We start from the raw sequence: 57,671 nt of genomic DNA on the forward strand, positions 1-57,671 counted from the left end.
TACCCAGGACGGAATTTTAATTTCGGTAAAAAACAAAGTAATTAACATAATTTCATCAAAAGAAAATATAAAAGAGATTACCATTTTTGATATCACAGGAAAGACACTTTACAACAAAACAAAAGTTTCCAATACTGAACTTCAAATTCAAAACCTGCCATCAAGCAATCAGGTTTTATTGGTAAAAGTGACTTTAGATAATGATTTTACAACGACCAGAAAAATCATATTTCAATAACAGACAGATAATATATTAATCCTAAAAAAAGAATCCATCAGCCTCGGTTGATGGATTTTTTTGTTATTAAAATATCACTAAAAGTGGGTATTGCAGGTTTTAATATAGAGATATAAACTCAGGTTAATTCTTACATGTTTTAATTTTGATAAAAAAAATAATTCTTTCATTCGTTTTTTTGATACTCAATAAGTCATTATATCTTTATTTTAAAGGCTAACCCATTGTTTTTTAGTCGATATAAAATCATTAGAAGTGTTAAATTCCTACATTTTTGATTGTTTTTTTTGATTTCAATGTAAATAAAATCGTACCTTGTTACTATATTTGTATAAAAGCCAACTAAGACAATTCTTATACTTTCCACTTGAACTAAAACGAACATCTGTTTTTTAGTTTTTTATTTGCCCTAATGCTGATTGCTGAATTTAATTACCCCACTTAAATGAAACAAAAAGTACTTATTACATTATTCTTTCAATTGTAATTTTAGGATCAGCTCTTCCTGTATTCTTGTTTTATTTATTGAGGTATTTATAAATCATGCTGTTAGATTTTTCTGATCAATAGTTTATGTTTTTTAATATAAAAAAATACCACAATGAAAAGAATTTTACTTACGCTTCAGTTAGTTGCATTTCCCTTATATTTTTACGCACAAACCAAAACAGTTAATTTTTCAAATACAGTAACGAGTAGTTTTTACGTTCCAGCTGGTGTTCCTTCCGTAACTATGAACGCTTGGGGAGGTGGAGGTGGAGGTGGAGGTACAACCGTTCCTTTGGTAAGTTTGCAAAGAGGCGGCGGCGGCGGCGGCGGCGGCGCTTTTGCTAGTGGTACATATACGATGCTTCCCGGTATAACAAATTTATCTGTGATAGTAGGCGCGGGGGGGGCAGGAGGTATTGGAAATAATATCGGACAAACGGGAAATTCTTCAATTATTGCGGGTTATATTTCTGCAGTTGGTGGTAAAGGCGGTCAGCAAAATACATTGAATTCAGCAGGCAGTACTGCAGCTGGAGGTTTAGCTGGAGCTGCATCAGATTGCATTGGTCAATCAAATATGAACGGAGTTCCTGGTGGAACGGGGCAAACTGCCTTGGTTAATGTTTTTTCAGGAGCTGGTGGTAAAGGTGGAAATAATGGTGGAGATGGAGGGGCAGCGGTTGGAGGTGGTTTATTAGGAAATTCTAATGGGATTGCAGGTACTCAACCTGGAGGTGGAGGAAGTGGATCAAAATCTTCTCTTTTATTAGGTGCAATAGGAACAGGAGGAGCAGGAGGAGCAGGAATGGTGACGATTTCTTATGATTGTCCTATATATACTTTAACAAGTATTACAGCATCAATTGTTGATTTATGTTCAGGAACATCATCAAGTATAGTACTTAACGGTAATTTACCAGTTGGTCTTTATAGTGTTGCTTATCAGGTAAACGGAGTGGCACAAACTCCTGTTAATATGAATGTAACCGGAGCCGGAAATACGGGGTCATTTATAGCTCCCGGTTTTACAACTTTAGGAACTAAAAGTTTAGCCGTTACATCGTTAACATCAGGGACTAGTACAAATGCTGCTGATAATTGTACTACCGGACCTTTAACTTCAGGTAATACTGTTACAGTTACTACAATCTCTTCTGGAACTGCACCAATTGCTTTGGCTGGAACAGGAGCTACCTGTACACAAATTACAGCAAATTGGCAAGCCGTTTCAGGATCAAGTTATTATGTGCTTGATGTCTCGACAGATATTAATTTTGGTAGTTTTGTAGGTATATATAACGCTTTAAACGTTGGAAACGTGCTAACATATAATGTTACAGGTTTAAGTAACGCAACTACTTATTATTATAGAGTCAGAGCATATAGCGGAACCTGCATTAGTGCAAATTCTAATACCATAACATATAAACCTGCAGTTGTTCCGGGTAATGTTGTTTTAGCACCAGTTACAAATGTAGTGTGTAGTGTGTTTACAGCCAACTGGACGGCCGAAATAAATGCAGTAAATTACTTATTAGACGTTTCAACAGATGTCAATTTTGTTAGTCTCGTTTCAGGTTATGGTTCCCTTAATATTGGTAATGTAACAAGTTATACAGTAACTGGTTTGTCTCCAAGTACTACTTATTATTATCGCATCCGGGCGCAAAATGGTTGTGCTGCCAGTTCTTCATCAACAGCTACAGTGCAAAATATAACAACTACAAGTGCTATTCCGGCAACTGTTGTTTCTACTGCAGCTACAAATATTTTTTGTACTGTATTTACTGCAAACTGGAATACACAAACAAATGCAACAAGTTATTTATTAGATGTTTCAACTGATCCAGGTTTTGGTACTTTTGTTACAGGCTATAATTCCTTTGATGTTGGTAATGTAACTAGCTATATAGTTACAGGTTTATCAACCTCAACTACATATTATTACAGAATAAAAGGTAGAAATGGTTGTGGTAATAGTGTAGCTTACTCTACTGTGCAAGGAGCAACAACATTAAATAGCGCTCCTTTGGCTCCAACAGCCGTAGCTTCTTCGGGGGTTTTGTGTACTCAGTTTACAATGTCCTGGAGTGCTGCAACAAATGCTTTAACTTACGAGGTACAGATTTCTACAAATAATACATTTCCTGCCACTACAGCGACTCAAACTTATACAGGAATCACCGCGACAAATTATAATTTTACAGGATTGACACCGGCAACTGTTTATTACTATAGAGTTCTCGCAAGAAATGGTTGTGGGATTAGTCCTTATGGAGTGCCATCTCCAATTTCTATAACTACTCTTGCCCTTCCTGTCGCCCCTACAATATCAGCTTCCGGATCCTTAAATATTTGTCAAACTAGTAATGTCACCCTTACTTCCAGTTCAGCTACAAATAATGTATGGTCAACAGGTGCTACATCGCAAAGTATTGTAGTTACGGCTGCAGGAAGTTATACTGTAAAAATAGTCAATCCCGGAGGCTGTGAAAGCGCTTCTTCTTTACAATCTACAGTAACAATTTCTAATTTACCAACAGCTACGGCTGGAGGTAGTACAACAATTTGTTCTAATGCTTCAGCTACTGTAACTGGAGCTTCAGCAACAAACGGTAGTATTCAATGGACTTTTAGTGGAGGTTCTGGAATATTGTCTAATCCTACAACACTCAGCCCTACTTACACTCCTTCTTTAGGCGGAACAGCGAGAACAGTTGTTTTAACAATGACTGTTACCAGTAATAATGCCTGTTCGCCACAAATAGCAACAGCTACTTATACAGTCAATATTCAGGGCGCACCAACAGCTGTTTCATCAGGTTCACAAACAATTTGTGCAAACGGATCAGCTACTGTAAGTGGAACTTCAGCAACGAACGGGACTATTTTATGGACACATAATGGGGCAGGATCAATTACAAACGCAACAACATTAACACCAACATATAATTCTGTAATAGCGGATGGAGGGAATCAGGTAATGTTAACAATGACAGTGACAGCTTCACCAACTTGTTCAACTCCTTATGTTGCAACATCAACTTATCCTTTATTAGTGCAACCTGTGCCATCTACCCCACAAAATAATTCTCCATTGCAGCCCACATGTCTTGTTCCAACTGGTAGTGTAGTTTTAAAAAATTTACCAAATCGAAATGATTATACAATTATTCAAAGCGGAACGGCTTCTAATATGTATATAGGAGGAATCGGCTCCGATTTAACTAGGTATACTATTACGGGATTAATTCCTGGCGCCTATAATTTTTCTGTTCAATACCCGGGAAGCTGTGTTTCGCTGCCTTTACAAAATATTGTAATAAATCCTTTAATAACAAATACCTATACCATCGCAGGAGGCTGGTCGAATGGAGCAACAACAACATTGGATCAAAATATTATTTTTGCCGATGATTTTTCTTCAAGTGGTGATATAAATGGTTGTACATGTAAGGTTAACGCAGGTAAAAAAGTGAGCATAAATCAATTGCATACCTTAACGATTGAAAATGAATTGGTCGTTGATCTGTCAGTAGGGACGGAATTGACATTTCAAAATAATGCAAGTTTAGTTCAGATTAATAATGCAACTAATTCAGGGAATATCAAATACATGCGTACAATTGGTATTCGTCAGGCTGATTTTGTGTATTGGTCAACACCTGTAAAACCACAGCAATTGCTTAAAGTCTCACCTGATACCAAGCCGGATATGTTTTATTATCATCATGGTTCGGGCTGGATTGATGCTGATAGAAACGCCGATATGGTTGTTGGAAAAGGATATATTATTCGTGGTCCTGAAAATTATCCAAATGATTCAAAAACGGATTACACTGCTAATTTTATTGGAGTTCCGAATAACGGAAATCTAACAGGCGAACCATTAGAGGTGGGTAAATATCGTTTAATTGGAAATCCTTATCCATCGGCTTTAAGTGCAGACGCTCTTATATTGGGTAATACGGTTTTAAACGGAACTCTTTATTTTTGGACGCACAACACGGCTGTAACCCCTGTTGGAAATTATGATTATAATCCAAACGATTATGCCAGTTATAACCTTAGTGGTGGTGTAGCAACTGCAAAATCTGCAAAATCAGATCCTGGACATTCAGACGATCCTGCAAATGATAATGGTAAAAAACCAACAGGTAAAATAGGGGCTGGTCAGGCATTTTTTGCCAGTGGACGTTTAGCAGGACCTGTGATTTACAATAATTCAATGCGATCAGGAGGAGCTAATAACAGTCAATTTTTCAAATCATCCGAAACTTCAAAAGAAGCTACTGTTGAAAAAAATCGCATCTGGCTAAATATGTCTAATGCAGAAGGAGTTTTTAAACAAATTTTGATAGGTTATATACAAGGTGCTACTAATGCTTATGAAAGCAAATTTGATGGAGTAAGTTTTAATGGTAATCCATATCTTGATTTTTATAGTATGGTTAATACCACTAAACTTGTAATTCAAGGTCGTGCCTTGCCATTTGTAGATACTGATATTGTTCCGTTAGGATACAGAACGACAATTGAAGGTGATTTTACGATTTCGATAGACGAAGTAGATGGATATATGACAACTCAAGCAATTTATCTCGAAGATAAAATAACCGGAGTAATCCATGATCTAAGAGCAAGTAATTATACTTTTACTACCGCAATAGGAACTTTTACAGATCGTTTGATTTTAAGATACACAGATAAATCACTAGGAACTGAAGACTTTAAAAATCATGAAAACGGAATTTCCGTTTCTGTAAAAAATAAAGCCATAAATATATCGTCTTCCATCGAAAATATAAAAGAAGTTATGATTTACGATATTTCCGGAAAGTTACTTTATAATAAAAATAAAGTTGGAAATAAAGCTTTACAAATTCAGAACCTGCAATCTGCTAATCAGGTTTTGTTGGTGAAAGTAACTTTGGAAAATGATTTTACAACAACCAAAAAAACTTTATTTTAAGAATTAAGATAAAAGCAGCTGTAGTTTTATAAAACTATAGGAGCTTTTTTATTTAATTTTTTCAGGCACTCTTTCGCAAGTTCTCATGAGTATTAGTAATCGCCTTTTCATTCTTATAATCAATCCATTTCTGGCCTTTGAATTTACGCATCAAAATATCAAAATGACGCATGATAAAAACGTTGTAAACGGCTTTGGATAAATTGGTAATGTTTTTAGGGAAAGCACGCAAACTCATAGAGAATCCGGGCGTTAAATATTTCATGTAGTGCCAATAACCTTCGGGCATATACAAAACTTCGCCATGTTTTAGATTCGTGATATAACCTTCGGCATTTTGAAGCGCGGGAAACTTTTCATAATCAGGATTGTCAAAATCAATGTCTTCCCTTGAAATTAATGCATGCGGAACTTTGTACATATATTTCGACTGATCCGGCGCAAAAATCATACATTGTTTTTCGCCATGAAAATGAAAATGCAGAATATTCGAATAATCAATATCATAGTGCATGAACACTTTCGAGTTTTCTCCGCCAAAAAATAACATCGGCATTTGTTTGACTAATCTTAAACCAATATCTGGCCATAAAAAGTCATCTTTTAATGTTGGCACTTCCTTCATTAAATTATAAAGAAAGATGCGGTAATTAGTTGGTTTTGATTCTAATAGATTGATATAATCGCTCATTTTCATTGTAGTATGCGCTTCATTAAAGCCATCTTCATGATTTACGGGTCTATTGTCGTATAAAGGAACGATAGTATCGCCGGCGATTTCTTTGATATAGTGTAGTTTCCATTTATGATAAGCCGGCCAATCTTCGGTTAGCTCTTCAATAACAACTGGAATTTGTTTTTTTACATATTGGGAAATAAAATCAGATTTTGAGATCTTTTTTACCCTTTCGATTTGTGTTAACTTCATCTCTTTAAATAAAAAAATTGCTTATAGCTCTCTGCTATAAGCAATTTAGAAATATTTCTTGAAAGTTGTTAACTCTTTTAATTAATTTTTTGATTTGATCGAAGCCTCAAGGTTTCTTTCAATCGTATGTCCGGGTCTCGACCATTTAGGTTTTTCGCCTAACGGAGCGAACTGAGAGTCAGCTGCTTCAACGGTTTGAGGCTGTGAAACTTTAACAAATGGTTTTTGCGGAATCAACCCCAATAAGTCAAACATTTTCATGTCTTCCTGAACATCAGGATTTGGCGTTGTAAGCAATTTATCTCCGGCAAAAATAGAATTTGCACCGGCAAAAAAGCACATTGCCTGTCCTTCGCGGCTCATATTGGTTCTTCCCGCAGAAAGACGTACTTGTGTATCCGGCATTACGATTCTTGTTGTAGCAACCATACGAATCATTTCCCAGATTTCAACCGGTTTTTCTTCTTCCATCGGAGTTCCTTCAACTGCAACCAAAGCATTGATGGGCACAGATTCCGGTTGCGGATTTAAAGTAGAAAGAGCAACAAGCATTCCTGCTCTGTCTTCGATGCTTTCTCCCATACCAATAATTCCTCCGCTACAAACCGTAACATTCGTTTTACGAACATTTTCTATAGTTTGCAAACGATCTTCGAAACCACGGGTAGAAATTACATCTTTATAATATTCTTCAGAAGTATCTAAATTGTGATTGTAAGCATACAAACCAGCTTCTGCCAAACGTTGTGCCTGGTTTTCGGTAATCATACCCAGAGTACAGCAAACCTCCATATCAAGTTTGTTTATGGTACGAACCATTTCTAAAACCTGATCAAATTCTTCACCGTCTTTTACGTTTCTCCACGCAGCACCCATACAAACGCGGGATGATCCGCTGGATTTGGCACGTAAAGCCTGAGCTTTTACCTGACTTACACTCATTAAATCATTTCCTTCGACACCAGTGTTGTAACGTGCAGCTTGCGGACAATAACCACAGTCTTCAGGACAGCCGCCGGTTTTGATAGAAAGTAAAGTCGATACCTGAACGACGTTAGGATCATGTTTTTGCCTGTGTATCGTTGCTGCTTCATACAGCAGGTCCATCATAGGTTTATTATATATGGCGATTATCTCGTCTTTAGTCCAGTTATGTTTTGTGGCGTTCATTGGTTTATTGTTTTTGTAGCTTCAAATGTAATTAAATTGTTCTAATCAATAATATAGATTCCTTTAAATGAATATTCTTCATTAAATTTCAAAAAAGAAGCATTCTAAAATCATATTTTTTTGTTATTATATGATTTTAGAATGCTTAAATGATTATTTATTTTGAAAATATTAATCGGCTACATACTTGTTGTTCCAATACAGCATCATCATTAAAGTGACAATTACCGAAGAAGCAACCCCTTCAAATAATAAACAAATACAGTAAGTAGGTACCGAAGGATTTCCTCCAAACATAAAAGCTTCTGATAGTGTTTTTACATAAGCGTCACCGCCTCGTGCATAACTATAAACCAGTAACCCGAAAACGCTCATCGCCACACCAACCACAGAAGTTGCCATAGCAGAAACGGCATTCGATACAAAATTAGTTTCTCCTTCCTGCAGGTTCATCCTCATTGTTTTGTTTACGCCGTAAAATATAAAAAATACATTCAGCGTACGTAAATAGAATAAATGAGCTAAACCTAATACGTTCATCAATAAAAAATAAATTCCTATACCAAGGAATATCAGGAAACCGTTGGTTATTTCTTTAGGTAATTTCATAGTGGTTATTTTTAAAGAAGTTAATAGTAAATATTTGACAAACAGAGTTCTATGTCAAATTTACTAAAAAAATAACTACAATGATTTAAAAATGGTGAAAAGTATATTCAGGTATTTCTTAAAGCTGACTAACAAAAGCCAAAGCATCTTGTTTATCCTGTTTTAATTGGGCTTTCAGTAAATCGAGCGAACCAAATTTTTGTTCTTCGCGAAGATATTGCAGCAACGAAACTTCGATTTTTTGACCATAAATATCAGCATCAAAGTCAAATAAGTTGACTTCGATAGTTTGGTTTTGTCCATTTACAGTTGGGTTATAACCAATATTCATCATCCCAAAAAAATCTTTTTCTTCTATTAAAGCTTTCACTACATAAACACCAACTTTTGGAATTAACTTGTATTCTTCTTCAATTTTGATGTTGGCAGTAGGGAAACCAATTGTTCTTCCTAATTGTTTTCCTTTAACCACTTCACCTGTTAAAAAATAAGAATATCCCAAATAGTCATTGGCCAAATCCATATTTCCTTCGTTTAAAGCCTTTCTGATCTTGGTAGAACTTACAGATACATCCTGAATTTCCTGAGCCGAAATTTGTTCGACTTCGAAACCGTATTCAGCTCCAAAAGCAATTAAATCATCAATATTGGCTGTTCTGTTTCTTCCAAAACGGTGATCGTGACCAATAATTATTTTTTGAATATGAAATTGATCTACCAAAATAGAATGTACAAACTCCTCAGCGGTTAATCTGGAAAAACTTTCATTAAACGGATGAATAACAAGATTTTCGATGCTGGTTGCTTTCAGAAGTTTTGTTTTTTCAGCAATAGTATTCAAAAGTTTTATTTCTGATTTTTCCTGTAAAACCATTCTTGGGTGCGGAAAAAAAGTGAGCACTAAACTTTCGTATTTTCCGTTTTCAGTATTTTGAGTAATTCGCTCAAGAATTTTTTTATGACCAATATGTACGCCGTCAAAGGTACCAAGAGTTAAAATTGTTTTCTTGGTTGACTGAAAATCGTTTATAGAATGAAAGAGCTTCAAAACAAATAATTTAAGATGGTGCAAATTTATACTATCTATTTTAAATTTTATACTAAGCCGAATTGATTTTTAATGAGAATCGGGCTATTTTATATAAAATGTAACAACTTGTCGACTAAAAAGCATTAATTGTCGCAGATATGTAAGAGTTTAATTTAATTCACTTAATTTTGATTCGTCAATTATCATTTGGGTATGAAAAAAAATCTACTTCTTTTATTTTTTATTTTTTGTTGTGCAAATATTTATGCTCAAAGTGATAATTTGTGGCAAAAAGTAAGTTCAGCTTCTGTTAGCAAGAGGATAAATTCGTCTGATTCAGAAAGACTTTACTATAAACTTAATACCGATTTTTTAAAATCGAAACTTTCCGGTACAACTGATAAATCATCAAAAAAGAATACAACACAAATTACAATACCAAATCCTAATGGTGTTCTGGAAAGATTTACAGTGTGGGAATCTTCTAATTTTGAACCGGAACTGCAATCAAAATATCCTGAGATAAGAGCTTATGAAGGAATAGGGGTAGATGATAAATCGGCTAAAATTCATTTTAGCGTTGCACCAATTGGTGTTCAGACCATGGTATTTCGTTCTGAGAAACCTTCCGAATATATTGAGCAAGATCCTGAAGATAAGTTAGGGTATGTTTTGTTTACAAAAAATGATCTGCCATCTACAGCGCGATTAGAGTGTAAAACAACAAATGCAATTCCAGATGTAAATACTTCGTCAAAAACAGCAAAGTCAGCTGCAAATAATAAAGTTTTCAAAACCTTACGACTAGCAATTTCCTGTACAGGTGAATATACTGCTTATTTTGGAGGAACAAAAGAGGGTGCATTAGCAGGAATGAATGCTACCATGACAAGAGTAAATGGAGTTTTTAATAGAGATCTTGCTGTAAAATTGGTTTTAATTGCCAATACCAATGCAGTTATTTATACCGATGCCGCAACAGACCCCTATTCTGATGCTGCCAAAGGAACATCAGAAGATAAATCAGATGGTAATGATTACTGGAGCAAGGAACTTCAGAGTACATTAACAACCGTTATTGGCGATGCAAATTATGATATAGGACATTTGTTTGGAGCTTCTGGAGGCGGTGGTAATGCAGCTTGTATAGGTTGCGTTTGCGAAAGCCCAACAGCATCAAATGTTATAGGTAAGGGTAGTGGTTATACTTCACCATCTAATAATAAACCTCAGGGAGATACTTTTGATATTGATTTTGTTGCACATGAAATGGGACATCAATTGGGAGCAAATCACACTTTTTCTTTCGATGGTACAGAAAGAACAGGCATGAATGTGGAGCCAGGAAGCGGATCTACTATTATGGGTTATGCCGGAATAACAAACTATGATGTTCAAGATAATTCAGATGATTATTTTGCCTATACGAGTATTTGGCAAATTCAGAGCAATCTTGCCACAAAAAGTTGCCCGGCAAGCACTGCAATAGAAAATAATCCGCCTGCGATTTATGCCGGTACAGATTATACAATTCCAATAAGTACACCGTTTATTTTAACAGGTACAGGTTCTAATGGTGCTGCCGCAACTTATACCTGGGAACAATTTGATAGTGCAATATCGTCATCAACGGCAAATAGTAATAGTGTTGCTTACCCCACAAAACCTGACGGACCATTGTTTAGGTCTATAATTCCGTCTAATTCTCTGGTTCGCTATATGCCGGCTTTAAGCACTGTTCTTGGAAATAAATTAACCACAACCTGGGAGTCTGTTTCATCTATTGCAAGAACGTTGCATTTTACTCTAACAGCTAGAGATAATGGAGCAGAGGGACTGGCGCAAACGAATAGTGACGAAATGGTGGTGAATGTGGCTGGTAATGCCGGCCCTTTTGCAGTAACCTCACAAAACACCAATGATGTAAGCTGGCAAACAGGATCATTTCAAACCATAACATGGAGTGTGAATAATACCAATACTTTGCAAGGCTCTTCAAATGTAAATATCAAATTATCTATAGATGGCGGATTGACATTTCCGATTGTTCTGGCTTCAAATACTCCAAACGATGGTTCTCAATCTGTACAGATTCCAACAAGTGTAGAAGCTTCAACAAATTGCAGGGTTTTGGTTGAACCAACAGCTAATATCTATTATGCCATAAATAGCCAGTCATTCGCAGTTGGTTATACCTCTACGACAACTTGTGATTCTTATAGTTTCGGAAACGCTTTTGATATTCCGTTTTCAAGTTCATTTACGACCAAAACCGTGAATGTACCCGCTTCGACAGGAACTGTTTCTGACGTAAATGTGATGGTGAATTTTACACATGAAAGAATTTCTGATGTCGAAATTCAGATCGTAAGCCCACAAGGAACAACAGTTAATTTATATAACAATAAAAGCTGTGGTGGAATCCAGTCTACTTTGGCCTTGCAGTTTGACGATGCCGGAGTTCCTTTAGATTGTTCTAAAATAACCAGCCAAATTGTTATTCCGGTAGATTTATTAAGTGTATTTAATGGGCAGGATCCTAAAGGTACGTGGACTTTAAAAGTTCGCGATGCAGTTACAGGCAGGTTTGGAACAATAAATTCAGCTGCGGTAAATATTTGTAATCAAACTTTTAGTCTGGGAGAACCTAGTCTGGAAAAAATAGAATTTGCAATACATCCAAATCCAACCAGAGGTAATCTTACCATTCAGTTCGAAAGTGATTCTTTGAACAGAATTGAGGTTTTTGTGCATGACATTGCTGGTCAAAAAGTATATTATAATTCTTTTGATAAAGCGCATCATTTTAATCAGAACATCGATGTAACAAATCTGTCTGCAGGAATGTATTTTGTGACCGTTATTGATGGAGACGACAGAACTGTGAAGAAATTGATTGTTTATTAAAACTATAAAAGTTGGAATTTTTAAATTTCGTATAAAAGTTTGGAATTTAATTCTAGGAGTTCGCCATCGCCATACAGACAATACTAATTTTAGCCGCGGGAATTTTTAATAAAGCTTTTGAGCATGCTTCGAGAGTGGCACCGGTTGTTAAAACATCATCTACAATTAAAAAATGTTTGTTTTGATTTTCTTCTGTAAAAATCACATCAAATATATTTTCGATATTATCGGATCTCCCCACGAGATTCTTTTTTGATTGTGTTTTGGAATATTTTTTTCGATATAAAACAGCATCATTGTAAGGAATGCTGAAACCTTTGGCTAAAGCCTTCCCAAAAGTTGTAACCTGATTGTAGCCGCGTTCCCTGAATTTTTTAGGATGTAACGGAACAGGAATAACAACATCAAAAGGAGTTTCTAAAACGAGTTCTTTTAAATCTTCAACATACCAATTTCCTAAAACAGTTCCAATCTCTTCGTGGCCTTTATATTTTAGGTTGTGAATAAGTTCCTGAGCGATTCCTTTTTTGTTAAAATACAAAAGCGCCTATTCATGTTCGATAGCAATCTTGCCATAAAATTTCTTGACCGCTTCGTTTTTTTAATCTAAATGGTATTGGATAAGAGGCAATTCATGACGGCAATTGGTACAAAATACATTTTCGTTGCTAACCAAAATAGTGTGACATCCGGCACAAACTTTGGGAAAAAACAGGTCAATAATATAATTAAACACAAATAGACAGAATTTAGTTACAAAAATAACGAAATCAATCTCTCAATCTTTATAATTTTTCTTTTTTTTAAACGTACTTTTTATATTTTTGCATCACTATGGCAAAACAAGAAGATTTATTTAAGAATGTGGTTTCGCACGCAAAAGAGTACGGATTTATTTTTCCGTCAAGCGAAGTATACGATGGATTGAGTGCAGTGTATGATTATGCACAAAATGGTGTCGAGTTAAAAAAGAATATCCGTGAATATTGGTGGAAATCAATGGTTCAGATGAATGAGAATATTGTAGGCCTTGATGCTGCAATATTGATGCATCCAACAACCTGGAAAGCTTCAGGCCACGTTGATGCTTTTAATGATCCGTTAATTGATAATAAAGATTCAAAAAAGAGATATAGAGCTGACGTTTTGGTTGAAGATCATGCTGAAAAGATCAATCAAAAAGCTCAAAAAGAAATCGAAAAAGCGAGAGCTCGTTTTGGAGATGCATTTAATGAAGAAGAATTTGTTACCACAAATGCACGCGTTGTAGAATATCTTTCGAAATACAAAGAAATTTTATCAAGACTTGCAAAAGGAATGACTGATGATCTTCAGGATGTAAAAGCTTTAATTGAAGAATTAGAAATTGCTGATCCTGAAACCGGTTCTAAAAACTGGACAGACGTAAAGCAGTTCAACTTAATGTTCGGGACTAAATTAGGAGCTTCTGCAGACTCTGCAATGGATTTATATTTACGTCCGGAAACAGCTCAGGGTATTTTTGTGAATTTCCTGAATGTGCAGAAATCAGGTCGTATGAAAATTCCTTTTGGAATCGCTCAAACGGGTAAAGCATTTAGAAATGAGATTGTTGCAAGACAATTCATTTTCCGTATGCGTGAATTCGAACAAATGGAAATGCAATTTTTCGTTCGCCCGGGTGACGAAATGAAATGGTACCACCATTGGAAAGAAACACGTTTAAACTGGCACCTATCTTTAGGATTAGGAAAAGAGAATTACCGTTTTCACGATCATGAAAAATTAGCACATTACGCAAATGCTGCGGCAGATATAGAGTTTAATTTCCCATTTGGTTTCAAAGAATTAGAAGGAATTCACTCTCGTACTGATTTTGATTTAAAAGCGCACGAACAATATTCTGGTAGAAAATTACAATATTTTGATCCGGAACTGAACGAAAATTACGTGCCATACGTAGTAGAAACTTCAGTTGGTTTAGACCGTATGTTCCTGGCTGTTTTTGCAACTTCATTACAAGAAGAAACTCTTGAAGATGGTTCTACAAGAACAGTTCTAAAATTACCATCAGTTTTAGCACCAACAAAAGCGGCTATTTTACCATTGGTTAAAAAAGACGGATTACCGGATATTGCTAAAAAAATCATCGAAGATTTAAAATGGGATTTCACTGTAGCATACGATGAAAAAGATGCTGTAGGTCGTCGTTACAGAAGACAAGATGCTCTTGGAACTCCGTTTTGTATTACAGTAGATCACCAAACAATCGAAGACGAAACAGTAACAATTCGTCATAGAGATACAATGAAACAGGATCGTGTAAAAATTTCTGAATTGAAAGATATTATCGAGAACGAAGTTTCTATGAAAAACTGGTTGATGAAAATGTAATTTTCTTAAAACAACACTATAAAAAATCCCAAATTTCATATCGGAATTTGGGATTTTTTTAATTTTACAAACGCATTTCAACGGATTTTTTTGCATTTCATCCTTATGTGTTAACATTTGTTTGCAATGTATTAACAATGAAATGCCAAAATAATTGAAATTCGTATTTTTAATTGCGGATAAAACACTAAAATAAATTTTTTCAAAAGTATTCATGAAACTAAAGGGATAGTTGTCGGGGATTCATGAAAAATCAACAAAGACCAATATTGAAAAAGTATTCGTATATTATTATTGACGATGATGCTGAAAGTATTTTGAAAACCAGAACAATTGCAGATGGTTTTTCGGAGTTAACTTTTCTGGCTTCGGCTACGAATTATCAGGATGGTTTGCATTTAGTGTTAGAACACCGGCCTTCGATTATTTTTTTAGAAATTGATCCGGCAGAACTATCCAGTAATCTGTCGCTCGGTTTTATAAACGAGCTTTACAGGTTTTTATCCATATTACCTAAGATCATTGTTACTACAACAAAAAGAGAACTGGCTTTTGAGGCCATTCAATACGGTGTATTTGATTATGTTTTAAAACCGGCTCAGTCAATCGACTTATTAAAAGCAATTTTAAAACTTGAAAAAACAATTCCGGAAATGAATGCTGTCGAAATAAGAAACGAAATTATTTCTCCCGCACTTCCATTGATGCAAAAAACACAAAATATAGAGAAACCACTTATTTTGTGTATTAAATCGTATGGTGATTATCGATATATAGATGCCGCAGATATTTGTTATTTTCAGGCTGATAATAATTCGACAGACATTTACTTGAAATCCGGAGAAATGATCACTGCTTTTAAAACTTTAAAGCATTTTGAGGCTATTTTATCGCATCCTTTTATTCGAATTCATAATAGTTATATCATCAACAAAAATTACATAGCGAGAATTCATAACGGAAGCTCAGTTTGTTACATCAAAAATTCGATTAAAAAGATCCCTTTTTCTAAAACCTACAAATCGAATGTAGACTTAATTATCGCAGATTTTTCTATAGGAAATTACTTAGAAGTCTAAAAATTAGGCATTTACATAAATTTGGTGCCCATTGACTATCAATTGGGTATGTTCTACCATAAACCTGTTTTTTTGTGTAAATTTTTTCTGAATCCGGAGTTAGTTTTACACCATGATTCGCACAGAGCGATGATTCTCCAAAACAAAAAAAATCAACATTTAATACCTCAGATCATGAAAAAAGCAGCTTTAACATTCGGATTATTTTCTTTAGTAATGGTAGCAACATCATTCGCTACACCTGAAACTACAAATTTTTTAACAGCTTCAGATTCTATTAAAATCGTGCCTATAGATGGAGGTGCTACAGGTAAACAAAAAAAAGGTGATCAACAATCAACATCTTATACTACAAGACAATTAAATTTTGCAAGTGTTAATCAATCTATCGGAACAGATAAAAAAGTAGATTAAGCTACAATTTTAATAAATTTATATTAGGCTGTTAATTTTTAACAGCCTTTTTTTGTGTCTATACTTTTAGTATTTTTGGTAAAATTCAAAGACACAAATTGAAAAAGAAATGTAAAATAATATTAATTTTATTCTTCGTTTTACTGGCATGTACCAAGAAAACATCATTAGATAAAAATATAAATTCCTCCGCAGACAGTCTTCCTACCTATCTTTCGTTAGCAAACGAAAATAATTTGCCTTTACAAATCAAACAAAACTATTGTCAGAAAGCTTTAACTATCATCTTAAGCCAGAAAGATGATTCGATTAATAAAGCAAATCTTTTTAAAGTTGCCAATCGTTACTACAACATGAGCGATTGGAAAGCGTACCTTAAAACAACTAAATTAATTCTCGAAAGGGCACAAAAATCTAACGATTCAGTGCACATAGCCAAGGCTTATATGTATTTAGGGGATTATTATGAATCACAGTCAATTTCTGATAGTGCGTTTATGAATTATTTTAAGGCCGAAAAACTTTATTTAAAAACAAATGATCAATACAATTTAGCAAAAACGTTTTTAAATAAAGCTAGCCTGCAATATAACGAAGGTGATTTTTTTGAAAGTGAAATAGGGGTTTTTAAGGCGTTACGGAGTTTAAAAAAACAGGAAAAAGTAAATGATCTTTATTACGAAAGTTATAACCTGTTAGGGATATTATATAATGAAAGAGAAGAATATACAAAGGCATTAGAATTTCAAAACAAGGCTTTAGCAATTTTACAGGATAAATCAATATTATCATTTTATCAGTATAAAGCAGCTTCACTCAATAATATAGGCTTTATCTATATGAATATGGGTGATTATAAACAGGCAAAGTTTTTTTTCGAAAAAGGATTGGAACAAGAAAATCTTTTCGAAGACAGAGCCAGTTTGTATGCAATTCTTTTAGATAACCTGGCTTATTCGAAATTCAAATTAAAAGAAAAAGATCAATTACCTGATTTGTTTTACAGATCTTTAAGAATTAGAGATAGTCTTGATATTGCTTCGGGAGTAGTTTCCAGTAAAATTCACCTTTCAGAATATTTTGCTTTCCAAAAAGATACTTTCAAAGCATTTCAGTTTTCGAGACAGGCACTGACTTTGTCTCGTAAATCAAATAAATTCATCAATACACTAGAAGCGCTAAAGCAAATTGCTTTGGTTGATCCTACACATGCATCTGTATATTCTGAAGAATATATTAAGTTAAATGATAAGATGGTAAAATCAGAACGAAAAATGGGAGAAAAGTTCTCTCGTATTGAGTATGAAACCAACGAAATAAAAGATCAAAATTCAAACCTGCAAGACAAAAATAAAACCTTAATTTACGTTTTTAGCATCTGTACCCTAATAGGTTTGTTTTTTTATGTTTATAAAACGCAACAAGCCAAAAACAGAGAATTGCTCTTTAAGCAACAGCAGCAAGTAGCAAACGAAGATATTTATAATTTGATGATTTCGCAGCAAAACGATATCGAACTCACCCGTATCAAAGAAAAGAAAAAAGTAGCCCAGGATTTGCATGATGGTGTTTTAGGTCGAATGTTTGGGGTCAGGATAAGTCTGGATAGTTTAGATAAAGTCGACGAAGCAGAGGCAGCTCCTAAAAGAAAAAAATATCTATCAGAACTTAAAAATATCGAACAAGATATTCGTGAAATTTCACACGATCTAAATAGAGAGAAATCCGATTTAATTAATAATTTTATCGCGATTTTAAACAAATTGTTCGAAGACCAACAAAACACTTATGAGGCAAAATTAATAGTATCTTTTGATTCTAATATTAAATGGGAATTGGTTAGTAATGCCGTTAAAATTAATTTGTACAGAATTGTTCAGGAGGCACTTCAGAATTGTAATAAATATGCAAATGCAAACACGATCAAAGTGGAGTTTAAAAGCGAAATAGATCATCTGGTTTTGTCTATTTCTGATGATGGAGTTGGTTTTAATGCCAAAAGATCAAAAGATGGTATAGGTTTGCATAATATTCAATACAGAGCCGCAGAATGTAAAGGCACAGTAACTTTAAAGTCTGCCAAAGGAGAAGGAACGCTTCTTTTAATTAAAATCCCTATCGATCAGAAAATTAACCTACAAAAATAGATGACAATTGATTCAAACGCCCCAGATCCTCAATTAATTAAAAAGAACATATTAATTGTCGATGACCACCCTTTTATTATCGAGGGGTATAAAAATGCGATAACACGTTACCATCCTCACCAATATGAATTTTTAATTTCGCAGGCCCATGACTGTAAATCAGGATATGATTTAATCGAAGATGAAAAAACACCGCATTTTGATGTCGCTTTTTTAGATATTAGCATGCCGGCTTATGAGGAAAAAGATATTTTTTCCGGTGAAGATCTGGCAAAGCTAATCTTGAAGAAAATGCCAAATTGCAAGGTTATTTTATTAACGATGTATACGGAGCTGCTAAAAATAAAAACAATTATCAGGACCATTCAGCCCAATGGTTTAGTTATTAAAAACGATCTCACTTTTGACGAATTGCTTTTTGCATTTGATAAAGTGATGAAAAATGATAAATATTACAGTCAGTCTGTTCAGAAAATAATCAATCAGTCGCCTCATAATTTGATTGAAATAGATGAGTTCGACAAGCAAATTTTATTTCACTTATCAAAAGGAACTGATGTAGAAGATATGCCACAGTATATTCCGATTTCTATTAATGCAATCGAAAAGCGTAAAGTAAGCCTTAAAGAATTACTCAAAGTAAAATCAGGCTCTGATGAAGATTTATTGAAAGAAGCCAGAAGCAAAGGACTTTTGTAGATAAATTCCAAAATAGAAAATTCCACATTAAAGAAATTCCAATTAAAAAAATCCAAATTCCAATACTAATTATGTCATTGGAATTTGGATTTTTTTTATTTAAATTTTTAAAAATTTATTCAGACAAAGCATCCCAGCCACGGGCTTTTAAAGGAATTTGAGTGTTGGCACGTGTTACCAGATTAATTCCTTCGCTTTCGTCAGCCATATGACCAATAATAGAGAAATTTGGATTTCCTTTTATTTTATCAAAGTCATTAATGTCAATCGTAAACAACAATTCATAATCTTCACCACCATTAATAGCAACCGTTGTACTATCAATATTAAACTCTTCGCAAGTCGAAATAAATTGAGGATCCAGTGGCAGTTTATCTTCGTACAAATTACAGCCCACTTTTGATTGTTTGCACAAATGAATAATCTCAGAAGATAATCCGTCTGAAATGTCAATCATCGATGTTGGTTTAATTTCAAGAGCGTGTAGTAAAGTACGAACATCTTTTCGTGCTTCAGGTTTTAACTGGCGCTCGATTAAATAACTGTACATATCAAGATCAGGCTGACTGTTTGGGTTTACCTGAAAAACCTGTTTTTCACGTTCTAAAACCTGTAATCCCATATAAGCAGCACCAACATCTCCTGTTACGACCAGTAAATCGGTTTTTTGAGCACCATTTCTATATACAATTTCATCTTCGTTGGCTTCACCAATAGCAGTAATGCTTATGATTAATCCTTTTTGTGATGAGGTAGTGTCTCCGCCAATAACATCGACTTTATATTCTTTTGCAGCATGTGTAATCCCTTCAAATAATTCTTCTAAGGCTTCTAGTGGGAAACGATTAGAAACGGCTACAGAAACCGTTATTTGCGTTGGTCTGGCATTCATGGCACAGATGTCAGATATGTTTACAACAACTGCCTTATATCCTAAATGTTTTAAAGGCATATAAGCCAAATCAAAATGCACACCTTCGATCAGTAAATCAGTAGAAACAACTACTTTTTTGTCTTTAAAATCAAGAACAGCGGCATCATCGCCTATACTTTTTAAGGTAGATTCCTGAGTAACATCAAAATTTTTGGTTAAGTGTTCAATTAAGCCAAATTCGCCTAATTGCGCTATACTGGTACGTTGCGGATTTTTATCTTCGATCATTTCTTTTTAAGTTCCAAAGTTTCTAAGCGGCAAAGGTACAAATTTTAATTCCGTAATATGGTAGAGACGAAAATGTAGATATGATATGAATGGTAGAGACGCAACCGGTGCGTCTCAATCTTTTATGAATTTCCTTCTTTTAGAAATGATATTTTCGGATCTTTAAAAGATCTAAAGAAAACACAAAAATGAAAACATTCGATATAGTTACCTTAACCGTAAACCCTTCGGTAGATAAAAGCACCCATTTTTCAGGCCTGATTGCCGAGCAGAAAATAAGATGTGGAACACCACAATTCGATGCAGGCGGAGGCGGAATAAATGTTTCTAAAGCTATTGCCCGCTTACGCGGAAGTTCCTTAGCCATTTTTACTTCAGGCGGACCCGTTGGCGAAATGCTGAAAGATTTAGTACAACAGGAAAAGGTAGATTTTGAAACTATTGAAACTAAAACAGCAACCAGAGAAAATTTTATTGCTGTCGATGATAACACCAATTCGCAATATCGTTTTGGGTTTACTGGAGATGTTTTATCTGATTCAGAAGTTCAGAAAGTTTTAAAAACAATTTCGAATTTAAAAATAAAGTTTCTCGTAGCAAGCGGAAGTTTAAACGAAGGTTTATCTACTGATTTTTATCAAAAAGTAGCTGAAATTGCCAAAGCATCAAATTCAAAATTAATCATAGATACTTCAGGAGAAGCCTTAAAGAAAGTTTTGGAAACCGGAGCATACCTTATAAAACCAAATGTTGGTGAACTCGCAAAGTTAGTTGGAGTAGAGCGTCTGGAAATGGAAGAAGTAAATGAAGCCGCCAAAAAAATCATTGCAAAAGGCGGAGCCGAAATTGTCGTAGTTTCTTTAGGACCACAAGGAGCTGTTTTGGTTACTAAAGATGAATACGAATATGTTCCTGCGCCTAATGTCGCCAAAAAAAGTACTGTTGGCGCCGGAGATAGTATGGTAGGCGGAATGGTTTGGGCACTGTCTCAAAATAAAAGCCTGAAAGAAGTAATTCGCTGGGGAGTTGCCTGCGGATCTGCTGCAACAATGAACGAAGGAACGCAATTGTTTAAGTATGAAGATGCACATCGTTTGTTTGAATGGCTAAGAAATAAATAAAGATTCAATCGAAGATTTAAGAAAAACGAAATGTAACCACAATCTATATCGTAGAGACACACTGCTGTGCGTCTCTAAGTTTGTCAGCAGGAAAAAAAATCAATCTTTTTTTTCCTGCTGACAAACTGTTGTCACCGGCCCTCAATAATTTTGGAGTATTAAAAATAATTAAAACTTTAAAACTATGAAAACATTAGCTGCCCAAGTAATTACTCCTGAAGATTTGTTGAAACACTGGCAAGGTCACCGCGCCCTTACACGTCGCGTAATTGAATTGTTTCCTGAAAAAGATTTCTTTGAATTTTCGATAGGAGGAATGAGAACTTTTTCTAAACTGGCTGATGAACTTTTGGCCATTGCAGTTCCGGGACTTAAAGGAATTGTAAATAAAGAAGTGAAACCATTTAGCGAAGAAGGATCAGAAAAATTGATTTTTAAAGCGCAATATCTTGAAAAATGGGACGAAGCAACTGCAGAAATTAATCAGTATTGGGAAAAATTATCAATTGAAGATTTTAATGAAAACTTTAATCTTTTTGGTCAATACGAATTTCCGGTAATCCAGAATATTCTTTATTTTATTGATAATGAAGTACACCACCGCGGACAAGGCTATGTGTATCTAAGAGCTTTAAATATTGAACCTCCTTTTTTCTGGGAAAGATAGCATTATAATCAAGACGTTTTTGATGAACCAAATCATCTGTTCAAGGTATAATATAAATCAAGCATCATGAGTTTAAAAAGAATAATGGCAAATTATGCTGCCTACAATTTATGGGTAAATCAACAGTTTGTGAATTGGCTAACAACAAAATCTGATGAGTTGTTATGCAAAGATGTTCCTTCGAGCTATACGAGCATTATTAAAACACTTAACCATATTTGGGAAACAGAGCAATATTGGTTTTCTATAATAGCCGAAACTGCTTTGCCGGAAAGGAATGAAAACGCTGATTTAGGTAAAAATGAGATACTTGAAGGTTTATTAAATACGTCTGCAAAATTATCGGAGTTTATTTCATCATTATCAGACGAACAATTGTATAAAACGATTAAAATTGAGAATCCCTGGTTTCATTGCGAGTTGCCAATTTCTGATTATTTATTGCAAGTAGTAAATCATGGCACTTATCATAGAGGTCAAATTGTAACCATCGGAAGAAGTATTGGTATAACCGACGCTTCAAATACGGACTATAATTTTTATAATGTCGTAAAAAATCAACAATAAAATAAAAACTCCCACTGACTAACTTATCATTTGTCTTTGGGAGTTTTTTTATAAAAGTCTTTTTCTATTAATGTCAAGTAAGTCCAGAACCCGGGTTTTAAGGCTTTCTGGTTCCAGAATTGTGGCATAATCGCCAAACATCAAAAACCAACGCGGAAAACCGCTTTCTATATCGCGACACATAAAAGTCATTTCTATTTGCCCGTCTGTTTCTTTTTCTGAAATATAACCGTGGTATTTTCTTTCGAACTCTAAATACCGGGCAATTTTTTTATCAATCAAAATTCTGACTTTAGTTGTCGGGATTGTTTCGTTTTTATTCAGGTAAGTTTCTAAGGAATCATGTTCTATTGTAAAACAACAGTCAGTTTTTTTAATACCCTGAATTCTGTCTGTTCTAAATTGTCTGTAATCTTTTCGTAAATGGCAATAACCCAAAAAATACCAATTGTTGTGATCGTGAAAAACACCAACCGGTTCGATGTTTCTTGTGGTAGGTTCTTCGGCTTCAAGGGTTTTGTATGATAATAGAATTTGTTTTTTCTCAGAGATGCTTTCGAACAAAACAGGCAAAGTATTAGGTGAACTAGTATGAAATAGTGGCTCCTTATTTTGCATTAAAATGCTTGATTCAATGTTCGAAAGCCAGTCTTTATCAGTACTTCTTAAAACCGATTTCAGTTTATACATCGCTGATGCGTAATGAGACCCCATAGAAGGATCTGTAAATTTCTGCATTAATTTTTCGGCAGCGATAAAACTACCTACTTCCTCACGGGTAAACATAACCGGCGGTAATCTATAGCCTTCCATTAAAGCATAACCTACTCCGGCCTCGCTATAAATAGGAACTCCCGATGCTTCGAGAGTACGTATATCACGATATATCGTTCTTAAACTCACTTCAAAACGATCTGCTAATTCCTGAGCCCTTACAATTTTTTTAGATTGTAACTGAATAAGAATAGCAATGATGCGGTCAAATCGTTTTGGGGCTTCGTCCATTTTTTTCTTTTATAGATGTAAGGTTCAAAGATACAAAGGTTCAAAGTTTAGAGAAACAAAAAAGCTGTCCCAAATTGGGACAGCTTTTTTAAAGATTGAGATTTGTACAAATCTAGAATCTATACAAAAGACCAAATTGTGGTTGATCGAAAATGTTTTCAAATAAATTAATATTTAAATTAAAAGTATCTGATGATGCACCATTTTCAGGAGAAACACTATTATACGCTAATACATTAGCCAATGTAAAAGTTACCGCAATGTTTTTGGTCACAAAATAGTTTAAACCAACAGTAATATCTGCTGTAATGCTGTTATCAGTGTCGTCTTCGAATCCTTGAATTTTAGTCTTATTTTGACCAAACCCTAAACCAGCCTCAGCAAAAGCTTTAAAACGTTTTTTGTCTAATTCTAAAAAGTAGTATCTGGCAAAAGCACCAACCCCGAATACGTTGGTTTTTGTTTCTGGAACAGTCTCTTCTTTTTCACTTGAATAATTTAGTTTTGCTCCAACGGCAAATTTGTCATTTAGTAAATACCCGAATTTTGGACTAAATCCATAATAGTCGCTTTCTCCACCTGTGCTAATTTTGATAGAACCCTCAAGGAACATATCGCCTTTTTCAAAAGTTATTCCTTTTGCAGAGTTCATTTCAGCATCAACCTCTTGTTGTTGCGCGTTCGCAAATGAGAAAGTTAACATTGATAAAATAACAAAAAATCTAGTTTTCATAATAATTGCTTTTAAAAGTTGTAAGATTAAAATTATGTTTTTCATTTTAAAACTTTTAGAATTGCAATCAATAGCATTAAAAATGCAGTTATTGAGTTAATAATCCTACTTTTTTATAAGTATTTACGTGTTTAATTTTGAGGTTTTATTATGATTTATTTTTGTTAATGAGGCATAAATCCTGAAGTGAGCAGGATATTTATCGTAACAAATTATAAAAAGCAAACACGGATTTCACTAATTTTCACAAATCATAGTTGGCTTTTTTTGTTATAAATTATTGCACAAATGAATTAATAGCAGCTCATAAAATTGGTGTAAATTCGTGGAATTCGTGTTTAAATTATTTTTTAAAACAAAAAACCCGACAACTTTCGTCATCGGGTTCAATCTGTATTCTATTCTCTATATTCTTTCTTCTAAAAAAAAAATTAATCGTTAAGTTTCAAAACAGCCATAAAAGCTTCCTGAGGAATCTCAACGTTTCCTACTTGTCTCATACGTTTTTTACCTTTTTTCTGTTTCTCTAGTAATTTACGCTTACGCGAAATATCACCGCCATAACATTTTGCGGTAACGTCTTTACGAAGTGCTTTTATCGTTTCACGAGCAATGATTTTAGCCCCAATTGCAGCCTGAATCGGAATATCAAATTGTTGTCTTGGGATTAACTCGCGTAATTTTTCGGTCATTTTTTTACCAATGTTATACGCATTGTCTTCGTGAATCAAAGCAGAAAGTGCATCAACCGTTTGAGCATTCAAAAGAACATCCAGTTTTACCAGTTTCGAAGTTCTCATTCCAATAGGAGAGTAATCAAAAGAAGCATAACCTTTAGAAACCGTTTTTAAACGATCGTAAAAATCGAATACAATTTCCGCCAATGGCATATCAAAATTCAATTCAACACGTTCTGTTGTCAAATACGTTTGATTGGTAATTTGACCACGTTTTTCGATACATAAACTCATTACGTTTCCAACAAAATCAGATTTGGTAATGATGGTTGCTTTAATAAAAGGTTCTTCAACTCTGTCTAAACGAGATGGTTCAGGCAAGTCAGAAGGATTATTTACAACAAATGCAGTTTCAGGATCTTTTTTGGTATAAGCCAAATACGAAACGTTAGGTACAGTAGTAATTACCGTCATGTCGAACTCACGCTCTAGACGTTCCTGGATAATTTCCATGTGCAACATTCCTAAGAATCCGCAACGGAAACCAAATCCTAACGCCGCAGAACTTTCAGGAGTAAAAACAAGCGAAGCATCATTTAGCTGCAGTTTCTCCATAGAAGAACGCAAATCTTCATAATCTTCAGTATCTACTGGGTAAATTCCGGCGAAAACCATTGGTTTTACATCCTCGAAACCAGTAATCATATTAGTAGTTGGTGTTTTAGCATCTGTTAGTGTATCACCAACTTTTACTTCTTTGGCTTCTTTAATTCCTGAAATTAAATAACCAACATCACCAGCAGAAATTACATTTTTAGGAACCTGATTTAATTTTAAAGTTCCAATTTCATCGGCGAAATATTCATTTCCAGTGGCCATGAATTTAATTTTTTGCCCTTTTCTGATTTCACCGTTTACAACTCTAAAGATTACCTCAATTCCACGAAACGGATTATAATGCGAATCGAAAATCAAAGCTTGTAATGGCTCGTCAATATTTCCTGACGGAGGTGGGATTTTTTCGATAATGGCAGCTAAAATATTTTCGACACCAAAACCTGTTTTTCCTGAAGCATGAATAATATCTTCTAATTTACATCCTAATAAATCAATAATATCATCACTAACTTCTTCAGGATTTGCACTTGGTAAATCTACTTTATTTAAAACCGGAATAATTTCAAGATCATTCTCTAAAGCCAAATACAAGTTAGAAATCGTTTGTGCCTGAATACTTTGTGCAGCATCGACAATCAAAAGTGCCCCTTCACAAGCAGCAATAGATCTTGAAACTTCGTATGAAAAGTCAACGTGACCAGGAGTGTCAATAAGATTTAAAATATATTCTTCTCCTTTATAGGTATATTCCATTTGAATGGCGTGACTCTTAATGGTGATTCCACGCTCACGTTCCAGGTCCATGTTGTCAAGCAATTGAGCTTTCTCTTCACGAGCTGTAACGGTTTGTGTAGCGCCCAATAAGCGGTCTGCCAATGTACTTTTACCGTGGTCAATGTGTGCAATAATGCAAAAGTTACGTATCTTCTTCATTTTAATATTTCAATTCTCTTAGCGAGTTTTAAGTAATTTTCAGGGTATAAATTTGCGCTGTAGCAATTGCTGTTGAGCGTGTTATTAAGCCGCAAAGATAGCGCAAAGTTTTGGATTCTGGAATGTAGTTGTCCGATTTTGAGTTTTGAAGCCGGAAAGCTGTTTTTTAGGAGATGAAATTATGCTAATTCATTCATTATCAATTGCAACTTTATACCCGAAAATGTAAGGATTATCTTTTTTATTGTGTTCGGGACAAAACATCTTTGCTGAAAAAATACCATAAATAACTTTTGTTTGAATAATCTGTATTTTTTGTACGAATAATTGTCGATTCGTGAAAATATGACTACACTTGTAGTCCTTGTGACTATAATTATGATCGTATTATAATTTAATTTTTTGATATGGGTTTTTATTAAAGATCTGAGCGCAGGATTTTATTATAAAAAGTAGATCAAAAGAGAGTGTTTATTTTTTACTAATAATTAAATCAAACAAATTATGAAAAAACAAACCATGCAGCTTACTGAAAAATTTAGCAGGCTTAGTAAAGATGAAATGAAAAGTATCAATGGCGGTGCATTAGGAACAATTTGTGGTCCCAGACCTGTGCCCACTTCTATTTGTGCCAGCGGAATGGGAGTCGCAGCAAACTCTGGTACAGAAGATCCCACGAAATATCCGGGTATTGTGGGCGGTTACTGCAATGTAATATTTTTATGTATCTAGAATATAGAGAAATGCCTGAAGATTTCCTTCAGGCATTTTTTATTAAAACTCAAAACTGAATCCTTTTTCAGTAAGTTTTTTATAAGTATCAGAATCGAATTTGTACAATTTAGCTGCTCTGTGCGATACGGCTTTTTGTTTTTCATCGAGTTCAACAAGCAATTTCATATGAAGAATTTTTCTTCGGAAATTAGATTTGTCTAATTCGATTCCTAAAATCTCTTCATACAAATGCATTAATTGCAATAAAGTAAATTTTTCAGGCAAAAGATTAAAACCAATTGGGGCCTGACGAACGCGATTGCGCAGCTGCATCAAACTAAAGTTGAGGATCTTGCTATGGTCGAAAATTAATTCGGGAATCGTATCAATCTTGTGCCACTTGGCTTCGATTACAGATAAACTGGCTTTGATATTATAATCTTCACGATTGACCAAAGTATAATAACCAATAGTCACCACTCGTCTTTGAGGCACACGAGCAGGATTGGTAAAGGCTTTTAACTGCTCTAAATATATATTGTCCAGACTCGTAAGTTCATACACGATTCGATGTGCGGCATCATCAGCACTTTCTTCTCTCTTCATGTATCCACCAAGAAGTCCCCATTTTCCTATGCTTTCTCCTTCAGCGTGTTGTACTAAAAGTACTTCAAGGCTTGCTTTATTAAAACCAAAAATAACGCAGTCAATCGTCATTCCATCTATTTCCGGAGTAGTCGTTTTATTGGTAGTATCCGAAATGTTTTTAGAAGATAGAAAAGTCATTTGCTAAGATTGTCGATAGTTTTAAAATTCAAAATTGAATCCTTTCTCGGTGAGTTTGTTGTAAATCTCCGGATCAAATTTATACAATTTAGCAGCCCGATGCGAAACATCTTGCTGTTTTTCGTCTAATGCGACTAATAATTTCATGTGAAGAATTTTTCTTCTAAAATTAGATTTATCCATTTCGATCCCTAATATCTCTTCATACAAATGCATCAATTGCAATAAAGTAAATTTTTCAGGCAATAGATTGAATCCAAGCGGTGCCTGGCGTACTCTGTTTTGAAGGTGTTTTAAGCTATAAGCCAAAATTTCGTTATGATCATAAATCAAATCCGGAATACTATTGATCTTATACCACTTGGCATCAGAAGCCGTAAAACCTGCTTTAATATTATAATCTTCTCGTTTTACCAAAGCATAATATCCTATAGTGATAACGCGTCGAAGCGGAAAACGATCCGGATCTCCAAACGCTTTTAACTGCTCTAAGTAAATGTTATCCAGACCTGTAAGTTCGTTCAGTAAACGATGCGCGGCATTGTCTGTACTTTCCTTTTTATAAATCCATCCTCCCGGAAGTCCCCATTTTCCTTTACTAATACCTTCTCCGTGTTGTACCAATAGTACTTCTAGACTCCCTTTATCAAATCCAAATATGACACAGTCAATCGTGATTGCATTCATTGCGGTTTGTTCACCTTTTAAAGCTGAATCGTCGGCTACATTTTTGACCATATGCTACTTAAATTTTAAACAAATTAAATAAATAAAATGAATAGTTGCTTTTATAAATCCTTTATATTTTTTTTAACGAAATAATTTTTTGACAATCAGTTGTTTGTGAATTGTTAGAAAATGCTATTCTAAAATTATAATTCCTAAATGACTGATTGTCAAATTGCTAATTCGTTATTTTTTTGATATTTTTTTATTCTATTTAAGCCAATATTTTATTGTATTCATAAAAATGAGGATCCAATTATCAGAATTGAAAAAATATAACCCTAATATTTTGTTAATATAGAAAAAATGTTTTACACTTGTAGTCAAATTAACCATAAGATAAGTTCAGTTTGACTATAAGTTTAAAAAGGACAAATCTATAACTAACTTAAAATACCACCAAATGTTTTTTTTAGGAATTGATTTAGGAAGCTCTTCGATAAAATTATCAGTTTTCGATCCTGAAAAAGGAGCGACCATTGGAGCCGTTAGCGTTCCTGATTTTGAAATGCCAATTATTGCCCAGGAATTTGGCTGGGCAGAACAGGATCCTGAATCGTGGTGGCAATTTGTAAAAGACGGAATCCAGCAATTAGGTGCAAAATCGAATATTGATTTAAAAAAGATCAACGCAATTGGGATTGCCTATCAAATGCACGGTTTGGTTTTAACCGATGAAAATTTGAATCCCGTTCGTTCTTCGATTATTTGGTGCGACAGTCGTGCAGCCCTTATTGGAGATGAAATTTACAATCAGATGGGTGCTGAAAATTGTCAGCATCAAATTTTAGGAAGCCCTGGAAACTTTACCGCATCAAAAATAAAATGGGTAAAAGACAATCAGCCAGAAGTTTTTGCAAAAGCAAAATACATGATGCTTCCGGGCGATTTTATTGCTGCGAAATTGTCAAAAGTGGCTCAAATTAGTACTTCGGGTTTATCAGAAGCGGCTTTGTGGAATTTCTCTGAAGGAAAACTGGCGACCGAAATCCTTTCTCAAATGGGATTATCATCAGATATTGTTCCTGAAATTGTTTCAAATTTTGGAATACAGGCCACCATTCACTCAGAAATAGCACAAGAATTAGGATTAAATCCTAATGCAAAAATCACCTATAGAGCAGGAGATCAGCCCAACAATGCATTGTCATTGAATGTTTTGAAACCCGGCGAAATTGCTACAACAGCCGGAACTTCGGCAGTTGTATATGCCGTAAGCGATCAGGATGCTTACGACAAACAAAACAGAATCAATACTTTTTTACACGTCAATAATACCGAAGCCGAAAAGCGTAATGGCGTAATGTTATGCATTAACGGTTCTGGAATTTTATACCAATGGCTACGCAAAATCATGTCGGTTGACAGAGCTGAATTAATTGCCTACGATAAACTAAATGCCGAAGCTGTAAAAGTAGCAGTAGGAAGCAACGGACTTCGTTTTTATCCTTTCGGAAATGGTGTTGAGCGTATTTTCAATAATAAAAATGCAACATCCGGAATTCAGAATTTAAACTTCAATATTCACCAACCGTCACATTTAGTGCGCGCAGCCTGTGAAGGAATTGTCTTTGCCATGAATTACGGTTTTGATGTGATGAAAGAAACGGGAGTTTCAGGAACTATAGTAAGAGCAGGAAATGCGAACCTTTTTTTAAGTCCGGTTTTTAGAGAAATCTTCACCAATACAACACAAACTACTTTAGAATTATACAATACATCCGGAGCTGAAGGTGCTGCAAGAGGCGCTGCTTACGGTTACGGATACTACAATTCGCTAGACGAAGCTTTTCAGGGATTGCAATGTTTAGACCGAATTGAACCCAACAAAATCCTGACTTCTCAATATCAGGATTTATATCAGGAATGGAAAAATCAAATTAAAATAGAACAATAATAATGAGCACAACTAATCAATATTTTAAAAACATTGACGCGATTAAATTCGAAGGCAGAGAAAGTGATAACCCATTAGCTTTTAAATGGTATGATGAGAATCGTGTCGTTGCGGGAAAAACTTTAAAAGAACATTTACGTTTTTCGATGGCATACTGGCACACGCTATGTAACACAGGAGGAGATCCGTTTGGAGCTTCGACTGAAACGTTCTGCTGGGATAAAAATGAGAATGTGATTTTAAGAGCCAAAGACAAAATGGATGCGGCTTTTGAATTCATGACCAAATTAGGTTTGCCTTATTATTGTTTTCATGATGTTGATGTGGTAGATGATGCGCCAACATTGGCTGAATTTGAAACTCGTATTCAGACTATGGTTGAATATGCGAAACAAAAACAACAAGAATCAGGAATTAAATTGTTGTGGGGAACTTCAAACTTATTCAGTAATCCTCGCTATATGAACGGTGCTGCAACCAACCCAAACTTTGACGTTTTGGCCTATGCAGGTGCTCAGGCAAAAATTGCAATAGATGCAACTATTGCATTAGGCGGTGAAAATTATGTTTTCTGGGGAGGACGTGAAGGATATATGAGTTTGTTAAACACAGACATGAAAAGAGAACTAGACCATTTAGGACGATTCTTAAATACTTGTAAAGATTATGCCCGTAAAGAAGGTTTTAAAGGAAACTTCCTGATCGAACCAAAACCAATGGAACCAACAAAACATCAATACGATTATGATGCAGCGACTTCATTAGGTTTCATTAACAAATACGGACTTCAAAATGATTTCAAATTAAATCTTGAAGTAAACCACGCTACACTTGCAGGACATTCTTTCGAACACGAATTACAAGTTGCTGTTGATGCAGGAATGTTAGGAAGCATTGATGCCAACAGAGGAGATTACCAAAACGGTTGGGATACAGATCAGTTCCCTATTAATCTTCAGGAAGTGACTCAGGCTATGTTGGTTATCCTTGAAGGTGGCGGAATTCAGGGTGGAGGTGTAAACTTCGATGCTAAAGTGAGAAGAAATTCAATCGATTTAGAAGATAAATTCATTGCACACATTGCAGGAATGGATGTTTTTGCAAGAGGATTAATCTGCGCAGATCAGATACTACAAAATACAGATTACAGAAAATTACGCACGCAGCGTTACAGTTCATTTGACGGCGGAAACGGAGCGAAGTTCGAAAACGGAGAATTATCTCTTGAAGATCTTAGCAAAATTGCCCGTGCAAGTGGAGAACCTCAATCACTAAGTGGAAGACAGGAATTATTCGAACAGATTATTTCGAATGCGTACTAACGATTAAAAATTACTAACTATAATTTAAACCAATTCTTAACTATTATGAAAAGCAAACATTGTATTAAAACATCACCGCTCTCGTTTTGTATGGCGCTGTTGCTTAGTGTATTTATGATGCAGTCCGGTTTTGCCCAGGAGCAATCCCAATCGATAACCGGAAATGTAAAATCAGGAGATGATGGTATGAGCGTTCCCGGTGCTACGGTAGCTATCGAAGGCACGAAGACAGCAACATCAACAGATTTTGATGGAAATTTTAAATTAGATGCCAAAACAGGTAACGTAATCGTAATCAGTTTTATGGGATTTAAAACGCAACGTATTACCATTGGAACTCAAAAAACGATTGCTGTTACCTTACAAACAGAAGCGGCAGATCTTAAAGAAGTTGTCGTTATAGGTTACGGTTCACAAAAGAAAACACTTGTAACTAATGCTGTTACTCAGGTTAGTGGAGAAAATCTTGCCAAAACCAATACAACAAATGCTTTGCAGGCACTTCAGGGTCAGGCAGCCGGTATCCAGATTACATCTACTTCAGGGCAACCGGGAGAAGGATTAAATGTGGTGATTAGAGGTGTTGGTTCAACAGCAGGAAGCAGTCCGTTATATGTTGTAGACGGAATCCTTACTAATGATATCTCTTATTTAAGCAATTCAGATATTGAATCTATTTCTGTATTAAAGGATGCTGCATCTGCAGCCATTTATGGTTCGCAAGCTTCTAATGGAGTTGTTTTGGTAACAACCAAAAAAGGAAAAAGAGGTTCTTCAGGACAAGTTACTTTTGATCAGTATTATGGAATACAGTCAGTATCCAGAAAAGTAGATTTATTAGATGCGACTGAATATGCTACTATCTTAAATGAAGCAGCTGTAAATTCAGGAAAAAATCCATATTTCACCAACAGTCAAATTGCTGCAATGGGAAAAGGAACAAACTGGATGGACAAAATGTTGGTGGATAACGCCGCGACTAAAAACTTCTCATTTGGTGTTTCTGGAGGTTCAGATACTTCTGTTTATTCGTCATCTTTGTCTTATTTAGGACAAGAAGGAGTTGTAGGAGGTAAAGATTTATCGAACTATGAGCGTTATAATTTCAGATTCAATTCAGAACATAAATTATACAAAGATATATTGACTTTTGGTCAGAACTTGAGTTTTGCCTACATCAATAAAAACGGAATTGGGGTTGGAAATCAGTACAGCAATTCTTTAAGAAGTGCTTTTCAGGTATCGCCATTATTACCAATGTACGATGCAAATGGTAACTATTACGATAGTACTAAAAACAGCGAGCCTTGGTTAGCAGGTCAGGCAAATCCTTATGCATTAATGGAATACAACAATCAAAATGAAAATAACAATCAAAAATTGCTTGGTAATGTTTATTTGCAAATTGAGCCAATAAAAAACTTAACATTCAAAACTACTTTAGGTCTTGATTATTATGCAGGTGAAGGACATTCATATTCTCCTAAATATCAATTGTCGATTTATGCAAACAGTGCTTTTGATAGAGTAAATCAAAACATGAACAAGGGTAAAACACTTACCTGGGATAACTTATTGACGTATAAATTTAATGTTGCCGAAACGCATCATTTTGAAGCAATGGTGGGAACATCGTCTATTAATTTTGACGGAACGTCTATATCGGCTACAAATGCAGATTCGTTTTTTGATGATTTAGAGCATGCGTGGTTAGACAATACGACTAATAAAGACGGAGCTAAAATAGCATTAAATGGTATCAAGCAACAGACTAAAAGAATGTCTTATTTTGGTAGGTTAAATTACAATTTTAAAGAAACTTATTTGTTAAATGCCACTTTTAGAGTTGATGGATCTTCCATTTTTTCTAAAGAGAATGAGTGGGGATATTTTCCATCAGTTTCAGCAGGTTGGATTGCATCAAACGAAGAATTTTTAAGAGATTCAAAAGTGATCAATTTTCTTAAGTTAAGAGCTTCTTGGGGACAAGTTGGAAATCAGAATGCAAGAGCTTTTCAATACTTATCACCAATAAAAGTAAATAATACCAATTACAATTTTGGAGATGAAGAAGGGGTTCTTACTCCAGGAGCATATCCGGACAGATTATCTAATCTGGATTTAAAATGGGAAACTTCAGAGCAAATTGACCTTGGTCTTGATGCAAGATTTTTAGACAATGCATTAAACTTTACGGTTGATTTTTATAAGAAAACCAACAAAGACTGGTTAATATTAGCGCCAATTTCAGGAATTAAAGGAGCGAACCCACCATTTATTAACGGAGGAGATGTGGTAAATAAAGGGGTTGAGGTAAGTTTAAATTACCAAAACAGTATTGGAGATTTTAAATACAGTGTGAGCGCCAATGGGGCTTATAATAAAAACACTGTAGGTGAGATACCTGCAGACGGTGGAATTATTCACGGTTTACCTAATGAACTGTATGATAATTCACCTGAATTTTACAGAGCGCAAAACGGATATCCGTTAGGCTATTTCTGGGGATATAAAACTGGAGGTGTTTTCCAGAATCAGGCGCAAATTGACAATTATAAATCGGCAAACGGTGCAGTATTACAGCCAACTGCAGCTCCTGGTGATGTTATTTATATAAATACAAACGGAGACGATAAAATCGACGCTTCGGATAAAACCAGTATCGGAAATCCTAATCCTGACTTTACTTACGGATTCTCTTTATCGGCAAGTTATAAAGCTTTTGACTTCTCGCTTTTAGCTAATGGTGTAGCAGGAAATCAAATCGTACAATCGTATAGAAATCAATCTGGTGCTTACGGAAATTATACGTCTGCCATATTAGATCGTTGGCACGGAGAAGGATCTTCTAACACAGTACCAAGAGTAACAGAAGACAATAGAAACTTCACACAATTTTCGGATTTATATGTTCAGAATGGTGATTTCTTAAGAATTAGTACTGTAACATTAGGATTTGATTTGGCAAAAATGAAACAAGCAAAACCATTTTTTGCCAGCCAGTTCAGAGTTTACTTTTCAGTATTAAACCTTTACACTTTCACGAAATACAATGGTATGGACCCTGAAATTGGATTTGGTTCTTCAAACGATGACCAAAAGTTCTCATCAGGTGTAGACGTAGGATACTATCCAAGACCAAGAACCTTCATGTTAGGATTAAATGTTAAACTTTAATAAATAAAAAGATGAAAAATACATATTTATATATTTTCTGTTTGAGTTTATTGTCTCTGGGTTCTTGTAGTTTAGAAACAGAGCCTTTGACTCCAATAGATACAAGTTTTTACAAAACCAAAGACGATGCTTATACAGCATTAGTAGGTTGTTATGACGGAATGCAGGTGGCAACAGGTGGTGCAGGAGTGGGAATTCCTGTATTAAGCGAAGTTATGTCTGATGATTGTTTTGGAGGTACAGGAAATTCAGATGGTTACAATTATGCAGTAATGGATGAGTTTGATATTTCAAGATCTCCTGGAGATACTGATTTACTTAATACCAATTGGATCGCTTACTACAAAGGAATTTATCGTTGTAATATGTTATTATCCAAAATGGATCAGATCGAATGGCAGGGAGATACTGCTTTAAGAAATACATACGAATCTGAGACTAGATTTATAAGAGCCTATCTTTATTTTGAAATGACTCGTGTATGGGGAAATGTGCCTTTGGTAACAACACCTTCTTCTGAAGATGTTCCGCAAGCTACTCCTGAAGCAATTTATAAAGTAATAGCAGATGATTTAGTATTTGCTTCAAACAATTTGCCTACAGAAGCTTATAATGCGAAACCAAACGGACGCGTTACAAAATGGGCAGCAAAATCTTTACTAGGACGTGTTTATTTATATTACACAGGATATTACGGAAAATCTGATTTAGTTGGTGTAGTAAATAAAACTCAGGCTTTAGGACATTTAGAAGATGTTATTTCTTCTAGTGGTCATGGGTTAGTAGCTGATTTTTCTACTCTTTGGCCAGCAGCTTCAGTAGATAAATATGCAGGAGAAGGCAATAGAGAATTTGTGTTTTCAATAAAATACACTTACACAAGTGACTACAACGGAAATACAGATAGTAACCAATGGATGGTAATGTTTGGGATGAGAGAATTTTCATCTTATCCGTATGGCCGTGGTTGGGGAGTTACTGTAAACTCAAAATTATGGAATGCGTACAGCGCAACAGATACAAGACGTACTGCAAGTATCATTGGAGTTGATGAAGAAAAGATACCATTTGATAAAAAGAACAGCCAAAGAGAATACACAGGATATTACAATAAAAAGTATTCTCCAATGGTGAATAAAGATGGAGTAGATCTTCCTATTGCTATGGGAAGCCAATTTTGGGACATAAGCCAATTTCAGGATTATGTGGTGTTAAGATACTCAGATGTTTTATTAATGGCTGCAGAATTAGGAAGCGGAAATGCTCAGCGTTACTTTGATGAAGTTAGAGAAAGAGCTTACAAAGAAAATTTTGTTTCATTACCGGTAAATGCTGATAATATTTTGAACGAGAGACGCCTTGAATTTGCTCTTGAAGGAGTAAGATATTATGATTTATTACGTCAGGGAATTGGAAAAGCATCTACAAGTATTGCAGAAACTACAACATTATTAAATGGTGGAGTTCCTACAACAAAAACAATTTCGGCAGGTAAAATTCAGGAAACAAAAGGATTGATGCAAATCCCGAATACTCAGATTACATTATCAGGAGGACTTTTGAAACAAAATGCTGGTTGGTAATTTTAACTAAAAAATCAAAGAAATGAAAAATATTAAATTATTAATTACATCATTTTTGGTGTTAGCACTAATGCTGGTTTCATCTTGTTCTCCAGATACCTATTCTCTGGATGAACCAATGAATAAATCAGATATACATTTTGAAATCACACAGGATTTAGTTACAGATCCGGGAGGAAATACAGTACTATTAAAAAACACAACTCCAGGAGTGGTTTTAAATTGGGACTATGTTACAGGAAAATCGAATAAAGCGGAACAAAAAGTACAATATGCTTTTAAAGGTTCTTATACTATTAAAATCTCAGCAGTAACAGATGGTGGTATTGTCGAATTAGATCCGGTAACCATTACAGTAAGTCAGGACAACTTGAATTATGTTAATGATCCACTTTGGACTGCATTATCTGGTGGAGTTGGTCATAAAAAATCATGGGTACTTGACAACGGTAAATATGGTTTAGCGCAGGGGGCAATGTCTTATGCAGATCCTAGCACAGTAGTAGAATGGAATAAATTCTCTCCAAACTGGGAACCTGCAGGAAATGCCAATTCAAGTACAGATGCAGATATGCACTGGGGAAGATACATGACATTCAGCCTTGATGGAGGACCTTTTATGACGGTTCATGAAGCTGACGGAACTAGTATTGAAAGCGGAGCCTATTTCTTAGATGTTAATGCACATACTTTGACTACAACCGGAGCTACAATTTTAAGACCGGACAATTATATTGCAAATGCAAGCAACTGGACGAGTGAAATAAAAGTATTAACACTTACAGACAATCAGTTACGAATTGCTATTAAGAGAACCAACAGCGAAGGACCATGGTGGTATATCTGGAATTTTGTTTCTAAAGAACATGCAGATACCTACGTTCCTCCGGTTACAGTGCCTGTTCTTGACGAAGGTTTCAATCCTACTTTTGCTCCTGGCGAATTGTTGACAATGCTAACAGGAGGCGCTGGTGCAGGAAGAGTTTGGAACTTAGACGCAGCAGGTAATCCTGTTGACTGGGTTGCAGCAGGTAAAGGCTGGACAACTGGACCAGGTAGTTCTTCAGATTGGGGATGGAATCCTGGCTGGGCAGCTGTTGCAGGTAATTCATGGATACGTTTTGATCAATGGGGTGGTAAATTAAACTATACCCGCAGTCAGGAAGGTGTTGTAACTACAGGAATTTTTACGATAAATGCAGCAACCAACGAAATTAATTTAGGAACAGAAACACTGATTCAAAATTCAGCGAGCTGGATGAGTCCAACTGCAAATGTGATTAAAGTAGTAAAAGCATACAATAAAGATTATCTTCAAAAAGGTATTTGGTTAGGGACATCTTATGATGCCGGTAAAGATGAGTGGTTTGTTTTCCATTACATCATCCCTTAAATAATTGTGGCTTTTTATAACTAAAAGCCAGATTGTTTAAAAGTATAAAACAACCGGTAGGGGATTTACAAAGTCGCCTATCGGTATGTTTATATTTGTTTTTCAATATTAAAAATCCTTTCAAAATGAAGCATAAAAGAAAATATTTCAATAATGGACTACCATTATTAATGCTAATCGGAATTATCTTATTGGGCTCTTGCAGTAAAAAGGAGGATGCTTTTGCAAACAGAAAAGTTTCTTTTAATTCAGATTGGAGTTTTCATTTAAATGATAGCATACAAGACAAAGATACTATTGGAGCTTCAACCAAATGGAGAACATTAAACGTTCCTCACGATTGGAGTATCGAAGGTAATTTTGATGAAAAAAGTCCTGCCGGATATGGAGGCGGAGCACTAAACGGAGGTTTAGGCTGGTATAAAAAAACATTTAAAGTTGCCGCTGCAGATAGCAGTAAAGTAACATCCATTATTTTCGATGGCGTTTACAAAGACAGCGAAGTTTGGGTAAACGGACATTATTTAGGAAAACGTCCAAACGGATATATTGGTTTTCAATATGAAATCTCCAAATACTTAAATTACGGAGACAAAGACAATGAAATTATTGTAAAGGTTGACAATTCAAAACAACCCAATTCACGTTGGTATTCAGGATCAGGAATTTTTAGAAATGTCTGGATCGAAACCACTGATAAACTACACGTTGCACAATGGGGAACTTATGTGACAACACCAAAAGTTACTGCTCAAAAAGCTTCGGTACATTTTGAAACTACTATTCAAAACCAAAACACAGCTTCAAAAAAAGCAACAGTAACCACTACTATTTTTAAAGAAGATACAAAAGTAACATCGGTTACTCAAAATATAACAATTGGTGCCAATGCCAATCAAACCATTAAACAAGAAACCCAGGTCGAAACACCAACTTTATGGTCTGTTGAAAAACCTGAATTGTATACAGCCGTTACAGAAATTTCGGTTGACGATAAAATTGTAGATCAATACAAAACCAATTTCGGAATCCGGGATTTTAAATTTGATCTCGATAAAGGTTTTATTTTAAATGGAAAACAGGTAAAAATAAAAGGAGTTTGTTTACATCATGATTTAGGTCCTTTGGGCGCTGCGATTAATACACGCGCCATCGAACGTCAGTTAGAAATCATGAAAGAAATGGGCGTAAACGGAATCAGGACTTCTCATAATCCACCCGCTCCGGAACTTTTAGATTTATGCGATAAAATGGGTTTCATTGTCATGGATGAAGCTTTCGACATGTGGAAACAAACCAAAACCAAATACGATTATGGAAACGATTGGGACAAATGGCACAAAAAAGATTTAATAGATCAATTGCTGCGCGACCGTAACCATCCAAGTATTTTTGTTTGGAGTATTGGTAACGAAATTCCGGAACAATGGAATGAAAAAGGAGTTGAAATTGCCAAAGAATTAGCCGCAATTACTCGCCAGTACGATAAAACACGTCCGTTGACTGCAGCGATGAATCCGCCGGTAAATATGAATATTGATGCCGTAACCTTACAATTTGAGAAAAAAAATGTGTCGATTAATCCACTCGCTGCATCTGGAGTTTTAGATTTAATTGGTTACAATTATGCACATCAGACCTACGAGTATCATCAAAAAAATTTCCCAAATACACCATTCATTGCAACCGAAACTACTTCAGGCTTGCAAACCCGTGGTTATTATGATGCCGTTTCAGATACCATAAAAAAGTGGCCGGTAAGATGGGATCAAAAATTTACTGGAGGAAATCCGGACAACACCGTTTCAGCTTATGATCAGGTACAAACACCTTGGGGTTCTACGCATGAAGCCACCTGGAAAGTGATCAAAAAACACGATTTCCTTTCCGGAATGTACATTTGGACCGGTTTCGATTATATCGGAGAACCAACTCCTTATGAATGGCCATCGATCAGTTCTTATTTCGGAATTGTAGATTTAGCCGGTTTTCCAAAAGATGTGTATTATATGTACCAAAGCGAATGGACAGACAAAACCGTTTTGCATATTTTCCCGCATTGGAACTGGAAAGCGGGGCAAACTGTAGACGTTTGGGCATATTACAATAAAGCAGATGAGGTTGAGCTTTTTCTTAACGGAAAATCAGTTGGAGTTCGAAGTAAAAAAGGAGATGATTTGCATGTAATGTGGAGAATTCCTTTTCAACCCGGAACTCTAAAAGCAGTTTCCCGTAAAAACGGAAAAACAATTCTGGAAACCGAAATTAAAACAGCCGGAAATCCATTCAATTTAAAACTGACAGCAGACAGAAGTACAATTAAAGCTGATGGAAATGATCTGTCATTTGTAACGGTAGACATTCTCGACGCTAAAGGAATTTTGGCTCCAAATGCCAATAACGAAATTAATTTCTCCTTAAAAGGAAACGGAAAAATTGTAGGTGTTTGCAGTGGAGATCCGGTAAGTCACGAATCATACAAAGGTTCAAAACACACCGCGCTTAACGGAAAATGTTTAGTCATTGTTCAGTCTGACACAAAAACAGGAAGACTGGAATTAACCGCTAAAGCAAATGGATTAAAACAAGCTACAATTGTAATTACAGCAGAATAAAAGACTATTAATAAAACTAAATAACCACACAATGAAAAAAATACAGATAGCTTCTTTATCTCTATTCATGGGTTTTGGATTATTGCTTTCGCCAAAAGCGTCCGCACAAATTCAGAACGCAGATGTGCTAAACGCTCCGATAGATATCAGCAAGGATTTTCAGAATTACCTGAATACCTTTTATTTCGCTGATGAACTTACAGCTTTTGATCCTGCAACAGGAAAAGGAACTATAAAATATCTGAGATACAATTACAAAACACGTCAGGCTTTCAACAACATGATGATGAAGCCCGATGTGGTCGAAGCCAACGAATTTCCAACCACAGAATATGAAGCTTCGCCGTTATTGCCATTCGAAATTCAGTTTGTTTCAGATCGAACCATTAGAATCAAAACGACTTCAGGACCACAATTTCATCCTGAAAAGGAATCGTTAATGTTGATTAACGGTGTTGCGCCCAATCATCCTGAATTATGGAAATATTCTAAAATAGAAGGCGGACACAAATACACCAGCAAACACGGAGTAGTAGAGATTTTATCGAAACCGTGGCACGTAAAAATTTACGATGAAAAAGGAAAACTGTTGACCAGTACACTTCACGATTCTGATTTCAAAAATACCTATACACCAACACTTCCGTTTTCGTATGTGCGCAGAAACAGCGATTATTCCAGAAGTATGGGAGCTGCTTTTAGCTTAGAACCGGACGAAAAAATATTTGGTTGTGGAGAATCTTTCACACAATTTAATAAACGCGGACAAAAAGTAGTGTTATGGGCAGATGATGCTAACGGAATTCAGAACGAAACCATGTACAAACCCGTTCCCTTTTATATGAGCAGCCGCGGTTACGGAGTTTTCATGCACCATTCGACACCCATTACAGTTGACTTTGGGAGATATTATTCAAGTGCTAACGAAATGTACATTGGCGATGACGAAGCCGATTTGTTTTTCTTTATAGGAGAACCAAAAGATGTTTTGGATCAATACACAGATTTGACGGGAAAAGCAGCGATGCCGCCACTTTGGTCATTTGGTTTCTGGATGAGTAGAATCACATATTTTTCAGAAAAAGAAGGTCGTGATGTAGCAAGAGATTTGCGTAAATATAAAATTCCAACAGATGTAATTCACTTTGACACCGGTTGGTTCGATGTAGACTGGAGAAACAATTATGAGTTTGCAAAAGCACGTTTTCCTGATGCAGAAAAAATGATGACTGATTTAAAGAAAGATGGTTTTCAGGTTTGTTTATGGCAATTGCCTTATTTCTCACCAAAAAACTCATTGTTTAATGAAATCATGGATAAGAATTTAGCCGTAAGAGACCGTAAAGGAAATTTACCTTATGAAGATGCAGTTCTGGATTTCTCAAATCCTGAAACCGTAACCTGGTATCAGGCAAAACTGAAACATTTATTCGATCAGGGGGTGGCTGTTTTCAAAGTAGATTTTGGAGAAGCAGCACCACCGGACGGAATTTACCATTCCGGAAGAACAGGTTTCTACGAACACAATTTATATCCATTAAGATACAATAAGGCTGTAGCCGAAATTACTCAAAAAGAAAAAGGATATACGCTTATCTGGGCAAGAAGTACCTGGGCAGGATCGCAACGTTACCCATTGCATTGGGGTGGAGATGCCGAAACTACAAACGGCGCAATGTCGGCAGAATTACGCGGTGGACTTTCTTTAGGTCTAAGCGGATTCAGTTTCTGGAGTCATGACGTAGGAGGATTTGCCACAAAATCACCGGAGAATTTATACAGAAGATGGGCACCTTTCGGGATGTTTACATCACACGTAAGAAGCCACGGAGAACCTCCTCGCGAACCTTGGTTGTACAGCAAAGATTTCCTTGAAGGATTTAGAAAAGCAGATAATATGCGTTATGAACTGATGCCGTATATCTACGCTCAGGCGAAAGAAAGCTCTCAAAAAGGATTGCCAATGATGCGTGCTTTATTCGTAGAATATCCAAATGATCCGGGAGCCTGGTTAGTTGATAACGAATATTTATTTGGTTCAAGTATGTTGGTTGCACCACTTTTTGAAGAAGTGACCGAAAGAGACGTTTATCTTCCTGAAGGAACATGGATTGATTATCAAACCAAAAAAGTATACCAATCTGGCTGGCATAAAATTAAAGCCGGAGAAGTACCAATCGTAGTTTTAGTAAAAGACGGAACAGCTTTGCCCCACATCGCTTTAGCACAATCTACAAAAGATATGGATTGGAGTAAATTAACCTTAAAAGTATATGCCAGCGACAAAACAACTTCGGCAACAGCCAAAGTATTTTTACCGGACGGCGATGTATTACAAGAAATAAAAGTAACCAAAAACGGAAACAATTTTAATGTTGCACCAAATGCACTAGAAGGAAAAACCACTTTTAAAACAGAGTGGATAAAGTAAAGAAATGTATGCCACAGATTACACAGATTAAAAGGATTAAAAATTGAGAATTAAAAATTAAAAATCTGCTTAAATCTGTGAGATCTGCGTGAAAAAAATTAAACACATAGAAACATAGGTTTTCTTATTCTTTAAAAAAGAAGACGAAAAGAAACCAGTTTCTTCACACATAGCTATGTTTGTTAATGCAAGTGAAACGCCTTTTTTGAGTCTACAAAATCTTATGTTTCTATGTGTTTAAAATAAAATAATCCCAACTTAGGATAAAAATAAGTTTTTGTTGAGTTTCTAAATCGGGTGAAAGCACAAGCAACACCCGATTTATTAAAAATGAATTAAGAAAAATATCATGAAAAATTACCTCATTCTTCCCGCTTTAATCCTTTCAGTTTCGATGGGATACAGTCAGAAAAACAAAAATGCTTACGAATTGGCATCGCCAAACGGGCAAAACAAAATTAAATTTGAGTTAGTAAAAAATGCTCCAAAGTATGCAGTGTCACACGGCAAAACCGAAGTGATTACACCATCAGATTTAGGATTTTTACTAAAAGGAAATGAAGACTTTAGTTCTAATTTTGAAATCAAAAATGTAAAAAACTCAACCTTCGATGAAACCTGGGAACAAGTTTGGGGAGAAAAGAAAAACATCAGAAATCACTACAATCAATTAGTAGTCGAGTTACAGCAAAAAAGCGGCAACAAACGTAAATTAGAAATCCAGTTTCGCGCTTTCGATGACGGAGTGGCTTTCAGATATGTATATCCAAAGCAAAATGTAAAAGACAGTATTTTCATTATGGATGAAAAAACGACCTTTAACCTGAAAGAAGATGGAAAAGCATGGTGGATTCCGGCCAACAGAGAAAACAGAGATGAGTACTTGTTTGAAGAAGCACCGGTTAGTAAACTCGATACCGTTTTAACTCCATTAACAATTGAAAGTAAAAGCGGATTAGCATTAAGTTTTCACGAGGCAAACCTTATTGATTATGCTAGTACAACTTTGGTAAACAATGTAGGAACACAACTAAAAACAGATCTTGTGCCTTGGTCAGACGGCGTAAAAGTTCGTGTAAAAGATACCTTCACATCTTCTTGGAGAACCATTCAGATTGGAGAAAAACCAACAGATTTAATTACATCCTATCTGATTTTAAACCTGAACGAACCAAATAAATTAAAAAATACCGACAGCTATTTTAAACCTTATAAATATCTTGGAATTTGGTGGGGAATGCATATTGGAAAATACACTTTCTGGGAAAGCGACAAACAAGGTGCGACCACAAAACACGCCGAAGAATATATTGATTTTACAGCAAAAGAAGGATTTCATCATTTATTGATCGAAGGCTGGAACAAAGGCTGGACACCGGGTTGGTACGAAAACCGTATGCACATGTTCAGTTTTACGAAAAATGCAGACAATTTCGACTTAGAAAAAGTGGTAGAATATGCTAAGAAAAAAGATATTGAATTAATTGGATATCACGAAACAGGTTCAAACCTGATCAATTATTTGCAACAAGTTGATGAAGGTTTTGCTTTATACAAGAAACTTGGAATTCATACCGTAAAAATTGGCCACGTAGGTTCTAAATTAAACATGAAAGAAATGCACTTCGGGCAATTTGGAGTAAACTATTTCAGATATATTTTAGAAAAAGCAGCACAATATGATTTAGCTGTTTTATACCACGAATCGATAAAAGATACCGGAGAACGCAGAACTTTCCCCAATATGGTTTCTAGAGAAGCAGCACGCGGACAAGAGTACAATGCCTGGAGCGAAGGAAATCCGCCAAATCATTTAAGTATTATTCCGTTTACAAGATTACTTTCAGGACCAATGGATTTTACGCCTGGAATTTTTGATGTTGAGGTAAAACAAGGATATCCCGGAAAAAGAATTCAGGGAACTGTGGGGCAGCAATTGGCCATTTATGTAACAACCTATTCTCCAATTCAAATGTTAGCCGACCTTCCTGAAAACTACGAAGGGAAACCAGCATTACAATTCTTGAAAGATGTACCAACAGATTGGGAAGACACAAAAGTACTGAACGGAGAAATTAGTCAATATATCACCACAGCTCGTAAAGACAGAAACAGCGCCGATTGGTTTTTAGGAAGTATTACAAATGAAAACCCAAGAGATCTTGAAATTTCATTATCCTTCTTAGATAAAAATGCCACATACGAAGCACAAATTTATGCTGATGCCGAAGGAACAGATCAAAAACACAATCCGGAAGCAGTAGCAATTTCGAAGAAAACCGTTAAAGCTTCAGACTCACTAAAATTGCATTTAGGTGGAGCAGGAGGAACAGCTATTAGATTTAAAAAACTATAATTATAATATTGATATCCTAACAGGTTTCCAAAACCTGTTAGGTATTCTAACGTAACGATTAGATTTTAAAAAAAAATAATTTATAAAAATTCAGACCCGATAATTTTTAAAAAATGTTTTGGGTCTAATAACCACAATTTTTTAAATGAAAAACCTAACTCTGCATATTGTTTTTCTTTTGTCGGTCAATTTGGTGTTATCACAGCAAAAGCAATATCCTTTTCAGGATTCTAAATTAGATACTGAAAAGCGTATTGATAATTTGTTATTGTTGATGACCCTGGATGAAAAAGTTAAGGCGTTAAGCACAAATCCGTCGATAAAAAGATTAGGCGTTACAGGAACAGGACATGTAGAAGGATTGCACGGTTTAGCCCTTGGCGGACCGGGAGAATGGGGTGGAAAAAACAAACAACCCGTTACGACAACCACTTTTCCTCAGGCTTACGGTTTAGGAGAAACATGGGATGTTGACTTGCTTCAGAAGGTGGCTCAGGTTGAAGGTTACGAAACACGTTATGCATTTCAGAAATACCATCGCGGCGGATTAGTTGTTCGGGCTCCAAATGCTGATATCGCCAGAGATCCGCGTTGGGGACGTACCGAAGAAAGTTATGGAGAAGATGCTTTCTTTAATGGAAAAATGACCGTTGCTTTTGTAAAAGGACTGCAGGGAAATCATCCGAAATATTGGCAAACAGCTTCCTTAATGAAACATTTTTTAGCCAACAGCAACGAAGATGGCAGAACCTATACATCATCTGATTTTGATGAAAGACTTTGGCGAGAGTATTATGCTTTGCCTTTTTATATGGGCGTGGTCGAAGGAGGATCCCGCGCCTATATGTCGGCTTATAATAAAGTAAACGGAATTCCGGCCATGGTACATCCAATGCTTAAAAATATTACCCAAAAAGAATGGGGACAAAACGGAATTATTTGTACAGATGGAGGCGCATTCAAACTATTGCTTTCAGATCATAAATATTATCCGGATCCATATTTGGGAGCTGCAGCGGCTGTAAAAGCAGGAATTAATCAGTTTTTAGATGAATATATCGAAGGCGTTTACGGAGCACTTTCGCATGGATATTTAAAAGAAAAAGACATCGATGCCGTAATTCGCGGTAATTACAGAGTCATGATCAAACTTGGTATGTTGGATGTTTCAGAAGATAATCCATATTCGAAAATCGGAACAGGAAAGGACACCATTGATCCGTGGAAAACCGAAGCGCATAAAAAAATCGCTTTAGAAGCCACACAAAAATCGATTGTTTTACTCAAAAATGATGCAGGAGTACTGCCTTTGCAAAAAGACAAATTAAAAACTATTGCCATCATCGGACCTCGCGCTGATGAAGTATTGCTGGATTGGTACAGCGGAACACCAACTTATGTTATTACCCCTTTGCAGGGCATTAAAAATAAACTGGGCAATAATGTTGAGGTTCTTTATGCTAAAAATAACATTGATGGTCAGGCAGCGAAGATTGCCAAAAAGGCAGATGCTGTAATTGTTATTGTAGGGAATCATCCGATTTGCAATGCAGGCTGGGCAAATTGTCCCGTTCCAAGTGAAGGAAAAGAAGCAGTCGATCGCCAATCCCTGACATTAGAACAAGAAGATTTAGTTAAAGTCGTTTATCAGGCCAATCTCAAAACAGTTGTCGCTTTGATCAGCAGTTTTCCATACGCTATAAACTGGACACAAGAACATGTTCCGGCAATTGTACACATGACCCAAAACAGTCAGGAAACCGGAACCGCTTTGGCCGATGTTTTATTTGGAGATTATAATCCGGCCGGACGATTGACTCAGACTTGGGTAAAAGACATTACCGATTTACCGGAATTATTAGATTACAATATCCGAAATGGGAGAACCTATATGTATTTTAAAGGAAAACCTTTATATGCTTTTGGCCACGGATTAAGTTATACGACTTTCAAATACAATTCAGTGGAAACCAATTCTGAAACCATTGCTAAAAATGAAGAAGTAAAAGTTACTGTTTCAGTTACCAATACAGGAAGTAAAGATGGAGAAGAAGTAATTCAGTTGTATGTAAAACAATTAAATTCAAAAGTAGAACGTGCCCAAAAAGAACTAAAAGCATTTCAGAGAGTTTTCTTTAAAGCCGGAGAAACCAAGAATGTTTCATTAATTTTAAAAGCAAAAGATTTAGAATATTGGAATACAGCAAAACAACAATTCGAACTAGAAAATAATGCAATTGAAATTCAGATAGGAAGTGCTTCGGATACTATTCTTCTCACTAAAAATATAACTGTCAAATAATTATGCTGAAAACAAATTTAATACTACTGTATATCTTAGTTTGTCTGACAAATATTCAATTGTTTGGACAAAATGCTAGTGCTCAAAACAGAACTATAAAAGTAGATTACAACAAAACTTCGGGCGCATTAAATACCATGTTTAAAGAATGTATTGGAGCCGGAAGAGCAAACGAAGGCCTTCGCGCCGACTGGCAACAGCAATTGGCAATGACCAAAAAAGAATGTGATTTTAAATACATCAGAATGCACGGTTTATTGTCTGATGATATGGCGGTTTACAGAGAAGATTCAAAAGGAAATCCGGAATACAATTACCAATATATTGATGCTTTGTATGATTTTCTTTTAAGTATAAAAGTGAAACCTTTTGTAGAATTAGGTTTTATGCCCAACGCATTAGCAAGCGGAAGTCAGACTATTTTTTGGTGGAAAGGAAATGTTACGCCTCCAAAAGATTATAAAAAGTGGGAAGATTTAATTAGGAACCTAACACAGCATTTCACAGAACGTTACGGAGTCGAAGAAGTAAAAACATGGTATTTTGAAGTTTGGAACGAACCTAATTTAACGCCGGGTTTCTGGACAGGAACTCAGGCAGAATATTTTAAACTATATGAATATGCGGTCCGAGGAATTAAAAGCGTAAATCCAGCTTACAAAGTAGGTGGCCCGGCATCAGCAGGAGCAGCCTGGGTTTCGGAAACAATAGACTTTTGTGCGAAAAATAATGTTCCGTTAGATTTTATTTCGACACATACTTACGGAGTAAAACAAGGATTTCTGGATGAATTCGGAACTACGGGAACTGTTCTAAATAAAGATGAATCGAGTGTGAGTGGCGATGTAATCAACTCACGAAAACAAATTTCAAATTCGGCTAAGCCAAATCTTGAATTGCATTATACAGAATGGAGTTCTTCCTATACTCCGGCAGATCCTGTTCACGACAGTTACCATTCGGCAGCGTATATTTTGCAAAAGCTCAAACAAGTTGGTAATGCGGCAAACTCGATGTCGTATTGGGTTTTTACTGATATTTTTGAAGAACCAGGTCCAAGGTTCACCCCTTTTCACGGAGGTTTCGGATTATTGAATACGCAGGGAATCAAAAAACCAGCCTATTTCTCTTATGCCTTTCTAAATAAATTAGGCGAAACAGAACTTCAAAACAAAGACAGTTCTTCGTGGATAACTAAAAATGCAAAAGGAGATGTTCAGTTGCTGTTTTGGGATTTTACCAATACGCATCCGGGAGATTCAGTTAATAATCAATCGTATTATATTAAAGATTTACCATCTCAACCCAAAGGAAGTGTAAAAATTGAAATTGATGGTTTGCAAAAAGGAAACTACACTTTAGAAATCTATAAAGTAGGATATAAAGTCAATGATGCTTACGCCGATTATCTGGCTTTAGGAAAACCAAGTCAGTTAAACCGTGAACAAGTACAAAAGATAAAAGAAAAAAATAATGGCGCTTTGATCGCAACAGAAAAAGTAACCATCAATACAAAAGGAACATACAGTACAACATATAAAATGAATGAGAATGATGTGGTGCTGTTCAATTTGGTAAAACAATAATTCCTTTTAAAAAACTATCAAAAAACTAAAAATAAATTTATTAAGCATGAAAAACAAAATCATATACCTATCAGCAGCATTAGCTTTTGCAGTATTTACCTCTTGTAAAAATGATGCAAAAAGTTCAGTAAGCTCAGATTCAGGTGAAGCAAAAGAGTATCAGGGAAAAGAAATAGGATCAGAATTTGATGCCGAAATCGACAAGTTAGTCGCTCAAATGACATTGGAAGAAAAAATCGGAATGTTGCATGGTAACAGCATGTTTACTTCTGGCGGTGTAAAGCGTTTAGGAATTCCTGAACTTAAAATGGCCGACGGACCGCTAGGAGTTCGTGAAGAAATTTCGCGCGACAATTGGGCTCCGGCAGGATTAACAGATGATTTTGCAACCTATTACCCTGCAGGCGGAGGTTTAGCCGCAACATGGAATGCCGAAATGGCGTATACATTTGGGAATAGTGTGGGGCAGGAACTACGTGCCAGAGATAAAGACATGTTGCTTTCACCAGCCATAAATATTGTAAGAACGCCACTTGGAGGAAGAACATATGAATACATGTCTGAGGATCCGTTTTTGAACAAAAAAATTGCAGTGCCATTGATTGTTGGTTTACAGGATAATGATGTAATGGCTTGTGTTAAACACTTTGCAGCCAACAATCAGGAAACCAATCGTGATTTTGTCGATGTACAAATCGATGAGCGTACACTTCGTGAAATTTACCTTCCGGCATTCGAAGCTTCTATAAAAGAGGCTCATGCGTATAGCGTAATGGGCGCTTACAATAAATTTAGAGGAGAATATTTATGCGAGAATGATTATATGCTAAATAAAATCCTTCGTGACGAATGGGGATTTAAAGGCGTTGTAGTGTCAGATTGGGCTGCGGTGCATTCTACAGTAAAATCTTTAAAAAATGGATTAGATATTGAAATGGGAACACCAAAACCATTCAATGAATTTTTTCTTGCCGATAAATTAATTGCTGCTGCTAAAAACAAAGAAATCTCAGAAGCAGAAATTGATGTTCACGTAAAAAGAATTCTTCGCACCTTGTTTCAGGTAAAAGCAATGGGTGGAAAAGAACGTGTAAAAGGAAGCATTGCCACCGAAGCACATTATCAGGATGCTTATAAAATTGCCGCTGAAGCCATTGTTTTATTGAAAAATGACAACAATGCATTACCATTAAAATTAGACGGAGTAAAATCTATAGCTGTAATTGGAAACAACGCAACAAAAAAAAATGCTCTGGGCGGATTTGGAGCAGGAGTAAAAACAAAAAGAGAAGTTACACCACTTGAAGGTTTAAAAAATAGATTACCATCATCAGTAAAAATCAATTATGCCGAAGGATATTTAGAGCGTTACGACGAAAAAAACAAGGGGAATTTAGGAAACATAACCTCAAATGGTCCGGTAACAATCGATCAGTTAGATCCGGCTAAATTGCAGGAAGCAATAGAAACTGCTAAAAAATCTGATGTTGCTATTATTTTCGCAGGTTCAAACCGTGATTACGAAACAGAAGCTTCTGACCGTAGAAACTTAAAATTACCATTTGGACAAGAAGAATTAATTCAGAAAGTATTGGCTGTAAATCCAAAAACGATTGTAGTAATGGTTGCCGGTGCACCTTTTGATATTGATGCTGTAAGCAAAAAAACGTCAGCTTTAGTTTGGACATGGTTTAACGGATCTGAAGGAGGGAATGCTTTGGCCGATGTCATTTTAGGAAAAGTAAATCCGTCAGGAAAATTGCCTTGGACAATGCCTAAACAAATCATGGATTCTCCGGCACACGCCACAAACAGTTTCCCTGGAGGAAAAACAGTAAATTATGCCGAAGGAATTTTAGTAGGATACCGTTGGTTTGATACTAAAAATATCGCGCCATTATATCCTTTCGGATACGGATTGTCGTACACCACTTTTGCTTTCGATAATGCAAAATCAGACAAAGAATCGTACGCACAAAACGAAACCATTACAGTTTCTGTAGACGTAAAAAACATAGGAAAAGTAGACGGTAAAGAAGTAGTTCAGTTGTACACTTCAAAAGCAGATTCTAAAATAACACGTGCCGCACAGGAATTAAAAGGTTTCCAGAAAACATTGGTAAAATCAGGAAGTTCTAACACTGTAACAATCAAAGTTCCCGTAAAAGAATTGGCTTACTATGATGTAGCCAATAAAAAATGGACGGTTGAGCCAGGAAAATACACTTTAAAATTAGGAAACTCTTCAAGAGATATCAAAAAAGAGGTTGTTGTAACAATCAAATAATACCTGAAACATTAATGCTCTTTGATTTTTATTAAAGAGCATTATTTTAATCTGTAGGGTGTAATTATTTTTAACACATAGAAACATAGAATTTATTGAACTCAAAAAGGCGTTTCACTTGCATTAACAAACATAGCTATGTGTGAGAAACGAGTTTCTTTTTGATTTCCTTTTTTTCAAAATCATAAGATCTATGTTTCTATGTGTTTAGTTAATTTTTTACGCATTACGCCCAACGGTTATTTTAATGAATAAAAATGAATTTGCGTGAATAAAACTTAAAACTAACTATTAAACCAACCAAACCAAATGAAAAATACTATTAAGAGTTACCTGTTTAGTGCCATTTTATGTTTGTCGTTTTTGACTATCTGGGCGTGTAGTTCAGAAAAAGATTTAGCAGATCCGGCACCGGTAGAAAATACACTAACTGCAGATGCCAATAAAATTGATTTTTTAGGCAAAGGCAGCGAATCTATTGTGAAAGTTACTGCCAATGTGCAGGCTTGGACAATTACGAGTACAAATGCAAACTGGATAGAATTAAGCCAGACATCAGGAGTAAAAGGAACTGTTATCGTAAAAATAACAGCTTTAGAAAACACTACTAAAGAGGCTAGAACGGCAACCCTAACATTAAGCTCAGCGGAAGCTCCATCGATTCAAATTGCAGTTTCGCAGGCAGCAGGAAATCCTGTTACAGGTTTATATCCAAGTTACAACACAAACCCTATTGCGGCTGATGCTTCAGGAATGGGAAGCACTGCTGTACAACTTGCAGCAAAAATAAAATTGGGCTGGAACATTGGGAACACTTTAGAAGCTACTAACGGAGAAACCGCTTGGGGAAATCCAAAAGTAACCAAAGCGCTCATCGATGCTGTAAAAGCAAGTGGATTTAATGCGATAAGAATTCCATGTTCATGGAATCAGTATTTAGAAAATTCGGCTACAGCAAAAATCAAAGCAGATTGGCTCAACCGCGTAAAAGAAGTCGTGCAATATTGTGTAGACAATAATATGTATGTTGTAGTAAACATTCACTGGGATGGTGGATGGCTGGAAAACAATATAACCGAAGCCAAAAAAGAAGAAAACAACGCTAAACAAAAAGCATTCTGGGAACAAATCGCAACACAATTACGCGGATTCGACGAGCATTTACTTTTTGCAAGTGCCAATGAACCAGCAGTTGAAGACGCGGCACAAATGGCAGTTTTAACCTCTTATCACCAAACTTTTATCGATGCTGTTCGTTCAACCGGTGGTAAAAATGCTTACAGAACATTAGTAGTTCAGGGACCAACAACAGATATTGAAAAAACAAATAAGTTAATGACTAGTTTGCCAACAGATGCAGCAGTAAATCGCATGATGGTCGAAGTACATTATTATACACCATGGAATTTCGCCGGATTAACCAAAGACGAATCATGGGGCAAAATGTTCTACTATTGGGGAACAGGTTATCACTCAGCGACAGGTACAGATCGAAATGCAACTTGGGGTGAAGAAGCTGATTTAGAGAAATACTTCAAATTAATGAAAAATCAGTTTGTAGATAAAGGAATTCCTGTTTTGTTAGGAGAGTTTGGCGCCATACGCCGTACGAGTTTAACCGGAGATGCATTAACTTTACATCTCAGCTCAAGAGCCTATTATTTAAAAACGGTGGTAAAAACAGCCAAAGCAAATGGTCTATTGCCGTTCTATTGGGATGAAGGAAGTCTTGGCGACAACAGTTTCGGAATCATTAATAGATCTAATAATACAGTTTCTGATACTCAGGCCCTAAATGCAATGATCGAAGGATTACAATAAAATAATAGATTCACCTATAAGTGATATAAGATAATTTAATTTTTACGTATAGTTTGTACTTATGTTTTCTTATATCACTTATATGGTTTTAAAAAAATAATTACAATGAAGAAAAACATAATCTTTCTTTTTATAATGTGCAGCATCATGGCAAATGCCAATGTTAGAATGCCTTTACTATTTTCTGACGGAATGGTTTTGCAGCGCAATAAAGAAATTCCGGTTTGGGGTTGGGCAGAACCAAACGAAAAAGTCGAAGTTCATTTTAACAAACAAACCAAAACCATCCAAGCCGATAAAAGTGGAAAATGGATGATAAAACTTTCTGCCGAAAAAGCCGGTGGACCTTTTGAGTTATCCATTACAGGAAAAAATAAAATTGTTATCAAAAATGTTTTGGTTGGTGAAGTATGGATTTGCAGCGGACAATCGAACATGGAATTCCAGATGTACAAAACCATGAACGCTGATAAAGAAATGGCCGATTCAGATTATCCTATGATTCGTCATTTTGGTGTTGCTCAGGATTTAAGCGGAACACCAAAAGAAGATCTCAAAGAAGGAAAATGGTTGCTAGCCAATAAAGAAAACATTCGTGATTTTACAGCAGCAGGATTCTTTTTCGCTAAGAAACTATATGCCGAATTAAAAATCCCAATCGGAATCATCAATACTTCCTGGGGCGGAACCAATGTAGAAACCTGGACAAGCCGTGAAGCTTTCGAAAAAAGCAATGATTTTAAGTCCATGATTGCCGATGTTCCGCAAGTCGATATGGATGCTGTTTTCGAAGTGTATAAAAAATCAGTTCTGGATAATGTAAAAAAAGTTCAGGGTTTTGATGTTTCCATGGAAAATGAAGATCAGTTTAAAAACTTCAATTTTGATGATAAAAACTGGCCCGAAATAAAAGTACCTTCCCTTTGGGAAAACCAGCAAATAGACAATATCGATGGCGTAGTCTGGATGCGTAAAACAATTACACTTTCTGCAGAACAAGCCAAAACAGAAGCCGTTTTGCATTTGTCTAAAGTAGATGACGAAGATATCACTTACGTGAATGGTGTTCAGGTAGGAACCAACAAAATCTGGGAAGCACTACGAGTTTATAAAATTCCACAAGGAGTTCTTAAAGAAGGCAAAAACGTAATCGCAGTAAGAATTGTAGATTATTCAGGCGGCGGCGGAATCTACGGTGATCCAGCGGATCTTAAAATCCAATTCAAAAACACTAGTTTACCACTCGAAGGACTTTGGAAATTCAATGTCGTTCAGGTGAAAATAGCCGTTTCACCAAATAGTTATCCATCGTTATTATACAATGCAATGGTAAATCCGTTGGTTCCTTATGCGTTTCAGGGCGTTTTATGGTATCAGGGCGAAGCAAACGTTTGGCGAGCCAAGCAATACAAAAAGTCATTTCCATTAATGATTACAGACTGGCGAACAAAATGGAATCAGGGCGATTTTCCTTTCTACTTCGTTCAATTATCCACTTTCGATGAATTCAAAGGCAATAGCAAAGTCGGCAGCCGTTGGGCAGAACTCCGCGAAGCACAATCAGAAACTTTAAAATTAAAAAATACAGGAATGGTCGTAACCACCGATATTGGTAACGCAAAAGATATTCACCCAACCAACAAACAAGATGTAGGGTTGCGTTTGGCCGCAATTGCATTAAACAACCTTTACGGCAAAAAACAAGTTTACAGCGGACCAACTTTTAAATCTCAGGAAATAAAAGGAAACGAAATAATCCTTACTTTCGACAATCCCGGAAGCGGATTATCGACTCCCGAAAATGCAGCGCTAAAAGGATTTGAAATCGCGGGAGCCAACAAAGTTTTTCATTCCGCGAAAGCGATAATCAAGAACAACAAAGTCATCGTTTCAAGCGAAAACGTAAAAAATCCCATAGCCGTTCATTACGGTTGGGCAGACGACGATACCGAAATCAATCTTTTCAATAAAGAAAAATTTCCCGCATCGTCTTTCAGAACCGATAATTGGGAAATGATTACGGCAAACGAGGTATATAAGGTGAGTAAATAATATTTTGGTGTGAGATTTGGTCGGGCTATCCGCTCCGCAGCGGCGGATTGCTCCTATCTCTCACGCGCGAAATCGTTAAACGAGATATTTATATTTCTATAATTTGGAAATTCCATAACTTGGGAAATTGAATAGATTTGTATATATATTGTTAAAGATGGATTAATCCCGAAGCTTCGGACATCCACAAAATAATCCGAGCCAAAGGCTCTATCAAAAGTTCCGGAGGAACAAACTATATTGTAGCAACGGATTTTAATCCGTTGATTAGAATGAGTATGACAATAAAGTTCCCTAGGAACGACTCATATTAAACATTACAAAAATGAATCAAAACTTTGTAAAAAACACACTTCTTGTTTTCGTATTTTCTTTCATTTGTATAAATGCAAATGCCCAATCCAGTCATGTTTTATGGTACAATCAACCTGCAGAATTTTTTGAGGAAAGCTTGGTTTTAGGAAACGGAAAAATGGGAGCAACCGTTTTTGGCGGCGCAAATTCAGATAAAATTTACCTGAATGACATTACGCTTTGGTCAGGTGAACCCGTAAATGCCAATATGAATCCCGAAGCCTACAAAAATATTCCGGCCATTCGCGAAGCACTCAAAAACGAAAAATACAAACTAGCCGAAGAATTAAATAAAAAAGTTCAAGGTAAAAATTCTGAATCTTATGCTCCGCTTGGGACATTAGAAATCAATAATTCAGAGAAAGGAAAAGCAGTCAATTACTATCGTGAACTCGATATTTCGAATGCAGTATCAAAGGTGAGTTATGAAATGAACGGAATAAAATTTACACGTGAGTATTTTGTTTCGGCACCAGACCAAATCATGGTAATCAAATTGACTAGCAGTATAAAAGGAGGTTTGAATTTTGACATTAATTTAAAAAGCCTGTTAAAATCAAATGTCGAAGTAAGAAATAATATTCTGGTAATGACAGGGTCTGCACCAATTCATGAAAATGCAGGATATCCGGTTGTACCAAAATATCAAAAAATACAAGATAGAGGAACAAGATTCACTACTCTAATTCAAATTAAAAAAACAGACGGAAAAATTACAAGTTCCAGAGACTTTTTAAGCTTAAAAGAGGCAACAGAAGCATATGTTTACGTATCTGTTGCGACAAGTTTTAATGGTTTTGACAAAAATCCGGCAACTGAAGGTCTGGATGATGTATCAATTGCCTTGCAAAACCTGAACAAATCATTTGCAAAATCATTCGATCAATTAAAAGAAAACCATACAAAAGATTATCAAAAATTCTACAATCGTGTCACTTTAGATTTAGGCAAAACAACCGCACCCGATTTACCAACAAATGAACGTTTACTAAGATACGCAGATGGAAAAGAAGATAAAAACCTCGAAATCCTCTATTTTAATTACGGACGTTATTTATTGATAAGCAGCTCGAGAACTTTGGGTGTTCCGGCAAATTTACAAGGTATTTGGAATCCGCATCTAAATCCGCCCTGGAGTAGTAATTATACAATGAATATTAATCTGGAAGAAAATTATTGGCTGGCAGAAAACACCAATCTATCCGAAATGCACTTGCCGCTTTTAAGCTTTATAAAAAATCTTTCGGTAACCGGAAAAGTTACGGCAAAGACTTTTTATGGCGTAAACCAGGGCTGGGCTGCTGCGCATAATTCAGATATTTGGGCAATGACCAATCCGGTGGGGCAATTTGGTAAAGAAGATCCAATGTGGGCATGTTGGCCACTTGCCGGCGCCTGGTTAAGTACGCACATTTGGGAACATTATATTTTTACACAAGACAAGGTATATTTAAAAAATGAAGGTTATCCTTTGATGAAAGGCTCTGCCGAATTTCTTTTAGGATGGATGATAACCGATAAAAACGGAAATCTAATAACATCGCCATCCACTTCACCTGAAAATCAATATCTGACGCCTGATGGTTTTGTTGGTGCAACAATGTATGGTGGCACGGCCGATTTGGCCATGATAAGGGAATGTTTTGACAAAACGATAAAAGCGTCAAGAATTCTAAATATCGACACTGATTTTAGAGCAAAATTAGAAACGGCATTATCAAAATTATATCC

Annotated in this window: 38 protein-coding genes (1 of these 38 running past the window's edge); 26 read left to right on the forward strand and 12 right to left on the reverse strand. The window is 35.7% G+C overall.

All coding sequences use genetic code 11. The features are described from left to right. On the forward strand, positions 1–238 hold a 238-nt coding region (locus IRZ78_RS14640), incomplete at its 5' end, for a T9SS sorting signal type C domain-containing protein (protein ID WP_194617245.1). Positions 239–839: 601 nt separating this feature from the next. Then, positions 840–5,699, forward strand: a complete 4,860-nt coding sequence (locus tag IRZ78_RS14645) for a fibronectin type III domain-containing protein (RefSeq protein ID WP_194617246.1) — start codon at positions 840–842, stop codon at positions 5,697–5,699. A 61-nt stretch (positions 5,700–5,760) separates the two neighbouring features. Here IRZ78_RS14645 and IRZ78_RS14650 read toward each other — a convergent pair whose 3' ends face one another. From IRZ78_RS14650 to IRZ78_RS14665, 4 genes are all read right to left on the reverse strand, one after another. Then, complete coding sequence (locus IRZ78_RS14650; RefSeq protein ID WP_194617247.1) at positions 5,761–6,627, reverse strand: cupin-like domain-containing protein; 867 nt, start codon at positions 6,625–6,627, stop codon at positions 5,761–5,763. Between the two features lie 81 nt (positions 6,628–6,708). Further along, entirely contained in the window at positions 6,709–7,797 is a 1,089-nt protein-coding gene (bioB, locus tag IRZ78_RS14655; protein ID WP_194617248.1) for a biotin synthase BioB, read from the reverse strand. Between the two features lie 171 nt (positions 7,798–7,968). Further along, a complete protein-coding gene (locus tag IRZ78_RS14660; RefSeq protein WP_194617249.1) occupies positions 7,969–8,406 on the reverse strand; it encodes a hypothetical protein in 438 nt (145 codons plus the stop codon). Between the two features lie 118 nt (positions 8,407–8,524). After that, positions 8,525–9,454, reverse strand: a complete 930-nt coding sequence (locus IRZ78_RS14665; protein WP_194617250.1) for a bifunctional riboflavin kinase/FAD synthetase — start codon at positions 9,452–9,454, stop codon at positions 8,525–8,527. A 195-nt stretch (positions 9,455–9,649) separates the two neighbouring features. Here IRZ78_RS14665 and IRZ78_RS14670 point away from each other — a divergent pair, with 195 nt between their 5' ends. Beyond that, complete coding sequence (locus IRZ78_RS14670) at positions 9,650–12,343, forward strand: reprolysin-like metallopeptidase (RefSeq protein WP_194617251.1); 2,694 nt, start codon at positions 9,650–9,652, stop codon at positions 12,341–12,343. A gap of 52 nt (positions 12,344–12,395) precedes the next feature. On the opposite strand, the gene IRZ78_RS14675 is transcribed toward IRZ78_RS14670, so the two are convergent. After that, positions 12,396–12,884, reverse strand: a complete 489-nt coding sequence (locus IRZ78_RS14675; RefSeq protein ID WP_347349831.1) for a phosphoribosyltransferase family protein — start codon at positions 12,882–12,884, stop codon at positions 12,396–12,398. Between the two features lie 60 nt (positions 12,885–12,944). Beyond that, on the reverse strand, positions 12,945–13,079 hold the full coding sequence (locus tag IRZ78_RS26420; RefSeq protein WP_347349832.1) for a double zinc ribbon domain-containing protein: 135 nt from the start codon (positions 13,077–13,079) through the stop codon (positions 12,945–12,947). 98 nt (positions 13,080–13,177) lie between these two features. On the opposite strand from IRZ78_RS26420, the gene IRZ78_RS14680 reads away from it, so the two are divergent. The 5 genes from IRZ78_RS14680 (at position 13,178) to IRZ78_RS14700 (ending at position 19,055) form a co-directional block, all read left to right on the forward strand. Next, positions 13,178–14,716 (forward strand): glycine--tRNA ligase, encoded by a 1,539-nt coding sequence (locus IRZ78_RS14680; RefSeq protein ID WP_194617252.1) that lies wholly within the window; start codon positions 13,178–13,180, stop codon positions 14,714–14,716. 269 nt (positions 14,717–14,985) lie between these two features. Continuing rightward, entirely contained in the window at positions 14,986–15,795 is an 810-nt protein-coding gene (locus tag IRZ78_RS14685) for a LytTR family DNA-binding domain-containing protein (protein ID WP_194617253.1), read from the forward strand. A 174-nt stretch (positions 15,796–15,969) separates the two neighbouring features. Next, a complete protein-coding gene (locus tag IRZ78_RS14690) occupies positions 15,970–16,209 on the forward strand; it encodes a hypothetical protein (RefSeq protein ID WP_194617254.1) in 240 nt (79 codons plus the stop codon). Positions 16,210–16,307: 98 nt separating this feature from the next. Then, positions 16,308–18,356, forward strand: a complete 2,049-nt coding sequence (locus IRZ78_RS14695; RefSeq protein ID WP_194617255.1) for a tetratricopeptide repeat-containing sensor histidine kinase — start codon at positions 16,308–16,310, stop codon at positions 18,354–18,356. Continuing rightward, positions 18,357–19,055, forward strand: a complete 699-nt coding sequence (locus IRZ78_RS14700) for a response regulator (RefSeq protein WP_194617256.1) — start codon at positions 18,357–18,359, stop codon at positions 19,053–19,055. It abuts the gene before it with no gap. Positions 19,056–19,170: 115 nt separating this feature from the next. On the opposite strand, the gene thiL is transcribed toward IRZ78_RS14700, so the two are convergent. Further along, the gene (thiL, locus tag IRZ78_RS14705) at positions 19,171–20,217 is read right to left on the reverse strand and encodes a thiamine-phosphate kinase (protein ID WP_194617257.1); all 1,047 of its coding nucleotides are present in this window, start codon (positions 20,215–20,217) and stop codon (positions 19,171–19,173) included. Positions 20,218–20,405: 188 nt separating this feature from the next. Between thiL and IRZ78_RS14710 the strand changes: the two genes are divergently transcribed. The 3 genes from IRZ78_RS14710 to IRZ78_RS14720 all read left to right on the forward strand — a co-directional run bounded on the left by IRZ78_RS14710 (position 20,406) and on the right by IRZ78_RS14720 (position 22,572). Beyond that, on the forward strand, positions 20,406–21,338 hold the full coding sequence (locus IRZ78_RS14710) for a 1-phosphofructokinase family hexose kinase (RefSeq protein ID WP_194617258.1): 933 nt from the start codon (positions 20,406–20,408) through the stop codon (positions 21,336–21,338). A 184-nt stretch (positions 21,339–21,522) separates the two neighbouring features. Further along, entirely contained in the window at positions 21,523–22,005 is a 483-nt protein-coding gene (locus IRZ78_RS14715; RefSeq protein ID WP_194617259.1) for a DinB family protein, read from the forward strand. 66 nt (positions 22,006–22,071) lie between these two features. Continuing rightward, complete coding sequence (locus tag IRZ78_RS14720; RefSeq protein ID WP_194617260.1) at positions 22,072–22,572, forward strand: DinB family protein; 501 nt, start codon at positions 22,072–22,074, stop codon at positions 22,570–22,572. A 48-nt stretch (positions 22,573–22,620) separates the two neighbouring features. On the opposite strand, the gene IRZ78_RS14725 is transcribed toward IRZ78_RS14720, so the two are convergent. From IRZ78_RS14725 to lepA, 3 genes are all read right to left on the reverse strand, one after another. Then, positions 22,621–23,577 (reverse strand): YafY family protein, encoded by a 957-nt coding sequence (locus IRZ78_RS14725; protein ID WP_194617261.1) that lies wholly within the window; start codon positions 23,575–23,577, stop codon positions 22,621–22,623. Between the two features lie 112 nt (positions 23,578–23,689). Then, complete coding sequence (locus IRZ78_RS14730; RefSeq protein ID WP_194617262.1) at positions 23,690–24,310, reverse strand: outer membrane beta-barrel protein; 621 nt, start codon at positions 24,308–24,310, stop codon at positions 23,690–23,692. Positions 24,311–24,741: 431 nt separating this feature from the next. Beyond that, the gene (gene lepA / locus IRZ78_RS14735) at positions 24,742–26,538 is read right to left on the reverse strand and encodes a translation elongation factor 4 (RefSeq protein WP_194617263.1); all 1,797 of its coding nucleotides are present in this window, start codon (positions 26,536–26,538) and stop codon (positions 24,742–24,744) included. Positions 26,539–27,042: 504 nt separating this feature from the next. Here lepA and IRZ78_RS14740 point away from each other — a divergent pair. Continuing rightward, complete coding sequence (locus IRZ78_RS14740; RefSeq protein WP_194617264.1) at positions 27,043–27,270, forward strand: hypothetical protein; 228 nt, start codon at positions 27,043–27,045, stop codon at positions 27,268–27,270. A gap of 42 nt (positions 27,271–27,312) precedes the next feature. Here the strand turns inward: IRZ78_RS14740 and IRZ78_RS14745 are convergent, their stop codons facing one another. Beyond that, the gene (locus IRZ78_RS14745; RefSeq protein ID WP_194617265.1) at positions 27,313–28,038 is read right to left on the reverse strand and encodes an NUDIX domain-containing protein; all 726 of its coding nucleotides are present in this window, start codon (positions 28,036–28,038) and stop codon (positions 27,313–27,315) included. A gap of 21 nt (positions 28,039–28,059) precedes the next feature. Next, positions 28,060–28,776 (reverse strand): NUDIX domain-containing protein, encoded by a 717-nt coding sequence (locus IRZ78_RS14750; RefSeq protein ID WP_194617266.1) that lies wholly within the window; start codon positions 28,774–28,776, stop codon positions 28,060–28,062. A 391-nt stretch (positions 28,777–29,167) separates the two neighbouring features. Here IRZ78_RS14750 and IRZ78_RS14755 point away from each other — a divergent pair, with 391 nt between their 5' ends. The 14 genes from IRZ78_RS14755 to IRZ78_RS14820 all read left to right on the forward strand — a co-directional run. Next, positions 29,168–30,661, forward strand: coding sequence for an FGGY family carbohydrate kinase (locus tag IRZ78_RS14755; protein ID WP_194617267.1), 1,494 nt, complete (start codon positions 29,168–29,170; stop codon positions 30,659–30,661). A gap of 2 nt (positions 30,662–30,663) precedes the next feature. Then, entirely contained in the window at positions 30,664–31,983 is a 1,320-nt protein-coding gene (gene xylA / locus IRZ78_RS14760) for a xylose isomerase (RefSeq protein ID WP_194617268.1), read from the forward strand. A 45-nt stretch (positions 31,984–32,028) separates the two neighbouring features. Next, positions 32,029–35,160: a TonB-dependent receptor gene (locus IRZ78_RS14765; protein ID WP_194617269.1), complete on the forward strand. Its 3,132-nt coding sequence runs from the start codon at positions 32,029–32,031 to the stop codon at positions 35,158–35,160. 11 nt (positions 35,161–35,171) lie between these two features. Further along, positions 35,172–36,743: a RagB/SusD family nutrient uptake outer membrane protein gene (locus tag IRZ78_RS14770; RefSeq protein WP_194617270.1), complete on the forward strand. Its 1,572-nt coding sequence runs from the start codon at positions 35,172–35,174 to the stop codon at positions 36,741–36,743. Between the two features lie 22 nt (positions 36,744–36,765). Next, positions 36,766–38,136 carry a hypothetical protein gene (locus IRZ78_RS14775; protein WP_228520490.1) on the forward strand — a complete coding sequence of 457 codons (1,371 nt, stop codon included), beginning with the start codon at positions 36,766–36,768 and terminating at the stop codon, positions 38,134–38,136. Between the two features lie 125 nt (positions 38,137–38,261). Then, positions 38,262–40,751 (forward strand): glycoside hydrolase family 2 TIM barrel-domain containing protein, encoded by a 2,490-nt coding sequence (locus IRZ78_RS14780; protein WP_194617271.1) that lies wholly within the window; start codon positions 38,262–38,264, stop codon positions 40,749–40,751. Positions 40,752–40,782: 31 nt separating this feature from the next. Further along, complete coding sequence (locus tag IRZ78_RS14785) at positions 40,783–43,182, forward strand: TIM-barrel domain-containing protein (RefSeq protein ID WP_194617272.1); 2,400 nt, start codon at positions 40,783–40,785, stop codon at positions 43,180–43,182. A 349-nt stretch (positions 43,183–43,531) separates the two neighbouring features. Next, on the forward strand, positions 43,532–45,538 hold the full coding sequence (locus IRZ78_RS14790) for a glycoside hydrolase family 97 protein (RefSeq protein WP_194617273.1): 2,007 nt from the start codon (positions 43,532–43,534) through the stop codon (positions 45,536–45,538). 145 nt (positions 45,539–45,683) lie between these two features. Next, on the forward strand, positions 45,684–47,840 hold the full coding sequence (locus tag IRZ78_RS14795) for a glycoside hydrolase family 3 C-terminal domain-containing protein (protein ID WP_194617274.1): 2,157 nt from the start codon (positions 45,684–45,686) through the stop codon (positions 47,838–47,840). Between the two features lie 2 nt (positions 47,841–47,842). Further along, on the forward strand, positions 47,843–49,426 hold the full coding sequence (locus IRZ78_RS14800) for a glycoside hydrolase (RefSeq protein ID WP_194617275.1): 1,584 nt from the start codon (positions 47,843–47,845) through the stop codon (positions 49,424–49,426). Between the two features lie 46 nt (positions 49,427–49,472). Then, on the forward strand, positions 49,473–51,713 hold the full coding sequence (locus IRZ78_RS14805; RefSeq protein ID WP_194617276.1) for a glycoside hydrolase family 3 C-terminal domain-containing protein: 2,241 nt from the start codon (positions 49,473–49,475) through the stop codon (positions 51,711–51,713). A gap of 309 nt (positions 51,714–52,022) precedes the next feature. Further along, entirely contained in the window at positions 52,023–53,534 is a 1,512-nt protein-coding gene (locus IRZ78_RS14810; RefSeq protein WP_194617277.1) for a cellulase family glycosylhydrolase, read from the forward strand. 105 nt (positions 53,535–53,639) lie between these two features. Next, a complete protein-coding gene (locus tag IRZ78_RS14815) occupies positions 53,640–55,586 on the forward strand; it encodes a sialate O-acetylesterase (protein ID WP_194617278.1) in 1,947 nt (648 codons plus the stop codon). A 325-nt stretch (positions 55,587–55,911) separates the two neighbouring features. Continuing rightward, positions 55,912–57,671, forward strand: partial view of a glycoside hydrolase family 95 protein gene (locus IRZ78_RS14820; protein WP_194617279.1) — the 5' portion only. 649 nt of this gene lie beyond the right edge of the window; only the first 1,760 of its 2,409 coding nucleotides appear in the window; it begins with the start codon at positions 55,912–55,914; its stop codon lies off the right edge, out of view.

It is taken from the genome of Flavobacterium sp. CSZ (assembly GCF_015350725.1).
Taxonomy (GTDB): Bacteria; Bacteroidota; Bacteroidia; order Flavobacteriales; family Flavobacteriaceae; genus Flavobacterium.

Bases quoted from the DNA above. Each gene is read 5' to 3' on its own strand.
- IRZ78_RS14645 (WP_194617246.1), top strand. From the start codon at position 840: ATGAAAAGAATTTTACTTACGCTTCAGTTAGTTGCATTTCCCTTATAT.
- IRZ78_RS14650 (WP_194617247.1), bottom strand. From the start codon at position 6,627: ATGAAGTTAACACAAATCGAAAGGGTAAAAAAGATCTCAAAATCTGAT.
- bioB (WP_194617248.1), bottom strand. From the start codon at position 7,797: ATGAACGCCACAAAACATAACTGGACTAAAGACGAGATAATCGCCATA.
- IRZ78_RS14660 (WP_194617249.1), bottom strand. From the start codon at position 8,406: ATGAAATTACCTAAAGAAATAACCAACGGTTTCCTGATATTCCTTGGT.
- IRZ78_RS14670 (WP_194617251.1), top strand. From the start codon at position 9,650: ATGAAAAAAAATCTACTTCTTTTATTTTTTATTTTTTGTTGTGCAAAT.
- IRZ78_RS14680 (WP_194617252.1), top strand. From the start codon at position 13,178: ATGGCAAAACAAGAAGATTTATTTAAGAATGTGGTTTCGCACGCAAAA.
- IRZ78_RS14690 (WP_194617254.1), top strand. From the start codon at position 15,970: ATGAAAAAAGCAGCTTTAACATTCGGATTATTTTCTTTAGTAATGGTA.
- IRZ78_RS14700 (WP_194617256.1), top strand. From the start codon at position 18,357: ATGACAATTGATTCAAACGCCCCAGATCCTCAATTAATTAAAAAGAAC.
- thiL (WP_194617257.1), bottom strand. From the start codon at position 20,217: ATGATCGAAGATAAAAATCCGCAACGTACCAGTATAGCGCAATTAGGC.
- IRZ78_RS14710 (WP_194617258.1), top strand. From the start codon at position 20,406: ATGAAAACATTCGATATAGTTACCTTAACCGTAAACCCTTCGGTAGAT.
- IRZ78_RS14715 (WP_194617259.1), top strand. From the start codon at position 21,523: ATGAAAACATTAGCTGCCCAAGTAATTACTCCTGAAGATTTGTTGAAA.
- IRZ78_RS14720 (WP_194617260.1), top strand. From the start codon at position 22,072: ATGAGTTTAAAAAGAATAATGGCAAATTATGCTGCCTACAATTTATGG.
- IRZ78_RS14725 (WP_194617261.1), bottom strand. From the start codon at position 23,577: ATGGACGAAGCCCCAAAACGATTTGACCGCATCATTGCTATTCTTATT.
- IRZ78_RS14730 (WP_194617262.1), bottom strand. From the start codon at position 24,310: ATGAAAACTAGATTTTTTGTTATTTTATCAATGTTAACTTTCTCATTT.
- lepA (WP_194617263.1), bottom strand. From the start codon at position 26,538: ATGAAGAAGATACGTAACTTTTGCATTATTGCACACATTGACCACGGT.
- IRZ78_RS14740 (WP_194617264.1), top strand. From the start codon at position 27,043: ATGAAAAAACAAACCATGCAGCTTACTGAAAAATTTAGCAGGCTTAGT.
- IRZ78_RS14745 (WP_194617265.1), bottom strand. From the start codon at position 28,038: ATGACTTTTCTATCTTCTAAAAACATTTCGGATACTACCAATAAAACG.
- IRZ78_RS14750 (WP_194617266.1), bottom strand. From the start codon at position 28,776: ATGGTCAAAAATGTAGCCGACGATTCAGCTTTAAAAGGTGAACAAACC.
- IRZ78_RS14755 (WP_194617267.1), top strand. From the start codon at position 29,168: ATGTTTTTTTTAGGAATTGATTTAGGAAGCTCTTCGATAAAATTATCA.
- xylA (WP_194617268.1), top strand. From the start codon at position 30,664: ATGAGCACAACTAATCAATATTTTAAAAACATTGACGCGATTAAATTC.
- IRZ78_RS14765 (WP_194617269.1), top strand. From the start codon at position 32,029: ATGAAAAGCAAACATTGTATTAAAACATCACCGCTCTCGTTTTGTATG.
- IRZ78_RS14770 (WP_194617270.1), top strand. From the start codon at position 35,172: ATGAAAAATACATATTTATATATTTTCTGTTTGAGTTTATTGTCTCTG.
- IRZ78_RS14775 (WP_228520490.1), top strand. From the start codon at position 36,766: ATGAAAAATATTAAATTATTAATTACATCATTTTTGGTGTTAGCACTA.
- IRZ78_RS14780 (WP_194617271.1), top strand. From the start codon at position 38,262: ATGAAGCATAAAAGAAAATATTTCAATAATGGACTACCATTATTAATG.
- IRZ78_RS14785 (WP_194617272.1), top strand. From the start codon at position 40,783: ATGAAAAAAATACAGATAGCTTCTTTATCTCTATTCATGGGTTTTGGA.
- IRZ78_RS14790 (WP_194617273.1), top strand. From the start codon at position 43,532: ATGAAAAATTACCTCATTCTTCCCGCTTTAATCCTTTCAGTTTCGATG.
- IRZ78_RS14795 (WP_194617274.1), top strand. From the start codon at position 45,684: ATGAAAAACCTAACTCTGCATATTGTTTTTCTTTTGTCGGTCAATTTG.
- IRZ78_RS14800 (WP_194617275.1), top strand. From the start codon at position 47,843: ATGCTGAAAACAAATTTAATACTACTGTATATCTTAGTTTGTCTGACA.
- IRZ78_RS14805 (WP_194617276.1), top strand. From the start codon at position 49,473: ATGAAAAACAAAATCATATACCTATCAGCAGCATTAGCTTTTGCAGTA.
- IRZ78_RS14810 (WP_194617277.1), top strand. From the start codon at position 52,023: ATGAAAAATACTATTAAGAGTTACCTGTTTAGTGCCATTTTATGTTTG.
- IRZ78_RS14815 (WP_194617278.1), top strand. From the start codon at position 53,640: ATGAAGAAAAACATAATCTTTCTTTTTATAATGTGCAGCATCATGGCA.